Raw genomic sequence first — 56,614 nt, 5'->3', positions numbered from 1 at the left:
AGGCATCAACCGATACCGGTTTACGATAGATCATCGCGGATTGGTGACGAGTACCGCGGTACGCATGGGCATTGAGAACCCGCTGGCTGTCGAGGCCGGCGGGTTTTTCGTTGACTAGTTTTCTCTGTATGGAATACCGAGCCGCAAATGACGCTTTTGCCTTGGCGTCTTCAAAGCAGAACTTAGTGCCGACCTGCGCGCGGTCTGTCCACCAGCCAACATTTGCATCTTTCGCGATACGAAAGGCTTCGTCGCGCAAAAGGTCCAGCTGCCTCCCGGCAGCACGGACAATCAGGCAATTTTCTTCAGGCATAGGTATTGTCTCCGATGGCAACGAACCACAAAACGCTCGGCCGGAGCGACTGTCAGCAAAAGGCCGCAGCAGTCGTCCTGCTGCGGCCACTTGTCAAAACATTGCCGGGTAAAAGAGGATCTACGTAGAACAAGTAGAATATGCGGCAGCTCCCTAACACATGTAGGCCGCCAGTCGCGAATCATTTCGCCAATTCCGAATTTGGAACTTTTCAGGCCATTCGCCCCTACGCTCCGACCCGCAATTGGATCGGCAGCCGGGAGCACTGGGGCTGGAAAATAAGCCGTGCCATGTTCGGTCCCAAGGTGCAATCCTTCGAATGACATTGATTTGGCAATGGTATGTTCGCCCGCAGGAACGCCAGGCGGCTTGATCCGATCCGAGCGACATCTTAGAGCCCTCAAGGGTGCCGCGCCGATCGTGCGGAACGTCGCGGCGCCGGCCGCAGGGGTCGTACCAGGAGCGGCGCCTGCGGCCCTTCCCTTTTGTCAGCAGAGCTGTGGGAATTTGGATACACATCCGGGAATAATCGGCAAGCGAAGAAACAGCTGATCGGAAATATGCTTGTGTCTCGCGGGTGACGGCCTCTGTCCCAGGAGGCAAGAGCCTGTCCGGGGGCCCCAGCATCATCATGCCCCCCGGCCCGATGCTGGGGCCACCACGGGCACCGTTTCTGTACGAGGCTCGATTGGACGAGACTTGGAGAGTCCTGTTTGCGATCAGTGCGACGGCTGTTGTCGCCGTTGGCTCATTCTTCGCGATCCGGTTTATTATCGGTTTGCACCTGTGACTTCGATCTGAATTGATCACTGCCCGGGTGGTCTACGATTGCAAGTCGTGCATCGCCGCGCTCGAAGTCGGGGCCGAACGTCGGCTCCCCGAGAGCCGCACCCCTGACAGACAAACCGCGGCTCGAGATCTGACAGCCGGACGTCATCAGCCCAGCGATCAGCGCTCAGTTCAATGTGGTGTCCGCAATGGCAGTAGACTAGCACGCCGCGCAAGCCCGTCTCACGCATCTCCGCCGAAGGTGATCTTGAACTGCCGACCGTCAGCATGCGCGGGCTTGGGGCGTCGGCTGGGCGAGGCATGCCCCCATTCAAGCGGCATCGTAAGTACCTCGCAAATTATAGATCGATTGTGGCCTCGAACCCGCGCGAGCTACAGCCTCTTGTGGGTGTGGAAAAGCAAAGCCTGTCGCTCACTCAGAGAGAGCAATCCAGACACCGGTTATACATACCCGATTGCTCAATCTTCCTAGACATTAGCATGCCTCGGCGGCTCCCCATTACTGTCGAGGCCTCCCACGGCTCCGGCGGGTTGTGCTGGGCCTTTTTTCGGGCCAGCGAGCGGCACCCAGTGCAACGTGTTATCTGCAATGTGGAAAGTCCCACAGCTGTTAATTGCGAACTTAGGAACGAGAGCTCGGCTTTCACATTCCTTCTGAAGTGCAATCGGGAGCTTAGCATGGCAATTCAAATCGTGATGGATCATAGCGGCGATAGCCGACACTTCTTCGACAACTCAAATTCAGAAGCATTGGCAGAGGCGGAGAAGCGTTTTCTGCAATTTGCTCTCAAAGGATATACCGCGGCGGTGCGGAAAGGGCCCAGTGAGGTGAGCAGGATCACCGCGTTCGATCCGATCGCGGAAGAAACGTTGTTCTTCCCGCGGCTCGTGGGCGGGTGATCACGAGGTGACGAGAAGGCTTCGTCGCATCGGCTTTTGGCCCCATCGAAGCGTCGCGGTTAGCAGGCTTTATCAAGCGGCTAAGGCCGAGAAGACGATTCAGGGTCGTGCCCTACGACTGCTGCGTTCTTGGCTTTCGCCCGAGCAAAGGACAGAGTTCGATACCAGGGGGTTCTTCGATGTGGTAGGATGCGACAGCGGGAAGCGTTATCGCATCCGGCGGGGAACATCCGGGAACGTGAACGAGATTGACGAGTACGGGCGGCTCGGCAGGCGCTGGTGTTTCGTCCCGCTGGGTGGCTTGGTCGAGGGCGACATCATGCTCGCCCAAAAAATAGCTCTCGAGACGGACGAGGAGCGCGCCTTGAGCGTTGCCAACAGCTTCCCGGGACCGATCCGATGGCGCCTACCCAGATATCGTCCATCAGAGGGGAGGAGTTTGGGCTTACGTTTTTATTCCAGCTAAGAGCCGGTCGGGACAATCAATAAACCTCCAGGCATCGCCCGCAGGTTGGGGAAGTGCGGCTCAACGCCGTCGCAGCATCGAGCTTAATCGGCATTGTGTTCCGGGATCCAATCCGACCCTAGCGCGCCCGCTGACTGGCCGCGTTCACAATGAAAAGTTTGCGCTATGCTTCATGGGCATGGTTCTGGAAGCGATGCTTTGCTCCTCGATGGGAGCGGGGTGCTGCTACTGAAATACTTTGGGCAGCACGACGACGACCTGGATCGCCTGTTTCAAGATCTCCGTAGCCAAATCCGCAATCACCAAGGCGAAGTCCTCTTCGATCTCCGCGGCGATGCTTTCGTCCTTCGCATAGACGTACAAAACCGGCCCATCCACTTCAGCAAATCTGACGCCTGCGAACACGCGATAGAACACAGTCGCGCCTATTACACCGGCTAGCTTCGCCTGTATCGCGTAGTCTTGGGTGTCACTGAGATCCATCGCGCGGAGATAAAGTCACCTGGCGCGAAAACAAGTCTTAAAAAAAACAATTCGGCAACCTATCGCCAGCGAATTGGAGGAAACGCTTGCTGTCTGCGGGTGCAGTTCTCACGCGCTCCACCTGACGCAACATGATCGTGTTGATGCTGGCCGTGGAGCAATCCACATTCCGCCCGGATTGTTGTGGCGCACTCCACCCTAGTGCGCCATTCGTTGTCGGCTCACCGGAGCACGGATGCTCCCGCCCGAGATCCGGCCGCCTGCGTGCCTACTGCGGGGCCAGTTTGGTTCACTGGCGCTGTCCGATGCCGCTGGCTCTCACGAGGTCACCTAGTTGCTTTTCTTCATTGCTCCAAGTTAGTCGAAACTCTTCCGCTTGGACCGAGCCATGAGTGGCCTTTGAAGCTCTTGCGTGGTTGGATCTTCCAATCAACAACCTGCTCTCTATTGATCAGCTTTAGATCCCGAATAGGATAAAAGTTTGATCGCAGTCGAACGTCGTCTCAATACCAAAGATTCCAATCCCTCGAGCCTCTGCGTTCCAACAAGTCCCCACATTAACTTATCAAACGACAGCGTCTGCTTTCCATCAAAACGACGTCCGTCACTTGTAACTGACTTCGGCGCTCCTTCGATGTCGAACGACGCGATGCCCGCGGCGAGTTTTTCCGCGCCTATGACGACGGCTCGACAGCGGCCGCCTGCTCGGCCTGCGTCAGACCGACCTGCTGAACGACCACAACCTCACGACGTTGAGACTAAGATTGAGAACGCGCATGGACGACAAACGATGGCATTGACTTCCTAACCTTGAGGAGGCTGAAACCAGAACCGTGGGTCGCGTCGGCCAAAGCTACCGGACCGAGGTATCCGTGCTCGAGTTAGCATGTTGGGGATCCAGTCCCTCCCTTATGCCTGCGTTGTCGTTGGACGAGCGCTCCTCGAGACAAGGGAGCGATTACCGCGGCGTCCAGTTATGGCTCATGCAGCGAGGCGCGGATTCGTGGCAGGCAGCGGGGTATCTCGGGATGTAGCTTGAGGTGCTGTCAACACGTATGGCCATCACAATCCCGACGATTTGTCCGATGCCGTCGACAGAATCGCTAAGTGCTACCCAGTCAGCGAACGAAAAGCGCACGTATCTGGTGCGATATCTGGTGCGGTGCTTCCGATGAAACGAAACCGGCCTTGATAAGTCACTGATTTCATTGGTGGGCCCGGCAGGACTCGAACCTGCAACCAGACCGTTATGAGCGGCCGGCTCTAACCATTGAGCTACAGGCCCCGCCGCGGGACGGCCCTTCGCGAATGCGCGGCCGGCAACGGTGCGCGGTTCGTTTACAGGGATGGAGGCGGGGGTGCAATGCTGGCACCCGTGGATGGGAACGCCGGCATGGCTGGGTCAGTTATTTCTAAATTCCCGAAATCGGCGATGATGCCCTTATGCTCCTGTTTTGCCCGACGAGTCAAATGGGTTTTCGCGGCCAGGCGCGTTCGATTTTGTAACCCATTGCAATTGCGTTGGTTTTCTACTGTGCATGGGGTTGTTTTCGTTTTTTGAGTGAAGGGGCCTTGCGGCCCCTCCGATGGCTTGCTTGCGAGCCGCCAGGCCCGCCTAGTCGACCGAGACCCCGGCGAACTCCACCACTTTGCGCCACTTCTCGGTCTCGTCGGCGACCAGCTTGCCGAACTCTGCGGGCGCCATGGGCTTGGGGATGCCGCCATTCTCGGTCAGCCGCGCGATCACCTTCGGGTCCTTCAGCGCTTCGCCGACAGCCTTGTTGAGGATCTCGATCACCTCGCTCGGCGTGCCCTTGGGCGCGGAGATGCCGTAGAAGCCGACCGATTCGAAGCCGGGCACGGTCTCGGCGATCGCCGGCACGTCAGGCACGGTCGGCCAGCGCTGCGGCGAGGTCACACCGAGGGCGCGGACATTGCCGCCGCGCGACTGCTCGAGCGCGGAGGGCAAATTGTCGAAGATCAGCTGCACCTTGTTGGAGATGATGTCGGGGAAGGCGATCGCCGAGCCGCGATAGGGCACGTGGATCATGTCGCACTTGGTCATCGCCTTGAACAGCTCGGCCGACATGTGCACCGAGGTGCCGTTGCCCGACGAAGCGTAGGAGATCTTGCCGGGATTGGCCTTGCAATAGTCGATGAACTCCTGGACCGTCTTGGCCGGAAACGCGTTGGAGACGACCAGCATGTTGGTGAGCTGCATGATGCTCGCCACCGGCACGGTGTCGCGCAGGAAGTCGAACGGCAGCTTCTTGTACAGCGAGGTCGAGATCGCGTTGTTGGGCGCGACGAACAGCAGCGTGTAGCCATCGGGGGCTGCGTTGATCGCAGCCGCGGCCGCGATATTGCCGCCGGAGCCGGCGCGGTTCTCGACGATGAACTGCTGGCCGAGGCGATCCGACAGCGCCTGCGCCATAATTCGCGCCACGATGTCGACCGGGCCGCCGGCGGCAAAGCCGATCATCCAGTGCACGGGGCGGTCGGGGTAGGCGGCGGAGGCGGGAGGGGAGACGCTGAAAAGACCTAAGAGAAGTGTGAGCCCGAAAACACCGTTACGCAAAATTCGCAACATGACGTCTCCCATTGTTCTATTGTCGTTATGGGGCATGCTTTCACAAAAACGGGCCGCTGCCTACATCGCCGCAAGTCGGTGTTGACGCAGGCCGCCGGGACTGACCATGAGATTCGCAATTCTCCTTCTCGCAGCGGTGCTGCCCCTCGGCCCCGCCGTTGCTCAAACCGGAGGCAAGGCCATTTCGAGCACGACACTCAGCCTCGGCACCGCGACGCCGGGCGGCGGCTTCCCGCTTTATGGCAATGCCTTTGCCGAGGTGATGAACGCGGCTGATCCGCAAATCACCATCGCGCCGCGCAACACCAAGGGCAGCAACGAGAACATTCCGCTGCTGGAGAAGGGCGAGCTCGATCTCGCCTTGGTCGCGGGCGAGCCGGCCTATGAGGCCTTTGCCGGCATCGGCCGCGCGCCCGTGCGGCTGAAGATCTTGACGGCGATCTATTCCAACCCCGGCATGTTCGTGGTGCGGGCGGACAGTCCCTACAAGACGATTGCCGATCTCGTCGGACAGCCGGTCGCGTTCGGCGCCAAGGGCTCGGGCCTGCCGATCCTGGCGCGCTATGTGCTCGATGGCCTTGGCCTCAAGCAGGACGAGGACTTCAAGGCCATCTATCTCGACCGCGCCGGTGACGGCCCTGCGATGGTCGAGGACAGCCGCGTGGCCGCACTCTGGGGCGCCGGCATCGGCTGGCCCGGCTTTGCCGCGGTGGCGTCGAGCACGTCGGGCGCGCGCTTCATCGCGCCCAGCGCGGAGGAGATCGCGCGCATCCGCGCCAAGCATGCGTTCCTGAAGCCGCTCACGGTGCCGGCGGGCTCCTATCCGAAGCAGAGCGAGCCGATCGCCTCGCTCGGCTCCTGGAGTTTCGTCCTCACCCGCGAGGACCTGCCCGACGATGTCGCCTATCGCCTGGCGAAGACGCTGCATGGCGTCGAGGCCACCTTCTGCAAGCAGCTCGCGCAGGCCTGCGAGACCACGGCCGCGAACACGGTGGCGGCCGCGCCGAAGGCGGAGCTGATCCATCCGGGTGTGATGAAGTATTTTCGCGAGATCGGGGTGATGAAATAGCGAATGGCGAGTCGCGAGTCGCGAATGCAGGCATCCCCTATTCGCCACTCCCTATTCGCCACTCGCCATCATCACTTCTTCACCAGCGCGCACGCCGGGTCCGGCGGCCCGAACGCCTTCTCGCCGGAGATCGTGGTGAGGATCTTGTAATAATCCCACGGGTACTTGCTCTCCTCCGGCGTCTTCACCTGCACCAGCCAGAGGTCGTGCACCATCAGATTGTCCTCGCGGATCTTGCCGTTGCGGGCGAAGAAATCCTCGACCGGCTTCTCGCGCATCTTCGCCGCGACTTTCAGCGGATCGTCGGTGCCGGCGTCCTTGATGGCGTTGAGATAGTGGATCACGCTCGAATAGACGCCGGCTTGCCACATCGACGGCATCTTGTTCATCTTGGCGAAATAGCGCTTCGACCACTCGCGGGTCTTGTCGTCCATGTCCCAATAGAACGACGTCGTCAGGAGCAGGCCTTGCGCTGCTTGCAGGCCGAGACCGTGGATGTCGGTGATCAACGCCAGCAGCGCCGCCATCTGCTGGCCGCCCTTGAACACGCCGAACTCCGAGCCGGTCTTGATCTCGTTCATGTTGTTGGGCGGGCCTGCCGCAATGCCGATGATCTTGGCCTTGGAGGCCTGCGCCTGCAGCACGAAGGAGGAGAGATCGGGTGTTGCCAGCGGCGGCTTCACCGAGCCCAGCACCTTGCCGCCATTGGCGGTGATGACGCTGGAGGCGTCGCGTTCGAGGGAGTGACCGAAGGCGTAGTCGTCGGTGATGAAGAACCAGCTGTCGCCGCCGCGCTTCACCACGGCATCCGCGGTGCCGACCGCGAGCGCGCGGGTGTCGAACACCCATTGAATCGCATAAGGCGAGCAGAACTTGCCGTGGAAATCCGCGGTGCCGGTGGAGTGGGTGATGAACAGCTTTTTCTTCTCGTTGGCGATGTTCTGCACCGCAAGGCCAACGGCGGAGACCGGCACGTCGACGATCAGATCGACCTGGTCGACGTCGTACCAGCGCCGCGCGATCCCGGCGCCGATGTCGGCCTTGAGCTGGTGGTCGCCGATCACGATGCTGATCGGCTTGCCGAGCACAGTGCCGCCGAAATCGTCGATCGCCATCTGCGCCGCGGTCACCGAGCCCTGGCCCGTCGGCGCGGAGGCGGGGCCGTTCATGTCGGTGAGCACGCCGATCTTGACGACATTGTCGGACACCTGCGCCATTGCGGCACCCGGCAATAGCGCTGCCGCCAAGGCAGCCGCGACCGGCAGTCCAAATCTCGCTGGATTCACGCTTGTCCTCCCCTGATCCGGCGCGTTGGCCGGTGTTGCCCCGGGTATGGCCCGGCTGAATTGGTTTCTTTTGCAACTATTAGGGGGCAGGCGTCAATGTCAGGCTGCGAAGCGGATCTGTCCTGCGGGCGAGGGATCGTAGCCGGTCAGCTCCTCGGCGCGCTGGCGCAGCCGCCTTTCGTTGAGGAACCGGATCAGGGCCTGCATGGCGGGGCGGAAATAGCTGCGCTGCCGCATCGCAAGATCGAAATTCTCCCAGACCAGCGGCACGAAATCGAGCCCGGCCGAGCGCGCCGCCGCCCGCGTCGCGACGCCGCAGTCCGCCTGTCCCGCGCGCACGATCTCGGCGAGGTCCGGGCCCGTGAGGGCCGGCGTCTCGACCCGGTGCACATCCCGCGTCGAGGCGCCGGCGCGCTTCAACAGCACGTCGAGCAGCATCTGCGCGCCCGTGCCCTGTTGCCGCATCGCCATCCTGGCGCCGAGCGCGAGCACGTCGGCGAGGCCGCGCAGCCGCTTCGGGTTGCCCGGCGACAGCACGAGGCCCTGCTCGCGGCGCACGAACGCGACCAGCACCGCATCATGCAGGTCCGGCGCGTCGCGCAGCGCCGTCGCACTGGCGTCGGCGGCAAGATTGCCGTCGGCATCGAGGCTGTGGAAGTGCACCGCAGCCGCCATCACCTCGTCGCGCTGCAAGCGCTCGAGCCCGCGCGCGCTGCCCTCGCTCATCGATCCCAAGCCCGAGCCGGATTCGCGCAGGCCCCAATCCAATAGCTCGTCCTGGCTGCCGCCCACGACCGGCGGCGGCTCCGCGATCAGCATGCCGGCGGGACGCGCGAGGCCCGACAGCACCCAGAGGTCGAGCTCGTGCCGCGGGAAGAGCCACTTGCCGGTCACCTTGGTGCAGGGGATCGCGCCGTTGGTGACGAGTTCGTAGAGCTTGCGTTCGCCGAGCCGGAGATAGTCGGCGGCTTCGCTGGTCGTCAGGAATTCCATCCTGCATTCCTATGCAAATTCTTGCTTCTTTTTGACGTTCGACGCAGGTGGAATTCTGCATTTCAATTTGTGTTCATCGGAACCATGCACGATGATCTCGCTGCTTTGCAACACATCCTCGCGCGCGATTTTTGCTTTGGTGAACGATCCTGTTGCGCGCGCATGACGCGAGGGTTGCGATCGCGATCGAGATGAGCGCCGCAGCCTTGCCGAACTTTCCCGAGTGTCACGCCTTTGAACGGTTGCGCCGGCGCGGCGAAGTCTGCTGCTGGTGGTGATCAGATGTCAGCTCTATCTGTCGTTGTCAGGACCCGCGCCGCGAAGCGACAATGCGTCACGAGTGCGGCGCAATCGATCATCATCATGACCGCGTCATATCCGAGGGAACCCGCTCATGGCCGTTCGCCGCCTGTCCGCTCTGCTTGCGCTTCTCTGCGGCCTTGCCGCAGGCGTCGTGGCGTCGTCCGCGGAGGACCGCGCGATCGTGCTGGCGACGACGGCATCGACGCAGGAGTCCGGCCTGCTCGACTATCTCCTGCCGATCTTCCGCGACAGGACCGGCATCGACGTCACGGTGATCGCGCGGCGCGCCGATGAGGTGCTCGACGGCGCGCGACGGGGCGAAGCCGACGTGGTGCTGATGCATGCGCGGCCGCAGGAGGAGAAATTCGTCGCCGACGGTTTTGCATCGAAACGCTACGACGTGATGTACAACGACTATCTGCTGATCGGCCCGAAGAGCGACCCCGCCGGCGTGAAGGGCAAGGACATCGCGACCGCGCTGAAGGCGATCGAGGCCAAGGGCGCGCCGTTCGTGACGCGCGGCGATCGCTCGGGCACCCACGCAGCCGAGCTCGCGCTGTGGATCGTCGCCGGCATCGACATCGCAAGTGCCAAGGGCGCCTGGTATCGCGAGGCCAGGCAAGGCATGAACGCGGCACTCGAGGCCGCGCGCGCTGCGAATGGCTATGTGCTGTCCGACCGCGGTAGCTGGATCGCCTTCAAGGAGCGCGGCGATCTCGACATTGTCGTCGAAGGCGACAAGCGGCTGCTCAACCAGTACGGGGTGATGCTGGTCAATCCCGAAAAATTTCCGGACGTGAAGAAGGAGCTGGGGCAGACCTTTGTCGACTGGCTGACCTCACCGGAGGGACAGACCGCGATCGCCGGCTACAAGGTCGACGGACAGCAGCTGTTTTTTCCGAATGCCGACAGGTCAGGCGGCTGATGGCTGCATCGTCGGCGGTTGCCAAACCGGGCGATGCATGGTCCATCATGGCGCATGACCCAGCGCCTGCCGCCCTCGCTCACATCGCTCGACGTCGCGCTCGCCGCGTTGCTGCGCGGCGTTGAGCCGCTTGCGCCGGTGGAATTGCCGGTGACCGAAGCGGCCGGCTGCATCGCGGCGGGCACTCCGCTGCTTCCGGCCTGTCCGTCTCACGACGTTGCCGCCACCGACGGCTGGGCGCTATGCGCCAATGATCTCGTCGGCGCGTCCGCCTATTCACCGCTGCCTCTGCTTGCGGCGCCTACGTGGGTCGAAGCCGGTGACGCGATACCTGGGGGATGCGACTGCGTGCTCGATGCCGATGCAGTCGGAGTGTCGGGGCCGCTCGTCCAGGTGCTGGCCGAGGGCGTGCCCGGGCAGGGCGTCAGGCGCGCCGGCAGCGATATCGCGGATCGCGCGCCTGCCGGGAGACAGGGACATCCGGTCAGTGCAGCCGATCTGCTCATCGCGCGCGTCGCGGGTTTGGAAAAGCTCGGCGTGCGGCAGCCGCGGCTACGCATCGTCAATGTGCCGGACGCGACGGCGACGGCGCATATGATCGCCGGGATCGCACGCGCAGCGGGACTGGACGTGACGACGTTCGAGGCCGGCGCGCGTGACGAAGCATCGATTGCCGCTGTGCTCGATGCCGCCTCCTGCGATGCGCTGCTGACCGTCGGCGGCAGCGGCGTTGGTCGCCAGGATGCCGCCATCACCGCGCTGACCCAGTGCGGCGATGTGCTCGCTCATGGTCTCGCGCTCCAGCCCGGACGCACCGCGGCGGTGGCGCGGGTCGGCAAGGTTCCCGCCGTCGCCTTGCCGGGATCGCCGGATCATGCGCTCGCGGCCTGGTTCGCACTTGCGCTTCCGTTGATCGATCGTCTGTCGGCGCGGCAGCTGCGCCGGCAGGTGACCTTGTCGCTCGCGCGAAAAATCGCATCCAGCGTCGGCATCGCCGAGATCGCGCTGCTCGCAAGGGAACATGAAACATGGATGCCGATTGCGGTCGGCGAGTGGCCGCTCCAGGCGATCGCCCGCGCGGATGCATGGCTGCTCATTCCCGGCAGCCACGAAGGATTTGCGGCGGGCGTGCCGGTCGATGCTTATCTGATGCGGGAGTGATATGGTTCCGGCATGACCATGATCCCAAAACCGCCAGACCGCAGCGCGCTCGAACAGGAGCAGTTCCTCAAGATCCTTTCGCGCGAGGAGGCGCTGGCGCGCTTCGAGGCGGCGCTGTTCCCGCGTGCGCTTCCGAATGAGGTTTGCAAGCTCGGTGCTGCGCTCGGCGCGGCACTCGCCGAAGACGTCACGGCACCGATCGATGTGCCGCCGTTCGACCGCTCCAATGTCGATGGCTTTGCCGTGCGCTCGTCCGACCTCGCCGCGGCCGGCGAAGGCGCGCCTGTTCGCCTTGCGCTCAACGGCGAGACCATCCATTGCGGCACCGCGCCGGCGCTACAAGTCGCAGTGGGAACCGCAACGGCGATCGCGACCGGCGGTCCGCTGCCGCGCGGCGCCGACGCCGTCGTCATGGTCGAGCATACCCAGCCGACCGGCTCGGATGCGATCGACGTCCGCCGCGCGACATCGCCCGGCCAGTTCGTCTCCTATGCGGGTTCCGACATCGCGCGCGGCGAGGCGCTGCTGCGCGCCGGCACGGTTATCGGGTCGCGCGAGATCGGCATGCTGGCGGCCTGCGGCATCGCCGAGGTGAAAGTCGCACGCAAGCCGCGCGTTGCCGTGATCTCCACCGGCGACGAGCTGGTGCAGCCCGGCGAAGCGCTCGCGCCGGCCGCGATCTACGATACCAATGGTGCGATCGTCACCGCGGCGATCAACGAGAATGGTGGTCAGGCGGTCTTCCTCGGCGCCATTCCCGACGATGAGGCAAAGCTCGAAGCCGCCATGCGCAGCGCGCTGGCGGACGCCGACATGCTGGTCCTCTCCGGCGGTACGTCGAAGGGCGCCGGCGACCTGTCACACCGCATCATCGGCCGGCTCGGGGCACCCGGCATCATCGCGCATGGTGTTGCGCTCAAGCCGGGCAAGCCGCTGTGCCTTGCGGTGTGCGACGGCAAGCCGGTGGTGATCCTGCCGGGCTTTCCGACTTCGGCAATGTTCACCTTCCACGACATGATCGTGCCGGTGTTGCGCAAAATGGCCGGACTGCCGCCGCGCTCCGACGCCAAGGTGAATGCGACGGTACCGGTCCGCATCGCGTCCGAGCTCGGCCGCACCGAATTCGTCATGGTCTCGCTGGTCGAGGGCAAGGACGGCTTGATCGCCTATCCATCCGGCAAGGGCTCCGGTGCGATCACGTCCTTTGCGCAGGCCGATGGTTTTCTGCGCATCGATGCGCTCGCCGACCAGATGCCGGCCGGCACCGAGGCCGAGGTGACGCTGTTCACGCCGCATGTGCGTGTGCCCGATCTCGTCATCGTCGGCAGCCACTGCACTGGCCTCGATCTCGTCAACGCGCAGCTCGCGCATGCCGGGCTCACCGTGCGTTCGATCGCGGTCGGCAGCCTCGGCGGGCTTGCGGCGGCCAAGCGCGGTGAATGCGATCTCGCGCCGATCCATCTGTTCGACGACAAGAGCGAGACCTACAACACACCTTATCTCGTCGAGGGGCTCGAGCTCGTGCCGGGCTGGCGGCGGATGCAGGGCATCGTCTTTCGCAAGGGCGACAAGCGTTTCGAAGGCCTCGGCGCGAAAGAGGCGGTCGCGGCTGCGCTCAGCGATCCCGCCTGCATCATGGTCAACCGCAACCAGGGCGCCGGCACGCGCATCCTGATCGACCGGCTGCTCAACGGCGCGCGCCCCGAAGGCTACTGGAACCAGCCGCGTTCGCATAATGCGGTGGCCGCGGCCGTCGCGCAGCACCGCGCCGACTGGGGCATGACCATTGCGCCGGTCGCCCATGCGGTCGGCCTTGGTTTCATTCCGTTCGCGGAAGAGCATTATGACTTCGCGCTGGTGACGGCGCGCAAGCAGCGGCCGGCGGTGCAGGCCTTTCTTGATGCGCTCGGCTCGGACGAGGCGCGCGCCGCACTGGAGCACGCGGGCTTCCGGCCCGCCTAAAGCGCGTGAACGCGCTTTAGATTCTTGTTCGAGCATGATCTGTTCGGAAAACCGCTTCACACTTTTCCGGATCATGCTCTAGATCGACGACGCGGCGCTCAAGCCGCGCGGCAGGGGGGTGGGGACGCGATGGCAAGGCCGCTTTCGGTTGCGATCGTCGGTGCCGGCATGGGTGGGCTCGCGACAGCCGCGGCGCTCAGGCGCGTCGGCGTCGACGTCATGGTCTACGAGCAGGCCTCGCAGTTTGCCCGCATCGGCGCCGGCATCCAGATCGGCTGCAACGCGATGAAGGTGCTGCGCGCACTGGGGCTCGAGCAACGGATGCGCAGCCAGTCGTTCTATCCACGCTCCTGGAATAATCGCGACTGGAAGAGCGGCGACATCAAATTCGACATGATCTTTGGCGAGAGCGCGGAGGAGAAGTTCGGCGCGCCCTATCTGCTCGCCCATCGCGGCGATCTGCATGCGGCGCTGGCGAGCGCCGTGCCGGATGAGTTCGTGAGGCTCAACCACAAGCTGGCCGGTCTCGACGAGACGGGCGAGGGCGTCCGGCTCAGCTTCGCCGACGGCACCAGCGCCGTTGCCGATGCCGTTGTCGGCGCGGACGGCGTGCATTCGACGGTACGCGACATCCTGTTCGACACCGCGCCGGTCAGGTTCACCGGCCGCATCGCCTATCGCACCACCTATCCGGCATCGCTGCTCGGCGGCGCAGAGATCGACGACTGCACCAAATGGTGGGGCGAGGACCGCCACATCGTGATCTATTACGTCAAGCCTGACCGCAGCGAGGTCTATCTCGTCACCAGCCAGCCCGAGCCGGATTTCCGCATCGAGTCCTGGTCGGCGAAGGGTGACGTGCGCGATTTGCGCGCCTCATTCGAAGGCTTTCATCCGCAGGTCGGTCACGTGCTCGCGGCGTGTCCCGACGTGCACAAATGGGCGATCATGGATCGCGACGCGCTGGAGCGCTGGGCCGACGGCAATGTGACGCTGCTCGGCGATGCCTGCCATCCCATGACGCCCTACATGGCGCAGGGCGCGGCGATGGCCATCGAGGACGCCGCGGTGCTGTCGCGCTGCCTCGACGGCGTCGACCGCGACGGTGTCGCGGACGCATTCCGCCGCTTCGAGGCGACGCGCAAGGAGCGAACGACACGGGTCCAGGAAACCTCGCGTGCCAACATCTGGCTGAGAGAGCGGACCGACACGAGTTGGGTCTACGGCTACGATGCCTGGTCGGTGCCGCTCGCGGCTTGAGCGGCGCGCTCGCGTTCCTCCGCCTCGGCCAGTGCACGCTGCGCGGCGGGCGGCAGCGGCTTCGGGTCGGGCGGGACTTCGACGATGTCAGGCTTGCTAAGCCGTTTCGTGCGATCGATCGTATCCGAAACATCGATGGCGAAATCGACAACTTCGAATATGACATCCAAAAGGGAGTCGGCCATGGCTCATCCGGGGCAACGTACCGATCATTGGTCGTTCCCGTGCGGGGCCCGGTTCACGGCCAGGAGCTCAAAGCGGCGCCCTACGACGCGTCATCCAGCGCCGCCAGCCGCTCGGCCTCGGCGATGTCCTCGACCGTGTTGGCATTGAAGAACGGATCGAGCGGCGCGGCCGGCCAGGTCACCGTCGCGAGCGGATAGCGCGCGGTCCAGCGGTCGATCTTGCGGAGGTCCTCGACGACCAGCGCGTGCCGGAGCTCGTTGCGCAAGGCGACGCGCCACAATCCGATCACCGGATGCGACTGATCGCCGGATGCGGCGACCGCGAGCTGGGCGTTCTCCCGTGTTCGCGCCTCGTGCAGGCGCGCGACGAGATCGCGCGGCAGGAACGGGCAGTCGCCGGCAGCGCTGAGCACCCACTCGATGTCAGGACGGTTCGCAGCGGTCCAGTCGAGCGCGGCCAGAATGCCGGCGAGCGGGCCGGGGAAGCCGGGCACGTCGTCGGCGATGACCTGCAAGCCGAACGAAGCGAAACGCGCGGGATCGCCGTTGGCGTTCAGGATCAATCCGCTGCACTGGGGTGAAAGGCGCGCGATCACGCGCTCCAGAATGGTGCGGCCGCTGATGGTGCGCATAGGCTTGTCGCCACCGCCCATGCGGCGCGCCAGACCGCCGGCGAGCAACACACCTTGCGTGGCGGGAATGTCAGTCGTCACCACCTTCACCCTTGCGCTTGTGCTTGGCCGATTCCTCCTCGACGTAAGCGAGGTTCTGATCGTAGACGATCCGCTCTTCGCCTGCGAGCACGATGAAGCGCTTCCCGCGGGTGCGGCCAACCAGCGTCAGGCCAACCTGTCTTGCGAGATCGACACCCCAGGCGGTGAAGCCGGAGCGCGACACCAGGATCGGAATGCCCATGCGTACCGTCTTGATCACCATCTCCGAGGTGAGGCGTCCCGTGGTGTAGAGGATCTTGTCGCTGGCATCGACGCCGTGGCGGTACATCCAGCCCGCGATCTTGTCGACGGCGTTGTGGCGCCCGACGTCCTCGGTGTAGCAGAGCGGCTCGCCTTCCTTGCACAGCACGCAGCCGTGGATCGCGCCAGCCTCGAGATAAAGCGAGGGCATGGTGTTGATGGTCTGCGTCATCTGGTAGAGCCAGGAGGTACGCAGCTCGGCCTTCGGCAGCGCGACGCTCTCGACCGCCTCCAACAGATCGCCGAAGGCCGTGCCCTGCGCGCAGCCCGAGGTCTGCGTGCGCTTCTTCAGCTTGGCCTCGAAATTGGTGTGGTGCTCGGTGCGCACCACGACCACCTGGAGGTCGTCGTCGTATTCGACCTCGGTGACGGCGTCATTATATTTCAGCATGTTCTGGTTCAGCAGATAGCCGAGCGCCAGGTATTCCGGATAGTCGCCGATCGTCATCATGGTGACGATCTCCTGGGCATTCAGGTAGAGCGTCAGCGGCCGTTCCATCGGCACCTTGATCTCGACCTGGGCGCCGGTCTGGTCGGTCCCGGTCACGCTCTGGGTCAGGCGCGGGTCGTCCGGGTTGGGGACGATCAGGGGTACCGGGGCTTTGTCGATCTTCATCATGGCCGTGACGTTAGCATGACATTCGGGTCAAGCCGATATAAGCATGGTCACTATGATGGAGAAGGCGGTTCCGGCCGCGGAGATCGAGTTACGATGAAAGTCATCGGCCTTGCAGGCTGGAGCGGTGCGGGCAAGACCACGCTGTTGACGCGGCTGATCCCGCATTTCAACGCGCAGGGCCTGCGTGTCTCGGTCATCAAGCACGCGCACCACCAGTTCGACGTCGACGTGCCCGGCAAGGATTCCTGGCGCCATCGCGAGGCAGGCGCGGCCGAGGTGCTGGTGGCCTCGTCAAACCGTTGGGCCCTGATGCATGAATTGCGCGGAGCGGCGGAGCCGCGGCTGCCGGAACTATTGAGCAAGCTGTCCGCCGTCGATCTCGTCGTGGTCGAGGGCTTCAAGCGCGAGCCGCATCGCAAGATCGAGGTGCACCGCGCCGCCAACGGCAAGCCGCTGCTGTTTCCCGACGATCCCGGCATTGCCGGGATCGCGACCGACGTTGCGATTGACACGCGGCTGCCGACTGTCCATCTCGATGATATCGAGGCTGCCGCGGCGCTGATGCTGCGGGCGGCGATGCCGGTCGAGGAAGCGGTGGCCAAAAGCGCCGCGATGCGCTGACGAGGCACCATGGCGCAACTGTCTGACGATTGCTTTGCCTTCGGCGGACCGATGATGTCGGTCGACGAGGCCGTTGGCCTGATCACGACCCGTGTCAACGCGATCACTGATCTCGAAACGGTCGCGCTTGTCGATGCGGATGGCCGCGTGCTGGCGCACGATATCGCGGCGCCCCTGCCGCTTCCGCCGTTCACCAACTCGGCGGTTGATGGCTACGCCGTGCGCAATGCCGATCTTCCGCAAAGTGCGGAGCAAGCGTTGCCGCTCGATGGCCGCATCCAGGCCGGTGGCCTCGCGCATGCGCCGATCAAACCGGGCCACACCGCGCGCATCTTCACGGGCGCGCCGATGCCGCCGGATGCAGAGACCGTCTTCATGCAGGAAGATGTCCGCATCGATGCAACAGGCAAGATCGTGCTGCCGGCGGGGCTGAAGCCCGGCGCCAATGTACGTCCTGCGGGCGAGGACATCCCTCAAGGGCACATCGCGCTGCGCGCCGGCCAGCGCCTGCGGCCGCAGCATGTTGCGCTTGCTGCGGCCTTTGGCCTGACCAAGCTCGACGTCGTCAGGCGCATCCGCGTCGCAGTGTTCTCGACCGGCGACGAGCTGGCCTCGCCCGGCGAGCCGCGCGCCGCCTCGCAGCTGTTCGATTCCAACCGCTTCATGCTGATGGCGATGCTGCGCCGGCTCGGCTGCGAGGTCAGCGACCTCGGCATTTTGCGCGACGATCGCACTTCCCTCGCGAACGGCTTGAAGCAGGTCGCGGGTGACCATGACCTGATCCTCACCACCGGCGGCGTCTCGACCGGCGAGGAGGACCACGTCAAGGCAGCGGTCGAAAGCATCGGCTCCCTCGTGCTGTGGCGGATGGCGATCAAGCCCGGACGGCCCGTGGCGATGGGCATCATCGGCGGAACGCCGCTGATCGGTCTGCCCGGCAATCCCGTCGCGAGCTTCGTCACCTTCGTCCATGTGGTGCGGCCGACGGTGCTGGCGCTCGCCGGCAGCCTGCCCGAGCCGCTGTTCCCGATCCCGGTGCGCGCCGCGTTCACCTACAAGAAGAAGATCGGCCGCCGCGAATATGTTCGCGCGTCATTGCGGCGCGGAGAGGATGGTGCGCTGGAGGCGGTCAAGTTCCCGCGTGAAGGTGCCGGCCTGTTGTCCTCGCTGGTCGAGACCGACGGCCTCATCGAGCTCGGCGAGGACATCATTCGGGTCGAGCCCGACCAGCGTGTAGGTTTTCTGTCCTATGCGGATTTGCTCTGACGCTCCTTCGTTGACGCCAATGCTTCGCCTCGCCATGTTGCGCCCATGACCAGAACGACGCTCGATCTCACCGGTTTGAAATGCCCGCTGCCTGCCTTGAAAACGCGCAAGGCGCTGAAGCCTTTGCAGCCGGGCGATCAGCTCGAAGTGCACTGCACCGATCCGCTGTCGGTGATTGACATCCCGAACCTGATCCGCGAGACGGGCGACACGGTGGAGATCACCGAGCGCAACGACGCGCGCATCGTGTTCTTGATAGAAAAGACAAATGGTCCAATAGAAAGCATCAATGCTGCGCTGCGTCCTTGAGGACGTTACCGCGCTGATACCGACCATTTGTCTATCGACATCGATCACGGCTTCTGCCCCAATTGACAATCTCCGTGCAGGCGCGGAGGTTGAGTCTTGTCTGCGATACGCGGATCAAGGGGCCACACGAAGCTTGCACGTCGTATCGGCATAGCGCCCCGCTTGCGGGGTTAACTTTTGGGATGCGCGCAACGATCCTGGCGCGCGTCGGATGATTGAGCGGAGCAGCAGGGACAATTGGCTGCCCCGCAACGGGCTGAGGATCAGGATCTTTTGCGGCAGGCTGTTCAGAAGGGCGGCTTAGGGGAGGAATGTATGGCTACTATTGAGAGCGCTGGAACGATATCGGGCGCCGGCGCAGGTTTTCTTGATCGCGAGCGGACCATCGCGACCGCCGGCTTCAATCGCTGGCTGGTGCCGCCGGCGGCGCTGTGCATCCATCTCTGCATCGGCATGGCCTATGGCTTCTCGGTGTTCTGGCTGCCGCTGTCGCGCGCGATCGGATTGACCGCGCCGAAGGCCTGTCCGGACATCTCGCTGTGGCAGGAGCTGTTCACCACGACCTGCGACTGGAAGGTCGCAAGCCTCGGGTGGATGTACACGCTGTTCTTCGTTGTGCTCGGCGTCTCCGCCGCGCTGTGGGGCGGCTGGCTCGAGCGTGCCGGACCGCGCAAGGCTGGCTTCGTCGCGGCATTGTGCTGGTGCGGCGGCCTCGTGCTCGGCGCCATCGGCATCTATCTCCACCAGCTCTGGATCATGTGGCTCGGCTCCGGCGTGATCGGCGGTGTCGGCCTCGGTCTCGGCTACATCTCGCCGGTGTCGACGCTGGTGAAGTGGTTCCCCGACCGGCGCGGCATGGCGACCGGCATGGCGATCATGGGTTTTGGCGGCGGCGCGATGATCGGCGCGCCGCTGGCGAACTGGCTGATGGACGTGTTCAAGAGCCCGACCTCGGTCGGTGTCTGGGAAACCTTCCTCACCATGGGCGCGATCTACTTCGTCTTCATGATGATCGGCGCCTTCCGCTATCGCCTGCCGCCGACGGGGTGGAAGCCTGAGGGCTGGACGCCGCCGAGCGAGAAGAAGACGATGATCTCCGAGCATCACGTCCATCTCGACAACGCACACAAGACGCCGGAGTTCTGGCTGATCTGGTGGGTGCTGTGCTTGAACGTGTCCGCCGGCATCGGCGTGATCGGCATGGCCTCGCCGATGCTGCAGGAAATCTTCGCGGGCAAGCTGATCGGCCTGCCTGATGTGGGCTTCAACGCGCTGAACGCCGCGCAGAAGGCGCAGATCGCCGGCATCGCGGCGGGCTTTGCCGGCCTGCTGTCGCTGTTCAACATCGGCGGCCGCTTCGTCTGGGCTTCGCTGTCGGACTATATCGGCCGCAAGAACACCTACTATACGTTCTTCATCCTCGGCATCGTGCTCTACGCGCTGGCGCCGACCTTTGCGGCAATGGGCTCGAAGCTGCTCTTCGTGCTCGGCTTCGGCATCATCCTGTCGATGTATGGCGGCGGCTTCGCCACCGTGCCGGCCTATCTCGCCGACATGTTCGGAACCCAGTTCGTCGGCGCCATCCACGGAAGGCTGCTGACCGCGTGGTCGACCGCGGGCATCATCGGCCCCGTCGTGGTCAACTACATCCGCGAGTTCCAGCTCGCGGCGGGCGTGCCGCGTGACCAGCTCTACAACACCACCATGTACATCCTCTGCGCCATGCTGATCGCGGGCCTGATCTGCAACTATCTGGTCAAGCCGGTCGATCCGAAGTGGTACATGAGCGAGGCCGAGGTGGCGAAGCTGCAAGCCTCGAGCGCGGGCGCGAACGCGGCGCAGCAAACCGGCTCGTTCGGGATCGGCACGGGCGGTCTCGACGCCAAGGCCGCGCTGTTCTGGGCCTTCGTCGCCATCCCGCTGGCCTATGGCGTGTACAAGACGCTGGAAAGCGCGGTGAAGATCTTCTGATCTTTGAACCTACATCATCGCGGGGTGCCGGCTGCCCGGCATTCCCGCGATGCTCGTCTTTCAAGTCAAGAATGGGATCTAGGGGGATTCTTATGCTTCGTACCCGTATCTGCCTTGCTGCCATGCTGCTGGCCGCAGGCCTTCACGCCGCCTCCGCACAGACCGCAACGGCGCCCGCAACTTCGGCGCCGGCGGCAACGACCGCCGCCAAGCCGCCGGGCAAGATCAAGCTCACCATGCAGAAGCTGAAGGACATGAAGGCGAAGTGGTCCGCCAACAAGCCCAAGCTGAAGGCCTGCCGCGGTGAGGTTAAGTCCAAGGGTCTGACCGGCGACGATCGCTGGTTCTACATCGAGGAGTGCATGAGCAAGACGTGAGGCGAGGTTCCACCTGAGTTTGCGTATGGGGGCGTGGCAGGGCGGCTGCCCGCCCCTAAATGACTATAGACACATTCTAAATTTACTTGGCGTCTGGTATACCAGAGGCTAGAGTTGCCTGGAATGAGGCCTGACTCAGGGGATCCGGACGACGCGGTTCCCGGTCCATCAGGCCTGGAAATGGGGGGATCGCGATGGCGATCCCGCCTGAGGTCATCGCGCTTTTGAGGAGAACGCGACGTTTCCATGAGCAGCAACGACGACGTTCAGAAGGTCAGGGAATTCGAGCATCCGGGCGAGGGGCGCCGACGCGCCAAGGCCACGCCCAAGGGCCGGCAGGTCGATCCGACCGCCGCGCATGAGATCGAGCAATTGCTCGGCGACCGCCCGCGGCGGCGCGATCTCCTGATCGAATATCTCCACCTGATCCAGGACAAGTACCACCAGATCTCGGCCGCGCATCTTGCCGCGCTTGCCGACGAGATGAAGCTCGCCTTCGCCGAAGTGTTCGAGACCGCGACCTTCTATGCGCATTTTGACGTGGTGAAGGAAGGCGAGCCGAATGTTCCGCCGCTCACGATCCGTGTCTGCGACTCGCTGACCTGCGCGATGCTCGGCGGCGAAAAGCTGCTCGCGGATTTGCAGGACGCCTCCGGTCCCGGCATCCGCGTCGTGCGCGCGCCCTGCGTCGGCCGCTGCGATACGGCGCCGGCGGCTGAGGTCGGCCACAACTTCGTCGATCATGCCACCGTTGCGAATGTCATGGCGGCGGCGAAGGCCGGCGATACCCACGCGCATTTGCCTGATTATACCGACTACGACGCCTACGTCGCCGGCGGCGGCTACAAGTTGCTGGGTCGCGTGCGCTCCGGCGAATTGTCGAAGGACGATCTGCTCAAGGCGCTCGACGATGCCTCGCTGCGCGGCCTCGGCGGCGCCGGCTTCCCGACGGGACGCAAATGGCGCGCGGTGCTGGGCGAGCCCGGTCCGCGGCTGATGGCGATCAATGGCGACGAGGGCGAGCCTGGCACGTTCAAGGACCGCTATTATCTCGAAACCGATCCGCATCGCTTCATCGAGGGCATGCTGATCGGCGCGCATGTGGTGCAGGCCTCCGACGTCTACATCTATCTGCGCGACGAATATCCGGCCTCGCGCGAGATCCTCGAGCGCGAGATCGCAAAGATCCCGCCGGGCGGCCCGACGCTGCACATGCGCCGCGGCGCCGGCGCCTATATCTGCGGCGAGGAATCCTCGCTGCTGGAAAGCATCGAGGGCAAGCGCGGCCTGCCCAGGCACAAGCCGCCTTATCCGTTCCAGGTCGGCCTGTTCGGCCTGCCGACGCTGATCAACAATATCGAGACGCTGTGGTGGGTGCGCGATATCGTCGAAAAGGGCGCTGACTGGTGGAAGGGCCATGGCCGCCATGAGCGTCATGGCCTGCGCAGTTTCTCGGTCTCGGGCCGCGTCAAGAACCCGGGCATGAAGCTCGCGCCTGCGGGCATCACCGTGCGCGAGCTGATCAATGAGTATTGCGGCGGCATGGCCGACGGCCATCAATTCTATGCGTACCTGCCGGGCGGCGCGTCGGGCGGCATCCTGCCGGCATCGATGGACGACATCCCGCTCGATTTCGGCACGCTGGAGAAATACGGCTGCTTCATCGGCTCGGCCGCGATCGTGATCCTGTCGCAGAAGGACAGCGTGCGCGCAGCCGCACTCAACCTGATGAAGTTCTTCGAGGACGAGAGCTGCGGCCAGTGCACGCCGTGCCGCGTCGGAACCCAGAAAGCGGCATTGCTGATGCAGAAGCCGGTCTGGAACCGTGCCTTGCTGGAAGAATTGAGCCAGGCGATGCGCGATGCCTCGATCTGCGGGCTCGGACAGGCGGCATCGAATCCGCTGTCCTCCGTGATCAAATATTTCCCTGACGAGTTCAAGGAAGCGGCCGAATGACGAAAATTACGTTCGAGCTCGACGGCAAGCAGGTCGAGGCCAAGCCCGGCGAGACGATCTGGCAGGTCGCAAAACGCCAGGGCCGCGACATCCCGCATCTCTGCTATTCGCCGGCGCCCGACTATCGCCCCGATGGCAATTGCCGCGCCTGCATGGTCGAGATCGAGGGCGAGCGCGTGCTGGCTGCGTCGTGCAAGCGCACGCCGTCGGTCGGCATGAAGGTGAAGACCGAATCCGCGCGCGCAACTGCTGCGCAAAAAATGGTGATGGAGCTGCTGGTCGCCGACCAGCCGGCGCGCGAGACCAGCCACGATCCGGATTCGAAGTTCTGGCACTGGGCCGAGACGACCGGCGTCACCGAGAGCCGTTTCCCCGCTGCCGAGCGCTGGGAGACCGACGCCAGCCATCCGGCGATGCGCGTCAATCTCGATGCCTGCATCCAGTGCGGCCTGTGCGTGCGCGCCTGCCGCGAGGTCCAGGTCAACGACGTCATCGGCATGGCTTATCGTAATCACGATTCCAAGATCGTGTTCGACTTCGATGATCCCATGGGCGAGTCCACCTGTGTCGCCTGCGGCGAATGTGTGCAGGCCTGCCCGACCGGCGCGCTGATGCCGGCCGTGATGCTCGACGAGAAGCAGACGCGCGTCGTCTACGCCGACAAGAAGGTGGATTCGCTCTGCCCGTTCTGCGGCGTCGGTTGCCAGGTGACCTATGAGGTCAAGGACGAGAAGGTGATCTATGCGGAAGGCCGCGACGGTCCCGCCAATCACAACCGTCTCTGCGTCAAGGGCCGCTTCGGCTTCGACTACATCCACCATCCGCATCGCCTGACCAAGCCGCTGGTGCGGCTGCCGAATGCGAAGAAGGATTCCAACGACCAGGTCGACCCGGCCAATCCCTTCACGCATTTCCGTGAAGCGAGCTGGGAGGAGGCGCTCGACATCGCCGCCAAGGGCCTCGTCAAGATCCGCGACGAGAAGGGCGTGAAGGCGCTGGCCGGCTTCGGCTCGGCTAAGGGCTCGAACGAGGAAGCCTATCTGTTCCAGAAGCTGGTGCGCACCGGCTTCGGCTCGAACAATGTCGACCATTGCACCCGCCTGTGCCATGCCTCGTCGGTCGCGGCGCTGTTCGAAGGTCTGAGCTCGGGCGCGGTGTCGGCGCCGTTCTCGGCCGCGATGGATGCCGAAGTCATCATCGTGATCGGCGCCAATCCGACCGTGAACCATCCGGTCGCCGCGACCTTCATCAAGAACGCGGTCAAGCAGAACGGCGCAAAGCTGTTCGTGATGGATCCGCGCCGGCAGTCGCTGTCGCGTCACGCGACCAAGCATTTGCAGTTCAAGCCGGGCTCGGACGTCGCGATGCTGAACGCGATGATCAACACGATCATCACCGAAGGCCTGACCGACGACCAGTACATCGCCGGCTACACCGAGGGGTTCGAGGACCTCAAGGAGAAGATCAAGGAGTTCACGCCGGAGAAGATGGAGGCGATCTGCGGCATCCCGGCGCAGACGCTGCGCGAGGTCGCGCGCACCTATGCGCGGGCAAAATCGTCGATCATCTTCTGGGGCATGGGCATCAGCCAGCACGTCCACGGTACCGACAATGCGCGCTGCCTGATTGCGCTCGCGCTGATCACCGGCCAGGTCGGCCGTCCCGGCACCGGCCTGCATCCGCTGCGCGGTCAGAACAACGTGCAAGGAGCGTCCGACGCGGGCCTGATCCCGATGTTCCTGCCGGACTATCAGCCGGTCGGCCGCGACGACATGCGCGGCGCCTTCGAGAAGCTGTGGCAGCAGGATCTCGATCCTGTCCGCGGCCTGACCGTGGTCGAGATCATGAACGCGATCCACGCCGGCGAGATCACGGGCATGTATATCGAGGGCGAGAACCCCGCGATGTCCGATCCCGATCTCCAGCATGCGCGCCAGGCGCTCGCGATGCTCGATCATCTCGTGGTGCAGGATCTGTTCGTCACCGAGACCGCGTTCCACGCCGACGTCATCCTGCCGGCCTCGGCCTTCGCCGAGAAGGAGGGCTCCTTCACCAACACCGATCGCCGCGTGCAGCTCGCGCGCCAGGTGATCAAGCCGCCGGGCGATGCGCGGCAGGATCTCTGGATCATCCAGGAGATCGGCAAGCGCATGGGCCTGCCGTGGAATTATTCGGGCCCCGGCGACGTCTACACCGAGATGGCAGAACTGATGCCGTCGCTCAAGAACATCAGCTGGGAACGGCTGGTGCGCGAAGGCGCCGTCACCTATCCGGCCGATGATCCGAACAAGCCCGGCAACGAGATCATCTTCACCACGGGCTTTCCGACCGCGAGCGGCCGCGGCAAGATCGTGCCGGCCAAGGTCGTCCCGCCGGATGAGTTGCCCGACGCCGAGTATCCGATGGTGCTCTCGACCGGCCGCGTGCTGGAGCACTGGCACACCGGCTCGATGACGCGCCGTGCCCAGGTGCTCGATCAGATCGAGCCGGAGGCGGTGGCGTTCATGTCGCCGAAGGACATGCGCAGGAAGAAGCTTGCGCCGGGCGATTTCATTCGCTTGGAGACCCGCCGCGGTGCCGTCGAGGTCAAGGTCCGCTCCGACCGCGACGTGCCGGAGAACATGGTGTTCATGCCGTTCTGCTACGCGGAGGCGGCGGCGAACCTCTTGACCAATCCGGCGCTCGACCCGTTCGGCAAGATCCCGGAGTTCAAGTTCTGCGCAGCAAGGGCCGAGCGCGTGGAGATGCGGGACGCGGCGGAGTAGGGTCCTGTCGAGTCTGACGGCGTAACACCTCCAAACTCCACTGTCGTCCCCGCGAACGCGGGGACGACACCGAGGGGGGCGGGCAACTGTGCCCAACACCGTCATTGCGAGCGAAGCGAAGCAATCCAGGCTGCCTCCTTGGCGGGCTTCTGGATTGCTTCATCGCTTCGCTCCTCGCAATGGCGGTGGTAAGTGTGGCCCATGTCCAAAGCCACCCCCGCCACCCGCGCGCTTGAAGTCGCCCGCGTCGCCTTCACCGTCCACAGCTACGACTACGATCCCGACGCCGAGAGCATTGGCCTTCAGGCCGCGGCCGCACTCGGCGAGGATCCGGCGCGCGTCCTCAAGACTCTGATGGCGCTGGTCGACGGCAAGCCGGTTTGCGTGATCGTCCCGTCCGACCAGGAAGTGTCCATGAAGAAGCTCGCCGCGGCCGTGGGCGGCAAGTCGGCGCAGATGATGAAGCCGCCCGAAGCCGAGCGCGTCACCGGCTACAAGGTCGGCGGCATCAGCCCGTTCGGGCAGCGCAAGCCGGTCCGCACCGTGATCGAGCAGAGCGCGCTCGCCCATGACCTTGTCTATCTCAACGGCGGCCAGCGCGGCTTGCAGGTGCGGCTCAAGCCCACTGACGTGCGGGATGTCGCGAAAGCGGTCGTTGCGGACGTGCTGGCCTAAGCGTTCCGGCTACTGCTTCTGCAACAATTTCAGCCGGCAACGCAGCGCTTCGCGGATATGTGCGCGCGCGAGCTGCTCGGCCTTGTCGCCGTCGCGCGTGGCGATGGCCTCGACGATGGCCTGGTGCTCGCCATGGCTGGTCGAGGGGCGGCCCGTGACCGTGAAGGTGGTCGGGCCGAGCAGGGCGATCCAGTCCTGCAATTCACGGGAGGCGTTGTCGAGATAGCGGTTGCGCGCGGCGCGGCAGATCGCTTCGTGGAAGGCGCGGTTGAGCTTCGCCATCTCGGCGGCGTCGGTCGCGGACGCCTCGACAAAGGCTTGCTCGATATCCCTGAGTGCATCGACCTCGGGCGCCGAGGCATGCTCGGCGGCAAGGCGCGCGGCGGCGCCTTCCATGATCTCGCGCATGGCGTAGAGCTCGAGCACCTCGGAGATGTCGAGGTTGCGTACGATGAGCCCGCGGCCGCCGGCGGGCTCGACGAAGCCGCGCGCCGCGAGCCGTCCCAGGGCCTCGCGCACCGGAGTGCGGCTGACCTTGAGCCGCTGGGCGACCTCTTCCTCGCGCAGCCGGTCGCCGGCGCGGTAGCTGCCGGCCTGCAGCGCCTCGCAGAGCGAGCGGAACACGGCCTCGCCCAGCGCGACGCCGGCGCCGCGCGCGATCGATCCGCCTGCCTTTGCCGGGCGTCTGGCCATGGTCCCTCAACACGCATCCTGCCCATGCAGAGATGCCGCTTGCGTGTCTTTTGTATATCTTTGTATACAAAAGTGCGCAATGGCGGCGGCATTGATCGAAGCCACCGGCGGGCAGAATGTCTCCAACTTCGTCGCATCGGGCAGACGGCATGGGCAGCAAATACGACGTGCTGGTGATCGGCGGCGGCAACGCGGCGCTGTGCGCGGCGATCTCGGCGCGCCGCGGCGGCGCCTCGGTGCTGGTGCTCGAAGGCGCGCCAAAATTCTATCGCGGCGGCAATACCCGCCACACCCGCAATATGCGTTGCGCCCATGACGCGGCCACCGAGATCCTGACCGGCCCCTACACCGAAGACGAGTTCTGGGAGGATCTGCTGCGCGTCACCGGCGGGCAGACCGACGAGGTTCTCGCCCGCCACATGATCCGGGAGTCCAAGGACATCCTGAACTGGATCGTGGAGCAGGGCGTGCGCTGGCAGCCCTCGCTCGGCGGCACGCTGAGTCTCGGCCGCACCAATTCCTTCTTCCTCGGCGGCGGCCGCGCGATGCTGAACGCGCTCTATCTCACCGCCGAGCAGCTCGGCGTCGAGGTCGAATACGATGCCGAGGTCACCGACCTCGTGATCGAGCACGGTATGTTCCTCGCCGCGCACCTGAAGCGGCCGATCAAGGGCGAGACCGAGATCCGCGCGACCTCGCTGGTGGCCGCGGCCGGCGGCTTCGAGGCCAACATCGAATGGCTGAAGCAATATTGGGGCGAGGCCGCCGACAATTTCCTGATCCGCGGCACACCCTATAACCGCGGCTCGATCCTGAAGATGCTGCTCGACAAGGGCGTGCAGGAGGTCGGCGATCCCACCCAGTGCCATGCGGTCGCGATCGACGCCCGTGCGCCGAAATTCGACGGCGGCATCATCACAAGGCACGACTCGGTCGTGTTCGGCATCGTCGTCAACAAGCACGCCCAGCGCTTCTATGACGAGGGCGAGGACATCTGGCCCAAGCGCTACGCGATCTGGGGCCGCCTCGTCGCGGCGCAGCCCGACCAGATCGCCTACATCATTTTCGATTCGACTGTTGTTACCAGCTTCATGCCGACGCTGTTCCCGCCGATCGCGGGGCAGACCATTGCCGAGCTCGCGGGCAAGCTCGAGCTCGATCCGGCTGCGCTGGAAAAGACCATCACCGAGTTCAACGCCGCGGTGCTATCAGGCACGTTCGACCACACCATTCTCGACGACTGCCGCACCGAAGGCATCACGCCGCAAAAGACGCACTGGGCGCGCAAGATCGAGACGCCGCCCTATCTCGCCTATCCGGTGCGGCCCGGGATCACCTTCACCTATCTCGGCACGCGCGTGAACAAGGAGGCGCGGATGCTGATGGCTGACGGCAAGCCGTCGGCCAACATGTTCGCGGCGGGCGAGATCATGGCCGGGAACGTGCTCGGCAAGGGCTATGCTGCCGGCATGGGCATGACCATCGGCAGCGTGTTCGGACGCATCGCAGGACGGGAAGCGGCGCGCCACGCCAAGAACTAGGGCAAAGAAAAGATAAAGGGAGCAACCATGTCACGCCTTGCCATTGCTTCGACCGCGGCGTTGCTGATGATCGGCCACGCCCGCGCCGCCGAGCCGATCACCCTGCGCGACATGGGCTCGTTCCATGTCGGCGGGCGTCTCGTCGAAATCTCCGGCAAGCCGGTGAGGGAGGTTGTGTTTGCGCCTGGCGGCGTGCCGGCCAAGGTCGATCCCAACGGCACCTATCAGGTCGAGCAGATGTACGTGCAGTATTTCCTGCCGGCCAACGAGAAGGGCGCATACCCGCTGCTGATGTGGCACGGCGGTGGACTGACCGGCGTCACCTACGAGACGACACCCGACGGACGCGAAGGCTGGCTGAACTATTTCCTGCGCAAGGGATGGGCTGTCTACAATTCAGACGCGGTGGAGCGCGGACGCGCGGGCTGGGCGCAGTACCCCGACATCTTCAAAGGCGAGCCGGTCTTCCTGACCACGGCCAATCCGTTCGAGCGCTTCCGCATCGGCGATGGGCCAAACTCCTACGATCCCGATCCTGCGAAGCGGAAAGTGCTGCCGGGCAACCAGTTTCCCGTCGAGGGCTACGAGAATTTCGTCAAGCAGAACGTGCCGCGCTGGACCACGACGGATGATGCGACCATCGCCGCTTATATTGCCGAGATCGATCGCGTCGGCCCATCGGTGATCCTGTTCCACAGCCAGGCCGGCACCTTCGGTTTCAAGGTCGCGCAGGCCCGGCCCGACAAGGTCAAGGCGCTGATCGCGATCGAGCCGGCCGGCATCGGCGATCTCGCCAAGGCGGCTGTGCTGAAGAACATCCCGACCCTGATCATCTATGGCGACTATATCGAGCGCGACTCGCGCTGGCCAAAAATCCGCGCCAACGGCATCGCCTTCGCGGATGCCATCAAGGCGGCCGGAGGCAGCGTTGACATCGTCGACCTCCCACAAGCCGGCATCAAGGGCAATTCCCACATGGTGATGATGGACAAGAACAACCTCGAGGTCGCAGGCCTGATCCAGAAATGGCTCGAGGCCAAGGGCCTGACGAAGTAACGCCATGCACGGAACCAGAATTCTGGACGAGGCCGACCGTCTGATGACGGTCTGCAATTCCTGCCGCTACTGCGAGGGTCTTTGCGCGGTGTTTCCGGCGATGGAGATGCGTCGCGCCTTCTCTGATGGCGACCTCAACTACCTCGCCAACCTCTGCCATTCGTGCGGCGCCTGCTACGTCGATTGCCAGTTCTCGCCGCCGCACGAGTTCAACGTCAACGTCCCCAAGACGCTGGCGGTTGCGCGTGCCGAATCCTATGCGGCCTATGCCTGGCCGCAGGCGCTGTCCGGAGCGTTCGCGCGCAACGGTCTCGTCATCAGCATCATCGCCGCGCTCAGCATGGCAGCCTTCATCCTCGGCTTCGCAGCCCTGAACGACCGCAGCGTGTTGTTCGGCATCCACACCGGCCCCGGGGCGTTCTACAAATTGATGCCGCACAATGCGATGGCCGCCTTGTTCAGCGCCGCCTTCCTCTATGCCATCCTGGCCCTCGTCATGAGCGTGCGTGCGTTCTGGCGCGACATCGGCTCACCCATCGGCGGCCGCGCCGAAGGCGGCTCCATCTTCCAGGCGGTCCGCGACGCCGGCGAGCTGCGCTATCTCCATGGCGGCGGCGTTGGTTGCTACAATGAGGACGACAAGCCGACTGACCGGCGCAAGCTGTATCACCATCTGACGTTCTACGGCTTCCTGCTGTGCTTTGCCGCGACCTCGGTGGCCACGCTGTACCACTATCTGCTCGGCCGCGAGGCGCCGTATCCGTGGTGGGATCTGCCCGTGGTGCTCGGCACGCTCGGTGGCATCGGCCTCATTGTCGGTCCGATCGGCCTGTTCACGGCCAAGACCCAGCGCGATCCGGCATTGCTCGACGAGAACCGTTACGGCATGGATGTCGGCTTCATCGCCATGCTGTTGCTGACCGGCCTTACCGGCATGCTGCTTCTCGTCCTACGCGAGACCTCTGCCATGGGGCCGCTGCTGGCGCTGCATCTTGGCGCGGTGTTCGCGCTGTTCATCACCATGCCCTATGGCAAGTTCGTGCACGGCATCTATCGCTTCGTGGCCCTGGTGCGTTATGCGCAGGAGCGGCGCAGCGAAGCCGGCTCTTGAGGGGCATGCGGCGCTGACGTATCTCTGGGGCTGTTCGCGCGATGCGCGAATCGCTTGGGGAGCCCACGCTGATGTACATGTTTCTGCCCTTTCTGCTGGCGCTCGCAGGCTGCGCGTCGGTCTGGCGTTCGCGCGCGGGGCTGAGCTATGCGCTCTGGAGCGCAACCATGGTCGTCGCCATCGCATGGTTCTTCCACCACGCGACCGATCCGCTGAAATTCTCGTTCTGAGGGTGACGAGATGGGCGCGACAGAGGTGAGCGGACGGCGGTCGGTCGGGGCGATCCTGAATATGCTGGGGCTGCTCGGGATCTCGCTGATCCTGGCTGTCGCATTCTTCTATCAGCTTGCGCTTGGCGAGTTGCCCTGTCCGCTCTGCCTGCTGCAACGGGCCGGGTTCATCGCGATCGGCATGGGATTCCTGTTCAACATGCGTCTCGGCGAGCGTCCGTCGCACTATGCGATGATCCTCATTGCGAGCCTCGTTACCGGCTTCATTTCGATGCGGCAGGTGTCGCTGCATCTCGCGCCCGGCGATCCCGGCTACGGTTCGACGCTGCTGGGCTTGCATTTCTACACCTGGGCGCTGATCGCGGCGGTCGGAATCGTCTGCTATGTCGCGCTCGTCTTCGTCCTGAAGGACGTGACGGACGACCGCGATGGCGCCGTGCCTCTGAACGGTCCGGCATCGAACGCGGTGTTCGCGATCTTCGCAGTTCTGGTTGCCGCAAATCTGCTGTCGACCGTGCTGGAGTGCGGAGCAGGGCAGTGTGACGACAACCCGGTCCGCTATCTCCTGCTCAAGTGACGGGATCGTCGCACCGGGCATTCGCCGGTGCGACGATCATGAGCCTCACGCCACCTCGCGCTCCGGCGCGGGCGCCTGCTCGCGGGCCATCGTCGTTGCGGTGACATAGTCGGTCTTGCCGGTGCCGAGCAGCGGTACCTTGTCGACCACCATGATCGTCGCGGGAACGGTCAGCTCGGAGGCGCCGATCGTCTTGGCCTGGGCCTGCATCGCGCTGCGCTCGGCGCTCTTCTCCGTGGTCAGCAGCACGATGCGTTCGCCCTTGCGCTGGTCGGGGATCGACACCGCGACCGAGGCGGCCTGCGGCCACAGCGTCGTCGCGATGGCCTCGACCGCCGACAGCGAGACCATTTCGCCCGCGATCTTGGCAAAGCGCTTCGCGCGGCCCTTGATGGTGATGAAGCCGGCGGAGTCGATGGCCACGATGTCGCCGGTGTCGTGCCAGCCCTCGGCGAGCTTTTCGAGCACGCCGGGATTTTCGGCCCGCAAGTATCCGAGCATCACGTTCGGTCCGCGCACCGAGAGACGTCCGCCTTCCTCGATGCCGGGGACCGGATCGAGGCGGCTTTCCATCAGCGGCGACAGGCGGCCGACGGTGCCGGGACGGTTGGCCATCGGCGTGTTCATTGCCAGCACCGGCGCCGTCTCGGTGACGCCATAGCCTTCGAGGATGCGGATGCCGTAGCGCTCCATGAACACCTGGCGCGTGCGGTCCTTGACCGCCTCGGCGCCGGCGATCACGAGGCGCAGCGTGCGGAAGTCGTAGGCATGCGCCGAGCGCGCATAGCCGGTGAGGAACGTATCGGTGCCGAACAGGATCGTGGCGCCGGTCTGGTAGATCAGCTCGGGCACGATGCGGTAGTGCAGCGGAGAAGGGTACATGTAGATCGGAATGCCCGCGAGCAGCGGCATCATCATTCCGCCAGTGAGCCCAAAGGAGTGGAACACCGGCAGCACGTTGAACACCTTGTCGTTGGCGTTGGCATCGACCCGCGCCAGCGCCTGCGCGGCGTTGGCGAGGATGTTGCGATGGGACAGCACCACGCCCTTGGGCGTGCCTTCCGAGCCCGACGTGAACAGCACCACGGCCGGATCGTTTGCCTGACGGGCGACGCGCGGCGCGGTGCCGGCGAGCAGGCCCTTGATCTTGTCGGCCGTGCCAATCGAGGCGCGGACGTCCTCGAGATAGACCACGCGCGCTTCCGCGGAGATCGCGGTCATCAGCTTGTCGAGCTTGCCCTTCTCGATGAAGGCTTTCGAGGTCAGCACGGTCTTGACCTGCGCGGCCTTCATGGCGGCGAGGACGTTGACCGGGCCGGCGGAGAAGTTGAGCATCGCCGGGACGCGGCCGATGCTCTGCAGCGCCATGAACACGACAGCAACGCCCGCCGAATTCGGCAGCAGCACGCCGACATTCTCGCCGGCCGACGTGCCGGCTTCGAGCTTGCTGCTCAGCACCTGCGCGCCGAGGATCAGCTTGCGATAGGTCAGCGTGGTGCCGAGCGCATCCTCGATGATGACCTTGCCGGTGTCGCGGTCGCGATAGGCGTGGCCGAGCGCTTCGAACAGGGTGTGATCGAGCATGGCATTCTTGACCATCGCATCGATCATCACGTCTTGGAGCGCGGCGCCCGCGGCATTGCGGCGTGCCTTGCCCTTCAGCTGTTCATCGATCGGGAGCTTGACCGGCGGCAGGATCGTGACCGTCACGCGCGGGAACCACGAACGCTTGATCTGGCTGCCGTTGAGGTAGCTGAGATGCGAGCGCTGCGCGCCCTCGATGCGGACCGGCACGACCACGGCGTCGGCCTTGTCGGCGATCATCGCGGTGCCGTCATAGACCTTCATCAGCGAGCCGGAGACGGTGATGCGTCCCTCCGGGAAGATCACCACCGGTTCGCCGGCGGCGACCAGCTTGATCAGGTCGCGTGCGGCGAGCGGCTTGGTCGGGTCCATGGTGTAGTGCTTGACCACGCGCAGGAAGGGCTTGGCCCACCAGGCCTTGGAGATGCCGGTATCGACCGCGAAGCTCGCGTCGATCGGCAGCACGGCGTGCAGCAGCGGGCCGTCGATCAGGCTGACATGGTTCGGCGCGATCAGCATCCGCGTGCCGGGAGGCGGCAGGTTCTCGAGCCCGCGAACCTCGGTGCGGAACAGTGCGCGGAACAAGAGCGAGCCGAAGTCGCGCACGCCTTCCTTGCCCCATTTATTGAGCACGAACCACACCGCGCCGAAGCTGGCGATGCCGAGGCCGAAAAAGATCCAGCCGACATGCAGCCCGCCCGCCTGGAGCAGCGCGACGAACAGCGAGCCGACCACCATGAAGGCGGCCTGCAGCACGTTGCCGGCAGCGATGATGCGGGCGCGCTCGTTCGGTGCCGACCAGGCCTGCACGGCGGCGAAGGAGGGAACGACGAACAGGCCGCCGCCGAAGGCGAAGGCGACGAAGTCGGCGAGCATACGCAGGCCGGCGAACGAGGTCGCGAAGCTGGCCGCGGTGATGTCCTGACCCTTGGCGGTCACGGCGATGGCCCAGGCGAGGTCGAGGCCGGCGCAGCCCATGATGATGGCGCCGATCGGCACCAGCGCGAGATTCGGGCGAACGTGGCTCAGGCTGGCCGCGAACAGCGAGCCGATGGCGATGCCGATCGCGAAGACCGCAAGGCACAGCGTCACCACGCCCTCGGTGCCACCGACGACCTCCTTGATCAGGGCCGGCAGCAGCGACAGCACGATGGCGCCCACCAGCCAGAACCAGGAGACGATCACGGTGCCGTCCCACAGCCGGTGGTCGGCGTGCAGCGTCCTCAGCAGGCTCAGCGTCGAGGTCCAGGGATTGGCGTTGACGGGCAAATCGGGCGCGGACGGCGTGGTCGCGGGAATGCGCGAGGCGAAGGCCCAGGACAACAGCGCCAGCACGACCACGGCCGATGCGACCCAGCCCATGTGCGCGGAGCCGGCGACGAACTGGCCGCCGGCGACGGTGCCGAGCAGGATGGCCATGAAGGTCGCGCCTTCGACCAGCGCGTTGCCGGTCGCGAGCTCGCCGAGCTCGAGCTGGTCCGGCAGCATCGAATATTTCACGGGGCCGAAGAGGGCGGCGATGATGCCGAACAGCGCCAGCGCTGCGAACAGCAGGGGCACCGAATGCAGGAAGAAGCCGGCGGCGGCAAAGGCCGCGGCGAAGATCTCGGCGAATTTGAGCCGCCTTGCGACGACGGATTTGACGTATTTGTCAGCGAGCTGGCCGCCGAGCCCGGACAGGATGAAATAGGGGAAGATGAAGACGGCGCCTGCCACCGTCACCAGGGCATCGCCGTGGCCGGTTGCGGCACTGTAAAGCAGGATGATGACGAGTGCGTTCTTGAGCACGTTGTCATTGAGCGCCGAGAAGAACTGCGCCCAGAACAGCGGCGCAAAGCGGCGTGACGACATCAAATCCCTGATCATGACTAGTCCTGTTTTGGAAAGGCAGCCTGAGGTTGTTACTGTTAGTGAAAAGTCACGACCGGAAGGATATGGGGCGAACGATTGCGGGGTGACGACGGTCACCGCCTGCTCTGTCCCCCGGTCCTCCGATCCTGTTGGTCTCCAAGTGATCTCGTTAGGTTCGCAAATATCTGGTCGGGCGGAAGGGCCGCACCTGTCGGGGATATCGCGCCGGACGATGAGGAAAAGTGAACCGCATCGCCGAGGATCGCGGGATGGGCTGCGAATGTCGGGACATGGTGAGTCCTTTGTTGCAACCGGCCCTTGCATTCTAGCCGCTCCGAACCGTTGCCTCAGGTGAGATGGGCCAGATGGCGAAAGGGCGAGAAGCGGCGGATCATGCTGAACCGGCGGCCGTCGTGACGGGCACGGGTGCGACTGGCCCGCCACATGCGGAAGGTCGCGCGCCGTTCGGCCAGCACGCCGGCAATGTCGCAGGCATTGGCGATGCGATCAATCGGAGCCATGGCGAACCGCAGCAGGGCGCGACCGAGGCCGGTCGCCAGAGCGGCGGCGTCATCAACGAAAGTGGAGGCGATATCAACAGCGAGGGTTTGCATTTTGCGGGTCTCCGGGTTAATTTGAACAATGTTCACGTGAGTAGCTTGAAAATGAACAATGTTCAAGACGAATCGCTGCGAGACCAGAAAAAAAATCGGCGGCGGCTCCAGATCCTGGAGATCGCCCGCAGCATTATCGCGACTAAAGGATTGAGATCATTGAAGGTTCGGGACGTCGCGGAAGCTGCCAGCTGCTCGGTCGGCAGCGTCTATAACGAGTTCGGCGATTTCGACGGGGTGATATTGACCGTCAATCGGGAGACGGTTCAGGCGCTGACGCTGCGACTGCAAGGGGTTCCGGCCGAGGATCCGGTTCGCCAGCTCTATGGGCTGGCGGAGACCTATCTCGACTTCTTCGCCGAGCACGCCAATCTGCTGCGTTCGCTGTTCGAGCACCGGATGGAGGACGACCGTCCTTATCCCGACGACATCCTCCAGATGGTGATGGATGCGTTTGCGCTGATGCATCCGCCCCTTGTGCGGGTGCTACCGGATGCGGACGACGTGAAGATCGCGCTGCTGTCGCGCACGCTGTTTTCGGCCGTGCATGGCATCATCTCGCTCGGCCTCGAGGAGCGCATGGTGGCCGTGCCATCGCAGATGCTGCGTCAGCAGGTCGAACAGTTCCTGGACGCGCATTTGGCCGGTCTTGGGATCCCCAGCCGGCGATGAGCCGCGTCAGGCGCGGACAGCCTCGCGCGGCCGGGACGCAACGAGGACGACGTCCGCTTTCGCACTGTCGACCTGGACCCGGTTGCGTCCCTTTTCCTTGGCGCGATAGCAGGCGGCGTCCGCGCGCCGCATCGCGTCTTCGAGCGTGGTGTCGCGATCGGCAATGCAGGTGACGCCGACGCTCGCGGTCACAGTAAAGCAACGATCGTCCCAGGCGAAGCTGAACATCTCGAGCGACCGGCGCAACCGTTCGGCGATATCGACGGCGTTCGCGGGCGAGCACTGCGGCAGGATCAGGCCGAATTCGTCGCCGCCGAGCCGGGCCACCAGATCATGCCGCCGCCGATCCTGTTGCAGCAGCTGCGAAACCTGGCAAAGCAGGCGGTCGCCGGCGAGATGGCCGCAGCTGTCGTTGACGCTCTTGAACTGGTCGAGGTCGAGCAGGATCAATGCGAGCGAACCCGCCGCGGTGTTGTCCAGCTCGCTTTGCAGGCGCGCTTCGAAGGCGCGGCGGTTGGAAAGGCCGGTCAGCCAGTCGTGCGAAGCCTGAAAGGCGAGGCGCTCCTTCTCGGCATGCAAGGCGTCCTCGAATGCCTGTCGTTGCAACACCAATCGCCGCGTGTGCCAGACCAGGAGCACGATCAGCATCACCGCAGTGACGATGTTGATGCAGGTCAGCGTCACCTTGATGGCGCGGGAGCCTTCGCCGAGCACGGTGGAGAAGCGGTTGGCATGCACCGTGAATTGAGCGTTGAGGTCCGAGAGCCGCGACGACAGGAATTGCAGGCGGTCCTTGTCCTGAACCGGGCCGCTCTCCAGCTCGGACCGGATCACCTCGCCGAACACGCTCAGCTCCAGCAGCATGGGGTCGGTCGCGGCCCACTCGCGGATCGCCTCCTGGAGGAAGCTGACGCCATTGAAGTAGCGAAACAGCCAGATCAAGCCCGGAACATCGTCGGGATGGTTGCCGCCTTGCAGAAACCCGATGCGGGCGGCCTCGACGTCGATCGGATCGCGCTCGAGCGCCCAGCGTGCGAACTCGTCGCCGATCGGAACGGCGAGCGAGGCCTGGTATTGCGTGAACTGGCTGGCCTTGCCCGAATGCAGATAGAGATTGAGGAAATAGACGGCGTTCTTCTGCGAGCGCGACCACAACGCTTCGCCCGCGACATAGGCGCGGACCGACGACATCACTTCGAGACTGAATCCCGCGATCGCCGCCTGGAGCACGACGACCATGACGAAAGGCGAGACGAGCTTGATGACATGAAGGAAGCTGTGTCCCTTCGTCGAAGACGCTGTTCTGCGAAACACCCTGCGTTCCCCAAATCGATCAACGACCCCAGCGGAGCGTTGCGCCTGCAACGCCAAGTAGAGGAGATCGTTGCTTAACTCGACCTGAAAGCGATAGGGACTGCGTCGCAGAGTGAAGGCGCTGTGAAGTGGATGGGTGCAGATCGCTTCAAATGCCGGAAGATCGGAACTGGCGCAGCGTCGGCGAGCCGATGCCTCGCATTCGTCGCGTGCGATTTACCCGATCGAGAGAATTCTAGACCAGCACCGGCTTGCGCACGCGACCGGCGTCACCGAAGACGCGCAAGTACCGATCGATCTCGGAGGGCATTCCGGTCGCCTTCTCCGGGTTGTCGGAGAGCTTGACGGCCGGATGGCCGTCGACCGACGACACCTTGCAGACCAGCGAGATCGGATCGAGGTTGAACGAGCCGTCCGGCGTGCAGCCGACGAAGTCGTTGGTGAGATTGGTGCCCCAGCCGAAGGAGAGCCGCACGCGGCCGGCGAAATGGTGATAGGTCTCCTCGATCGAGCCGACATCCATGGCGTCGGAGAAGACGAGCAGCTTGTCCTTGGGATTGCGTCCCATCTTCTCCCACCATTTGATGATCTCTTCGCCGGCCTGGATCGGCGGCGCGCTGTCGGGACGGAAGCCGGTCCAGTCGGCGACCCATTCCGGCGCATCGCGCAGGAACGCCTTGGTGCCGAAGGCGTCGGGCAGCGCGATCAGCAGATTGCCGCCATAGGTCTGGCGCCACTGGTCGAGAATGCGATAGGGCGCCCAGCGCAATTCCTCGTCGTCCTTGGCGAGCGCTGCCGCGACCATCGGCAGCTCGTGCGCGTTGGTGCCGATGGCTTCGAGATCGTTATCCATCGCGAGCAGCACGTTGGAGGTGCCGATAAAGGACGAGCCCAGGCCTTCCTTTACTGCCTCGACACACCAGCGCTGCCACAGGAAGCCGTGGCGGCGGCGGGTGCCGAAGTCCGACAACCGCAAATTCTCCAGCTTGCGCAGCCGCTCCACCTTGGTCCACAGCTTGGCCTTGGCGCGGGCATACAGCACGTCGAGCTCGAAACGGCCGCGGCCCTTCATCGCCGAACGGGAGCGCAATTCGTTGAGGATGGCGAGCGCCGGGATCTCCCACATCGTGGTGTGGGTCCAGGGTCCGTGGAAATGCAGCTCGTATTGACCCTCGACCTTGCGCAGCTCGTATTCGGGAAGGCGGAATTCGGCGAGCCAGCGGATGAAGTCCGCCGAGAACATGTGGGTCTTGCCGTAGAATGTGTTACCGGCGAGCCAGATCAGCTCCTTCTTGGTGAAGCGGATGGTGCGGGCATGGTCGAGCTGGGCGCGCAGCTCACCCTCATCGATGGTCTCGGCGAGCCGCACATGGCGCGACCGGTTGATGACCGAGAACGTCACCTGCTGATCCGGGTAATCTTCCCGAATCATTTGCAACATCAATAGCTTATAGAAGTCGGTATCCAGCAGGCTGCGGATGATGGGATCCAGCCGCCAGCTGTGATTGTAGGTTCGGCTCGCAATGTCGGTCACTGTCATGGCCGAATTCTAGCGTGGCCGCCCGCGCTCAACCAGTGGGTTTGGCGAGGGGCTGGGCGTCGCCGTGACCAGTCCCGAGCATGGCCGTGCGCGATCCGGGCCCGCTCGGACGCAGTCGATGCGGTCAGCCGCCGGCTGCCGTCGTTGCGACAATCTCGAGCTGATTCCTGACCCAGCGATGGGCCGGATCCTTCTGGTAGCGCTGGTGCCAGACCATGAACATCGGCAGCTCGGCGAGCGTTCGCGTGCGCGAGGCCAGCGGTATCCGCGTTTGCGCGAAACCGTGCATCACGCCGGAGGCAAGCAGGCTCGGCATGCTCGCCAGCATCTGCGATCCGCGCAGGAAGGACGGCACGCCGGAGAAGCTCGGCACGGAGATCGCGATGTCGCGGTGGAATCCGCTTGCGGCCAGCCGGCGGTCGAAGTCGAGCCGCTCATTGTCGGTGTAGACCACGGTGATGTGGCGCGCCGCCAGATAGGCGCTGCGGCCGGACGGAGCAGTGCGCGCCCTGGGATCGAAATAGCAGACATAGTGATCGCTCAGCAGGCGTTTCTGCACGATGTCGATGCCCGACGGCGGCAGCGGCGTGATCAGGAGATCGCAGCGGTTTTCGCGCAGCATCGCGGGCGAGGGCGATTGCGAGGGGATCACGCGCAGGTTCAGACCCTTTACCTGTCCCGCAACATGATCGAAGAACCGCGGCAGCAGCAGGTCGCGCTGGAAATCGTTGGCGGCGATCGTCAGCGAGAGCTGCGCCGTGGCCGGGGTGAAGCTGACGCCGCCGGCAAAGCTGCGCATCTCGTCGATCAGGGCGCGCGCCTTGGCGGCCAGTGCCTGCGCGTGCGCGGTGGCGACGATGCCGCGGCCGGACTTGGCGAACAGCGGATCGCCCGCGATCCGCCGCAGCTTGTTCAGGCCGTGGCTGACGGCCGACTGCGTCAGGCCGAGCCGCGTCGCCGCCGCCGTGACCGAACCTTCCTCCAGCACGGAGAGGAACAGCTCGAGGGCGTGGCCGTCGAGCGCCAAATGATCGATTTCTTTCATGCAATGTATTATAATCCATCTATTTATCTTGAGAATAGGTCGCCCCATGATCTCCCGATAAGCCGCGTGCCCGGACCCGGGCGCCACAGGGAGAGACAACGCCGATGAATGCCCAGGCTCCGATTCCAGCCTTGCAGGATCCCCGCCTCAACCGCCCCGAACCGTTCACGCCCCGCGATGGCGGCTTTTTTCAGCGCGACCGTTCGATCCACCCGCCGGCACATGCGCCCGGCTACAAATCCTCGGTGCTGCGCTCGCCGCGCCAGGCGCTGCTGTCACTGGAGAACTCGGTCTCGGAGATCACGGGACCGGTGTTCGGCCACAACGATCTCGGCCCGCTCGACAACGACCTGATCCGCAACTACGCCAAGGATGGCGATCCCGTCGGCGAGCGCATCATCGTCCACGGCCGCGTGCTCGACGAGACCGGCCGCGGCGTGCCGAACACGCTGGTCGAGTTCTGGCAGGCCAATGCCGGTGGCCGCTACCGGCACAAGAAGGACACGTATCTGGCGCCGATCGATCCCAATTTCGGCGGCTGCGGCCGCGCCCTGACCGACCACACCGGCTATTACTATTTCCGCACCGTGAAGCCGGGCCCCTATCCCTGGCGCAACTTCGTCAACAGCTGGCGTCCCGCCCACATCCATTTCTCGGTGTTCGGCTCCGGCTTTGCGCAGCGGCTGATCACGCAGATGTATTTCGAGGGCGATCCCTTGATCCCGGTCTGCCCGATCCTGACGACGATCCCGGACAAGGACGCGCTGGATCGCCTCGTGGCGCCGCTCGACCTCAATGCCTCGACGCCGTTCGACTCGCTCGCGTACCGCTTCGACATCGTGCTGCGCGGCCAGCGTTCCACCTATTTTGAAAATCGCCCCGAAGGAAACTGAGCCCATGCCGCAGCCGCTCAACTACCTCAAGGAAACCGCTTCGCAGACCGCTGGGCCCTACGTCCATATCGGCCTGATCCCGGCCATGGCCGGCTTCGACATCTTCGAGAAGAACTTCTCCAACGTGCTGGTAACGCCGAACACGTTGGGCGAGCGCATCACGCTGGAAGGCAAGGTGCTCGACGGCAGCGGCACGGTGCTGCGCGACGTGCTGCTGGAGATCTGGCAGGCCAATGCCAGCGGCCGCTACAACCATCCGGCCGACCGCTCGGCCGGCGCGCTGGACGAGGCGTTTCGCGGCTGGGGCCGGGCCGGCTCCGACTTCGAGAGCGGCCTCGTCACCTTCGAGACCATCAAGCCCGGCGCCATCATCGACAAGGCGGGGCGCAAATGCGCGCCGCACGTCAATGTTTGGATCGTCGCGCGCGGTATCAACATCGGCCTCAACACACGCATTTACTTCTCGGATGAAGAGGCCGCCAATGCCGCCGATCCCGTGCTCAATCTGGTCGAGCCGCCGGTGCGCCGGAAGACGCTGATCGCCACGCGCAGCGAACGTGCCGGCAAGGCCGTGTATTCCTTCACGATCAATTTGCAGGGGCCGGAGGAGACGGTGTTCTTCGACGTGTGAGGATCCGGCGGATCGTCTCGCAGGATCACTCCACCCGGTCGTCGCGTTTGATCGTTCCGCGCGTGAGGAATTGCGGCGGCTGGCGCAGCTCGCGCGGCCGGTCGGCCGGATCGCGCCCCACTTTCGGTTTCAGCTCCGCCAAATCAATGAAGACGTCCGCCTGTCGGCGCAGCTCGTCGGCGACCATGGGCGGCTGGGTGGAGAGAGTGGAGACGACCGTCACGCGGACGCCGCGGCGTTGCAGGGCTTCCACCAGCGACCGAAAGTCTCCATCGCCGGAGAACAATACGATCTGATCGACGTGTTCGGCGAGCTCCATCGCACTGACGGCGAGGTCGATATCCATGCTGCCCTTCACCTTGCGGCGGCCGGTGTTGGCGTCGACGAACTCCTTGGTGAGCTTGGTGACGACGGTATATCCGTTATAATCGAGCCAGTCGATCAACGGGCGGATTGACGAATACTCCTGATCCTCGATGACGGTCGTGTAGTAGAAGGCCCGCAACAGCGTACCGCGGCTCTGGAATTCGCCGAGCAGACGCCTGTAGTCGATGTCGAAGCCGAGCGCCTTGGAGGTGGCATAGAGATTGGGGCCATCGATAAAGAGCGCGATCTTCCCAATTGAAGACATTAGGCACAAATCCCCAGTTCCGCACGAAAGCCGGACGGTCCAGCCGAATGGCGGCGCGTCGGCCGGAAAACACTGAATGCGCCGATAGCTTGCCGAAAAAGGCGGCGCAGGCAACCGGACAGGGGTGGCCGCCTTGCGCCAAGGTTAGGGAGGATCCATGCCACCAGCGCCAGGGCGCCGAATGCCGCCACGCTAGGGCCGGCGCAGACCCGGCTCAATTGTACGGAGGTAAACAGCCGCTATCCAAAGGATGGGACGCCATATACGAAGGTAAGTGCCTGCGCCGGCAACAGACGCAATCGCGGTGCGCGGCGGATGCCGTCGCGCCTGCCGATGAAGGGGATATCCCGGCATTGCGGCTTCGGGTCGGACCATGCGCCGCTCTTCTTGCGCGTGCTGGCCATCGCGGCTCAGGGATATCGCCGTCGCTTCGGTTCCTGAGTGAGACCAAAGTCTACGCAGAAGGTCCCTGCCGGTCGGGAACAGAGGTGTTTCTCAACATTTGTTTCGGTACGTCTTCCCGCGGAGGGGCTGTCATGAGCAGACTGCAAGAGCGCGAAACCGCCCCTGACGTCTACAATCTGTTTCTCGCGGCTGTCCTCTTTCTATCGCCGTGGCTGTTCAAGCTGACGAACAGCCAGGGCAAGATCGACCTCTGGGTGACGAGCGCGATCATCGTCATCCTCTCGCTGGCGGCCATCATTGCCTATCGCGACTGGGAGGAGTGGATCAACGTCCTGATGGGCGTCTGGCTCATCGCCTCGCCCTGGCTGCTTGGATTCCCGCACACGCGGGCGATGCATCTCAGCATCGGCTTCGGCGTCGCCATCATGCTCCTGGCATTGCTCGATCTCTTCCTGCATTACCAGAAGAGGCATCCGGAGATGGAAACAGAGCAGGAGAGGGCGGCGCACCAATAGCTCTTCCGAGGCCTCCTCAGCCCTCGCCGCCATGGAGCTGCGCGCGAAAGGCGCGCGGCGACAGTCCCGTGGCCGCGGCATAGACCCGGCTGAAATAGGCGGGGTCCTCGAAGCCGAGCGCATAGGCGATCGTCGAGACCGGCAGATTGGTGTAGACGAGGTTGCGCCGCGCCTCGCGGATCAGGCGGTTGAGGATCAGGTGCGAGGCGGTATCGCCGGTCGCCGCCCGCGTGATCCTGTTGAGATGGGTCGGCGTGATCGACAGCGCGCGGGCGTAGTCCGCGACGCTCCAGCGCTCCAGATGATGCTGCTCCAGCAGCGCCTCGAAGCGGCGGAACAGTCCACTTTCCGCCGTGCCCGCACCGCCGCTCTCGCCGGTGAGCGCACGAGCCACCAGCCCGATCATGGCCGACGACAGAGCGCGCAGCACATGGGCGCGGCCGAAATCGCGCGCAGCGTGCTCGGCAAAAATCTGCTTCATGGTCGTGCGGATCTGCGGCGTGCCGCGCACCACGGCCGATCGTGACAGCGCCCCGCGCAGGCCTTCCGCGGCGAGCAGCGCCTCGTCCAGGATTTCTGCGGCGATGGTCAGCACCCAGCCTTGCGTATCGGGCTCGAAGCGGAAGCCGTGGACATGGCCGACCGGCACGTTGACGATCTGCATCGGCCGGAGCGCCACCACCCGCCCGTCGAGCGTCGCCTCGCCGCCGCCGCGTTCGATCAGCAGCACCTGGTGCAGCCGGGCGTGGCGGTGCACCGCCAGCGTCCAATCGTGCAGCACCGAGCGGGACGCGATGGTCTCGCAATGCACGACGTCGGGCAGATCGCCGGACTCGCCGAACAGATTATAGACCCGGATCGCCGGGGCAGGGGCTGCGTGTCTCATGTTCGAATAGTACAAGACAAAGACGAAACCCTCCATCGGTTTGCGGGGTTGAATCTGCAAAAAAGTGCCGACGGGAGGACGCAAAAATGAAAGTTCAGGTCTGCATCATCGGCGGTGGGCCGTCCGGGCTGCTGTTGTCCCAGCTCCTTCATCTGAAGGGCATCGACACGATCGTGCTGGAGAAATACAGCCGCGACCACGTGCTGGCCCGAATTCGCGCCGGCGTGCTCGAGCATGGTTTTGCGAAGCTGATGCGCGAGGCGCATTGCGGCGAGCGGATGGACCGCGAGGGCGAGATTCACGGTGGATTCGAGATCGCCCATGACGGCAGGCTGTCCCATATCGACCTGCACAAGCATTCCGGCGGCAATTCGGTGCTGGTCTACGGCCAGACCGAGCTCACGCGCGATCTCTACGAAGCGCGCGATCGGCTCGGCGGCAAGGTCATGCACAATGCGGAAGACGTGACGCCGCATGATCTGACCTCGGACCGGCCCTACGTGACGTACCGCGCGAACGGCGAGACCCTCCGCGTCGATTGCGACTACATCGTCGGCGCCGACGGCTTTCACGGCGTCAGCCGCAAATCGATCCCTAAGGACGTGCTGCGCGAATACGAGAAGGTCTATCCGTTCGGTTGGCTTGGTGTGTTGTCGCGCACGAAGCCGGTGTCGCCCGAGCTGATCTATGTCAAGCACGAGCGCGGCTTTGCGCTCTGCTCGCTGCGCTCGCAGGTGCTCAGCCGTTACTACGTCCAAGTGCCGCTCACCGACAAGGTCGAGGACTGGAGCGACGATGCGTTCTGGGCCGAGCTGAAGCGCCGTCTGCCGGACGAGGTCGCAGGCCGGCTGATCACGGGGCCCTCGATCGAGAAGAGCATCGCGCCGCTGCGCAGCTTCGTCGCCGAGCCGATGAGCTATGGCCGCCTGTTCCTCGCCGGAGATGCCGCTCATATCGTGCCGCCCACCGGCGCGCGCGGGCTGAACAGCGCCGCCTCCGACATCTATTACCTCTATCATGCGATGCTCGCGCACTATCAGCGCGGCGATGATTCCGGCCTTGAGGGTTATTCCGCCAAGGCGCTGGCGCGGATCTGGAAGGCGCAGCGCTTCTCCTGGTGGATGACGATGATGCTGCATCGCTTCCCCGACCGGCTCGAATATGAGGACCGGCTGCAGCAGACCGAGCTGAACTACCTGCTCTCGTCCGAGACCGCGCAGCGCCTGCTTGCGGAGAATTACGTGGGGCTGCCGTTTTAGCTAGTGGCAGCTGCCCGCTCACAAATCCGTCGCGCGCGTGAAGAAAAATTGATGCGTCAGACCGGCATCAAATGACTCAGCAAATCCGCCCATTGTCGCCCCAGTCGCAAATGTGACCGGGCCAGCCCCGGACCGACGGACCGAACCATATTGGAATGCCGTCCCAGAAAATCCAACGGCCATCCGGTTCAAGCGGAAGCTTGTAGGAACGGCCGGCGGTGGCGGAATGGTTTATATCAAAGGGCGCGCGTATTATGACGCGTCGCTTCTCGCGAGCCACAGCGGACGTTGTGAGCATGGCGATCGCGATCAATCCAATCGACAAGAGCTTGATTGGGGACATCGAACTTGCCTTTTTGCCCTCGATGGGGCTGCAACCTTAGCCCGTTTCTTCGACCTTGGGCAGGCGAACCTATCCGAGCTAACATGGCGCATTTGCGCCAGTTGAAAGACGCACCGGGCCGCGGCGGCAACTACTTCCCTTCCAGCGCGTTGACCGGTGTCCAATCCGGCGGCGGCGGATTGGCCGCGAGAGCTTGGGCGCGCTTTGCGAACAGCGCTGACGTTGGATCGGTATTCGCGGTCTTCGCAAACGCGTCAGCCGCCTTCGCGAACTCCCGGGCGCGCCAGCAGGCCAGGCCTTCCGCATACGCTGCTGCCACCTTCGCCTGCTTCGCACTCTGCGCGCCCCTGTTGGCCAGCGGTTCGAACACCTTGATCGCCTCGCCGCGTCCCATCACCCTGATCGCATCGAGCTCGCGCCAGGCGAAGGTATCGCCGGTTTGTGCCACGGTCGCCTCCGAGGCCATGATCGCGGTGCCGTAATATCTGTTCGCGCCTTCGAGCCGCGAGGCGACGTTCACGGTGTCGCTCATCACGGTATAGTTGAAGCGGCGGCGCGAGCCGATATTGCCGACCACGGCTTCGCCGCTGTTGAGACCGATGCGGTGCGACAGGCCGTGACCGGCGAAGGCGGCATTGCTGGCGTTCAGCCCCGCGAGCTTCTCGTGACACTTCAGAGCGGCGTGGACGGCATTGCGCGCATGGGAGGGATCGTCGGCGGGCGCGCCGAACATGGCGACGATGGAATCGCCGATATATTTGTCGACATAGCCGCCATGGCTCTCGATGATGTCGGTCATGGCGGAGAGATATTCGTTCATCAGCTTCACCAGCTCGCCCGGCGTCATCGTCTCCGCGATCGAGGAGAAGCCGCTGAGGTCGGAGAAGAACATGGTGACGTTGCGCATCTCGCCGCCGAGCTCCGGCATCTTGCCGGAGGCGACCATGGTCTCGATGATTTCGGGGGCGAGATAAAGCGCAAAGCTCTTGCGCAGGAAACGCTCGTCGCGATCGGCCAGCACGAAGCGGTAACCGATCATCATCGCCAGTGCAGCAAGACTCGCGAGCGCGGGCTCGGTCAGCGGCAGCGCCATCGCATGCACGAATGCGCCGACAGCCGCGGCGGTGTAAATGGCGGTGAGGGCTAGCCACACGATCAGCGCGCCGCCCGGTGCAAGCAGGCAGGCGGCGCAGGCGATGATCGCCGCGAACACGATTGTCAGAACGGTCCGCATGGGAAAACCGAGCTCGGTCACGGCATCGCGCTCGATCAGGTTCCGCACCACGGTCGCGTGCACGAAGACGCCGGCGACGTCACTGCGCGCATTCTGCGCGGTGCTTGCGGGTGCGGGCAGGGCGCACCGCACGCCCGGCGCGCCGTCATAGCCGCTCGCAAGGCGCATCGAGGTCAGCTTGCGGTCCTCGAAATTCAGCGCGGTGCCGAGCAGCACGACCTTGCCGCCAAAGGCGCGGCGGAAGAAGTCACGGTCGCCTTTTTCGACGCAGGCCCGCAGATCGGCGAACGAATAGGCCGGTACGTCGCGGCCGAGCCCACGAAAGTTGAGCGTCAATGTATTCGGTACCGCGCTCGGGATCGTGTAGCCGGACAATTCGGCTGCACCTGACGGTGCAAGCTCGACCTTCGCTCCGACCGCACGTGCGGCGAGCTCGACCGCCATCGCCGGGACCGGCTTGCCATCGATGGAGAAGCTGAGCGGCATCCGCCGGATGACATCGTCCGCGTCGGTGTGGACGTTGAGCGCGCGGATGTTGTTTCGCACCGCCACCCGCTGCGCGGTGTACGGCGTGTCCGGGTGGTCGTTGCTCAGGATTTCGCCGAGCACCAGCTTGCCGCCATCGGAGATCTGTCGCAGCGCGATCAGGTAGTCTCGATCAAAACCCCTCATGCGGCTTCCGAGCGGCGCGTCGCCGAAGGGGATCTCGGACTGCTCGATCGAGCTCGGAAAGATCACGTCAAAGCCGATCACCTTGGCGCCGCCGTCGGTGATGCTGCCGAGCACCCGGCCGATTTCGCGCGTCCAGGTCTGTGTCGGCGATCCCTTGAAGGGTGGGGTGTCGTAGGTCTCACCGTCGATCGCCACGACGACCACAGGCGATGTCGCGGGATCGCGGCGGTCGCCGACGATCTTGCCGCGCAGCGCCGTGAGGATATCAAGCGAGAGACCTTGCAGCGACCGAAGCGGCGGGGACGTAAAGACCGCGCCCGCAAGGAGCGCGATCAGGATCGCCGCAACGATGTCCCGTCTGCCGATCCGCCGCATCGCCCCGTCGCTTGGTCGCCTATTCGAGCCGCAGCAGGCGACCGACGATCGGCGTCGGCGATGACGTGGCGCTGGCGTCGACCTGGAAGGCGTAGCGCTTGGCGCCGAGAATGGCGAGATAGCTGCCGCCGGGGGTGAGCGTCTTTCCGGCCTTGGCAAAGTCGTAGAACTTGCCGCCGACCATGATCTCGGTCTTGAGCGGCACGCTGATCGTGGGCTCCTTGCCGTCGGTGCGCTCGATCACCAGCGTGCTGCCGCTCTTGGCCTGCACCAGCGGCGCTGTGCCGTAGAGCGTCGGCAGCTTCGATGGCGCGCCCTTGGCGTCCGAGCGCATGGTGCGGAAGGTGGTCGCGGCGCTCTGGTTCGCCTCGCGCTCCGACAGTTTCGCCGCGTTGGTATCGCAGGGCACTTTTTCCCGCTTGACCTCGCCGAGCTGCACGGTGCTCTGCTCGGCGCCGACCAGGACGACGCCTTCGCTGATGGTTTCGCGCTGGCAGGATTTGAGATAGCTGAGGGTGATGCTCGCTTTGGGCCCGAGCTTGATGATCTTGCCCGGCGCCACATAGTCCATGAACGCGACGCCGTCGACCTTGCCCTGGACGTCTTCGACGATCGCGGCCGGCGTCTCCGCCAAAGCGGGGGCCGCAAGGCAGAACGCGCCGACAGCGGCGCCGATCAGGCTTTTCATGGGAATGCTCATCCAGTTCGACCGATGCTCTACCGGTCCCCGTCCTGGTCCGATGCGTAGCAGCGGCGCGCCCAGGCATGTGTGACCAGAATCACTCTTAGTATTGGTGCCACTTTAGCAGGAACAGGTTCAACCCGGCGACCGGAGAAAACGGAGCCGCGGCAAGCCGTTGGCCGAATGGATAATATCAGGCCGCCGGGATGGGCGGACGGCTCTGCGCCGCACTCTCTATATTAGGAACGAGCGTCGCCTCGGTCTTCTGATATGGCGTCGCCTGCTGTCCGACGGCGATCTCAACGACCTCGTCCCAGCGCGACAGGAAGGCCTCGACGCAGGCCGGGTCGAACTGACGGCCCTGATGCTCGACCAGGTAGTTGCGCGCGGCCTCCAGCGGCATCGGCTCTTTATATGGGCGCCGCGTCGTCAGGGCGTCGAAGACGTCGGCGACCGCGACCACGCGCGCGGCGACCGGGATCTCGTCGGCCTTGAGGCCGTTCGGATAGCCGGCGCCGTCCCAGCGCTCGTGATGTCCTGCGGCAATTTGCGCGCCGAGCTGGATCAGCTCGCAACTGGAGTCCGCCAGGATCCTCTCGCCGATGGTCGCATGGGTCCGGATCACCGCCATCTCCTCGTCGGTCAGCTTGCCGGGCTTGAGCAGGATGTTGTCGGGGATAGCAACCTTGCCGACGTCGTGCAGCGGTGCGGCCAGGTAGATGTCGCGGCAGAGCCGGGCCGGCAGGCCGAGCTGCTCGGCGATGATGCGGCTGTAGCGGGCAACCCGCAGCGTATGCTCGCCGGTGTCGTTGTCGCGGTATTCGACTGCGAGCGCGAGCCGCAGGATGATCTCCTCCTCGCGCTCGCCGAGCTTTCGCGTCGCAGCCGCGACTTCGCTCGCCAGATGCGCGGCACGATCGTTGAGCTTGCGTACGGCTGCACCAAGCTGAATCAAATTCCGCAGGCGCACCGTCATCTCGACGCTCTGCGGTGCCTTGGGCAGGAAATCGGTTGCACCGGCCTGCAGCGCTTCCATCTTGACGTCATCGGTCTGTCGCGAGGTGATCATCGCGATCGGGATGTCGGCGCAGCCCGGCAGGGTCCGCAAAGTGCGGATGAAGCTGATGCCGTCCATATGCGGCATCTCGTAGTCGACCAGCACGAGATCGAACACGCGCTCTCGCGCGCAGGCCAGCGCCTCCACGGGATCGAGGAAGGTGGTGGCCTCGACCAGACCTTCGGCTTCGATGTGGCGTTTCAGGAAGTTGAGGACGGAGCGGCTGTCATCAACCAGGAGCGCTTGGGTCAGCATCGGCGGCCGGGCTCGTTCGGATGGCGAGGCATGACCTCGACACATAGCCTTTGCGATTTAACGCGGAGCAAACGTTTCACCGGCATCACGCAGCCTGAAGACTGCGCGGAGCGCATGAGATTCGGGCAGGCCATGCATGCTTGCATGCACAGGCGAAGTTCTAGGGATTGTGACCCGTAGTTGTACGGGGATGCCCATTAGGGGTTTGCACACTCTCCCCACCGAATAGTCGTCGCGCGAGATTCGCGCCATGCGTGCAGTGAGTCTCGGGGAAATTTGGGGGACGAATGTCGTCTGATGTCACCGAGCCGAAGTGGTCCCTACGGCTGCCGGCGGATTGCAGCATCGCTGCGATCCGCAATGTCTATGACCTGATCCGCGAGGCGTTCGGCCGGCAGGACCGGCTCGAGATCGATTGTTCGAGCGTCGACAAGGCCGACGTGACCTCGATCCAGCTTCTGCTGTCGACCGCCAAGACGGGCGAGGCCCAGGGCCGCCCGGTGGTGCTCACATCATTCTCCCAGTCTCTGCGCAACACCCTTCGCCGTGCCGGCTTCACCAGCGAGGCGATGATCGATCAGCATTTCCCGCAAAAGAAAGATGGCACCTGATGGCCACGATTCTCACGGTCGACGATTCGCCCAGCATCCGGCAGATGATCAAGGTCGTGCTCGAGCCGGCCGGTCACAACGTGATCGAGGCCGGCGACGGCGCGCAAGGGCTCGCCAAGGCCCAGGCCGGCAAGCTCGATCTCGTCATCACCGACTTGAATATGCCCGTCATGAACGGGCTGGAGCTGATCCGGGCACTGCGCAAGCTGCCGAGCGCGGTCGGCATGCCCATCGTGTTCCTCACCACCGAATCCAACGATGCGGTGAAGCAGGAAGCCAAGAGCGCCGGCGCCACCGGGTGGATCACCAAGCCGTTCAAGCCCGAGCAGCTGCTCGCCGTCGTCGGCAAGCTGGTGCGCGCATGAACGTGATGGACCCGACCGAGGTCTTTCGCCAGGAAGCCAGCGAGCTGTTCGAGGTCCTGGAAGGAGCCCTGCTCGACCTCGGCCAGCGTCCCGACGACCGCGAGCTGGTCGATTCCGCCTTCCGCGCCCTGCACACGATCAAGGGCTCGGGCGCGATGTTCGGCTTCGACAAGGTCGCCTCCTTCACCCATGAATTCGAGACCGCCTTCGACCGCGTCCGCAAGGGCGAGATCAAGCCAAGCCAGGAGCTGATCTCGGTCGCGCTCGCCGCCAAGGACTATATCCGCGCGCTGATCGAGGATCCGCAGTCGACCGACGACATCATCGGCGACGCCATCCTCGACGATCTCAAGCGCTTCGTGTCGTCGGATCAGCCCGCAGCTCCCATCGCCGCGGCCGTGGAAGCGCCGCCGCTGGCTCCGACCGAGAGCAAGCAGGCCGGCTGGCACCTCTATCTCGAATTCGAATCCCACATCCTGCGCAACGGCTCGAATCCGCTCGACCTGCTGGAAGACCTCTGCAAGCTCGGTCCCTGCTTCGTCGTGCCCATCACCGACGGCATTCCTTTTCTCGACGAGATGGAGCCGGAAGACTGCTATCTGAAGTGGGACGTCAAGCTGCACGCGGCCTGCGACAAGGACGCGATCGACGACGTCTTCATGTTCGTCCAGGACGAGATGAAGCTGACGCTCTCGCCGCTGGAGCATGTCGAAGTGCCGGCCCCGGCGCCGCTGTTCCAGCTTCTCGACGAGGAGCCGATCGCCGAGATGCCCGCTCCGGTGGCCGAGGTCGTTGCCGCGCCCGTCGCGGAGCCGCCCGCCGCAAAGGCGGAGCTCAAGCCCGAAATCAAGCCCGAAGCGAAGCCTGAACCGAAGGTCGAGGCCAAGCGCGAAGAGCGCGGCATTGCCACCGTCCGCGTCCAGGCCGAGCGCCTCGACGAATTGATGGACCGCGTCGGCGAGCTCGTCATCGCCCAGGCGCGGCTGAGCCAGCTCGCCGCCTCCGGCTCCGATCTCTCGATCAAGATGATCGCCGAGGAAATCGAGCGCCTCGCCTCCTCCTTGCGCGACACCACGATGGGCGCGCGCATGGTGCCGATCGGTTCGCTGTTCGGCCGTTTCCGCCGCCTCGTGCATGACCTCTCGCGCGATCTGTCGAAGCCGGTCGAATTCGTCACCTCGGGCGAGGACACCGAGCTCGACAAGACCATGATCGAGTGCCTGGCCGATCCGCTGGTGCATCTGATCCGCAATGCGATCGACCACGGCATCGAGGACACTGCAACGCGCGCCGCCAACGGCAAGACCGAGCAAGGCCGGATCGAGCTCGCCGCCGTCCATTCCGGCGCGCAGGTGCTCGTCACCGTCAAGGACAATGGCGGTGGCCTCAACACCGCGCGCATCCGCGCGAAGGCGCAAGAGCAGGGCCTGATCGCGGCCGGCGCCGTGCTGACCGATCACGAAATCCACCAGTTCCTGTTCCATCCCGGCTTCTCGACCGCGCAGACCATTTCGGCGCTGTCGGGCCGCGGCGTCGGCATGGACGTGGTCAAGCGCACCATCGAGAACATGCGCGGCACGATCGACCTGTCGACCAAGCCGGGCCAGGGCACGATCGTGACGCTGCGCCTGCCGCTGACGCTGGCGATCATCGAAGGTCTCCTGATCCGCGTCGGCGAAGGCCGCTACATCATCCCGCTGTCGGCGGTGGAGGAATGCGTCGAGCTGACCGCCGAGGACGAGCGCTCGCGCGGCCGCAACTTCCTCAACGTACGCGGTAATCTCGTTCCGTTCCTGCGCCTGCGCGAGCTGCTGACCGCATCGGGCTCGCCCGACCGGCACCAGAAAACGATCATCATCTCGACCGGCGAGACCCGCGTCGGCCTGGTCGCCGACCAGATCATCGGCAACCACCAGACCGTGATCAAGTCGCTCTCCAAGCTGCACTCTGACGTCACGATCTTCTCCGGCGCGACGATTTTGGGTGACGGCACGGCAGCGCTGATCCTCGACGTCGCCCAGCTCGTCACGCTGGCGCAGTCGAAGGTCGAGAAGCAGCACATCAGCGAGGCGGCGTGATGAACGAGGGGCAAGCCGGCGAGCACCAGGCGGGCGCGATGCAGGTCGTGATGATCGGCCTCGGCGAGGAGAAGTTCGCACTCGACGCAGGCCTCGTGCGCGAGATCATCGATCCCGTGCCCGTGACCAAGGTCGCGGGGGCGCGCGCGTTCGTTCCCAGCGTGATCAACGTGCGCGGCAACGTCATTCCGCTCGCCGATCTGCGCATCCGTTTCGGCATGCCGCAGCTCGCCGATTCAGGCGACACCCGCATCGTCGTCATCGAGCTGCAGCTCGACGGCGAGCCGGTCCTGGTCGGCGTCACTGCCGACAAGGTCTACGAGGTCACGGAGATTTCGCAGACCGATGTGCAGCAGACGCCGCGCGTCGGCATGCATTGGAAACCGGAGTTCATTCGCTTCATCGCCAAATGGCGCGAAGAGTTCGTCATCGTTCCCAACATGGAACGCATTCTGAATTGAGAGCAGGTCTCGGGGGCGAGACTGACGAGGGGCTGAAGATGAGATTTACGGTCAAGGCAAAGCTGGCCAGTGCGTTCGGCCTGGTCATCGTCCTGTCCATGGTCGCCGGCGGCGTGGCGTACATGAAGCTCGGCGACATGATGGCGACGGCCGACAGCATGGTCCTCCGCGCCAAGCGGATGGAGAAGGCGACCCAGATCGAGAAGGACGTCCTCCTCCAGCTCCGCGCGGAAAAGAACGCCATCATCGGCAATGAGAGCGAGGTCGAGCAGGCCGCCGCCGATGCCGCCAAGCGGCGTGAGGCTGCGTTCAAGACCAAGGACGAGGTCTACGCGCTCGCCAGTGAAGCCGGCAGGAAATTGCTCGACGGCTTCGCGGTGTCCTACGCCAAGATGAATGCCTATCAGGAAGAGACGATCCGGATCGCGAAGACCGACAAGGCCAAGGCGACGGACCGCTCGACCAACGAGGGGCGCAAGCTCGTGAACGAGGCGCTCGAGTCCATGGGTGCCTATGTCGAGAACACCAAGAAACAGATGGCTGACCAGGCCATCCAGTCGAAGGAAGAGGGGCATCAGGCGCAGTTCATGCTGTTGTCGCTTCTTGGTGTCTCGCTGATGGTCGCGATCGCGGCAGCCTTGTGGATTTCGATCTCGATCAGCCGTTCGCTCGGCCGCGCCGTCAGCCTTGCCGGAGCGGTGGCCGATGGCGATCTCAACCAGACCATTCCCTCCGCGAGCAACGACGAGATCGGCGATCTCGTCAGGTCGCTGAACATGATGGTCGCGAAGCTCCGGCAGATCGTTGCCGAAGCTCTCACCGCCGCGCAAAATGTCTCGGCCGGCAGCCAGGAGCTCTCCGCCAGCGCCGAGCAGCTCTCGCAGGGCGCGACCGAGCAGGCCTCGTCCGCCGAGGAAGCCTCGTCCTCGATGGAGGAGATGGCCTCGAACGTGAAGCAGAACGCCGATAACGCCAACCAGACCGAGAAGATCGCGGCGCAGTCGGCCAAGGATGCGGAAGCCAGCGGCGTTGCCGTCGGCCGCGCCGTCAACGCGATGCAGACCATCGCCGAGAAGATCACGATCGTGCAGGAGATCGCACGCCAGACCGACCTGCTCGCGCTCAACGCCGCGGTCGAAGCCGCGCGCGCCGGCGAGCACGGCAAGGGCTTTGCGGTGGTCGCCTCCGAAGTGCGCAAGCTCGCCGAGCGCAGCCAGGCGGCTGCGGCCGAGATCGGCACGCTCTCGGCCGAGACCGTCAAGGTGGCGCAGGAGGCAGGCTCCATGCTCTCCAAGCTCGTCCCCGACATCAAGCGGACGGCGGAGCTCGTCGAGGAGATCACCGCGGCCTGCCGCGAGCAGGACGTCGGTTCGGCCCAGATCAACCAGGCGATCCAGCAGCTCGACAAGGTCGGCCAGCAGAACGCCAGTGCTTCCGAGGAGGTGTCCTCGACCTCCGAAGAGCTCGCCTCGCAGGCCGAGCAGCTCCAGTCGACGATCGCCTATTTCCGCATCGACCACGGCGCAAAGAGCCAGGCGCCGGCGCCGATCGATCGCGCGGTCAATCAGCTGCGTGCCAAGGCGGCCACGATGGCGGCGGCCGAGCGTCCGGCCAAGAAGCCGCAGGCGAGGCCCGCGCGCGCCCTGAAGGCGGCCGGCGGCGGCGGCTTCGCTTTCGACATGAACGACGGCGAGGACGATCGCGACGCTGATTTCCAGCGCTAGGACTCTCCGAGGGATCGGTCCGCCCTTGACCGGTGGGCCGATCCCTCGCCAGCAATTGCGTAAACGTTCAGGATTCAAGATGGCCCGTTCGGCCCGACATTCAGTGCAGGCGGCGGCCATCCCGGTTGGGGGCATGCAGCGATGATGCCCGCCATGCAGGATACGGCGGTGCATCTGTCTGACCGCCACTTCCGGACCATCGCCGAGTTGATCGAGGGCCAGGTCGGCATCAAGCTGCCGCAGGGCAAGCGGCTGATGCTGGAGGGACGGTTGCACAAGCGCGTCCGCGCGCTGAACTTCTCCGACCTCAACGAATATGTCGAGAACCTGTTCGAGGCCGAGCATTTCGACACCGAGCTCACCCATCTCATCGATGTGGTGACGACCAACAAGACCGACTTCTTCCGCGAACCCCAGCACTTCACGTTCATGCGTGACGTGGCGGTTCCGGCCCTGCTCAAATCGCATGGACGCCGGAATGCGAACCTGAAGATCTGGAGCTCGGCGAGCTCCACGGGGATGGAAGCCTACACCACCGCCATGGTGCTGGACGACATGACCCGGAATGGATCGCGCTTCCAGTACCGCATCCTCGGGACAGATATTTCAACGGCGGTGCTGCGCCTTGCCAAGACCGCGATCTATACCCGCGACGTGCTCGCTCCGGTGCCGGAAAACTTCGTGAAGCGATACTTCCTGTCGTCGCGGGACAAGTTGCGCGGCGAGGTGCGGGTGGTGCCAGAGCTGCGGCGCATGACGCATTTCATGCGGATGAATCTCATGGATTCGTCCTATCCGGTCGACCGCGACGTCGACATCATATTCTGCCGCAACGTCCTGATCTATTTCGAGCGCGAGACGCAGCGCAAGGTGATCGAGCAATTGTGCAGCCATTTGCGGCCCGGCGGCTATCTCCTGGTAGGTCATTCGGAATCGATGATTCACAGTGCAGTGCCGGGTCTGAAGCAAGTCCAGCCAACTATTTTCAAGGTCTGATCGGAGCGCCGCCCACATGCCGAGGGAGAAAGTTCGCGTACTGATCGTGGACGATTCGGCGTCGGTGCGCCAAATCCTGCAGACGATCCTTTCCGAAGACCCCGATATCGAGGTAATGGGGACGGCGTCCGACCCGTTCGCGGCGGCGCGCCGCCTCCAGAACGAGATTCCCGACGTCATCATCCTCGACATCGAGATGCCCAGGATGGACGGCATGACGTTCCTGCGCAAGATCATGGCGCAGCGTCCGATCCCGGTGATCATCTGCTCCTCGCTGACCGAAGAGGGCTCGAACGTGATGTTCGAAGCGTTCGAGGCCGGCGCGGTCGACATCGTGCCGAAGCCGAAGATCGACACGCGCCAGGCGCTGCTCGAATGCTCGACGCGGTTGCGTGAGGCGGTCAAATCGGCGGCGCGTGCGCGGGTGCGTCCGCGCTCCGAGCGCAGGGTGATCGAGAAGAAGCTGACGGCTGATGCGATCATCCCGCCGCCGGT

Annotated in this window: 50 protein-coding genes and 1 tRNA gene (2 of these 51 only partly in view); 32 read left to right on the top strand and 19 right to left on the bottom strand. The window is 64.4% G+C overall.

The genetic code is table 11. The annotated features are described in order from the left end of the window. A protein-coding gene (locus BRAGE_RS53075; RefSeq protein WP_084334672.1) for a hypothetical protein crosses the window boundary here: on the bottom strand, positions 1-313 show its 5' portion. 71 nt of this gene lie to the left of the window's left edge; 313 of the gene's 384 nt are visible here — the first part of the coding sequence; it begins with the start codon at positions 311-313; the stop codon falls past the left edge of the window. Positions 314-1,780: 1,467 nt separating this feature from the next. Between BRAGE_RS53075 and BRAGE_RS0127990 the strand changes: the two genes are divergently transcribed. Next, positions 1,781-2,002 (top strand): hypothetical protein, encoded by a 222-nt coding sequence (locus tag BRAGE_RS0127990; RefSeq protein WP_027562235.1) that lies wholly within the window; start codon positions 1,781-1,783, stop codon positions 2,000-2,002. Positions 2,003-2,009: 7 nt separating this feature from the next. After that, a complete protein-coding gene (locus tag BRAGE_RS56930; RefSeq protein ID WP_027562234.1) occupies positions 2,010-2,468 on the top strand; it encodes a hypothetical protein in 459 nt (152 codons plus the stop codon). A 225-nt stretch (positions 2,469-2,693) separates the two neighbouring features. Here BRAGE_RS56930 and BRAGE_RS0127980 read toward each other — a convergent pair whose 3' ends face one another. From BRAGE_RS0127980 to BRAGE_RS0127970, 3 genes are all read right to left on the bottom strand, one after another. Then, positions 2,694-2,951: a hypothetical protein gene (locus BRAGE_RS0127980; RefSeq protein WP_027562233.1), complete on the bottom strand. Its 258-nt coding sequence runs from the start codon at positions 2,949-2,951 to the stop codon at positions 2,694-2,696. Positions 2,952-4,160: 1,209 nt separating this feature from the next. After that, a tRNA-Ile gene (locus tag BRAGE_RS0127975) sits at positions 4,161-4,236 on the bottom strand. A gap of 330 nt (positions 4,237-4,566) precedes the next feature. Beyond that, positions 4,567-5,541, bottom strand: a complete 975-nt coding sequence (locus BRAGE_RS0127970; protein ID WP_027562232.1) for a Bug family tripartite tricarboxylate transporter substrate binding protein — start codon at positions 5,539-5,541, stop codon at positions 4,567-4,569. A 106-nt stretch (positions 5,542-5,647) separates the two neighbouring features. On the opposite strand from BRAGE_RS0127970, the gene BRAGE_RS0127965 reads away from it, so the two are divergent. Next, complete coding sequence (locus BRAGE_RS0127965) at positions 5,648-6,610, top strand: TAXI family TRAP transporter solute-binding subunit (RefSeq protein WP_027562231.1); 963 nt, start codon at positions 5,648-5,650, stop codon at positions 6,608-6,610. A 71-nt stretch (positions 6,611-6,681) separates the two neighbouring features. Here BRAGE_RS0127965 and BRAGE_RS0127960 read toward each other — a convergent pair whose 3' ends face one another. Further along, positions 6,682-7,896 carry an ABC transporter substrate-binding protein gene (locus BRAGE_RS0127960; protein ID WP_027562230.1) on the bottom strand — a complete coding sequence of 405 codons (1,215 nt, stop codon included), beginning with the start codon at positions 7,894-7,896 and terminating at the stop codon, positions 6,682-6,684. A 99-nt stretch (positions 7,897-7,995) separates the two neighbouring features. Continuing rightward, positions 7,996-8,889, bottom strand: coding sequence for a helix-turn-helix transcriptional regulator (locus BRAGE_RS0127955; RefSeq protein WP_027562229.1), 894 nt, complete (start codon positions 8,887-8,889; stop codon positions 7,996-7,998). A gap of 394 nt (positions 8,890-9,283) precedes the next feature. On the opposite strand from BRAGE_RS0127955, the gene BRAGE_RS0127950 reads away from it, so the two are divergent. The 4 genes from BRAGE_RS0127950 (at position 9,284) to BRAGE_RS0127935 (ending at position 14,500) form a co-directional block, all read left to right on the top strand. After that, positions 9,284-10,117, top strand: coding sequence for a substrate-binding domain-containing protein (locus BRAGE_RS0127950; RefSeq protein ID WP_027562228.1), 834 nt, complete (start codon positions 9,284-9,286; stop codon positions 10,115-10,117). 54 nt (positions 10,118-10,171) lie between these two features. Then, positions 10,172-11,278: a molybdopterin-binding protein gene (locus BRAGE_RS0127945; protein ID WP_027562227.1), complete on the top strand. Its 1,107-nt coding sequence runs from the start codon at positions 10,172-10,174 to the stop codon at positions 11,276-11,278. A 12-nt stretch (positions 11,279-11,290) separates the two neighbouring features. Further along, positions 11,291-13,240 carry a molybdopterin biosynthesis protein gene (locus tag BRAGE_RS0127940; protein WP_027562226.1) on the top strand — a complete coding sequence of 650 codons (1,950 nt, stop codon included), beginning with the start codon at positions 11,291-11,293 and terminating at the stop codon, positions 13,238-13,240. Positions 13,241-13,369: 129 nt separating this feature from the next. Then, positions 13,370-14,500 carry an FAD-dependent monooxygenase gene (locus BRAGE_RS0127935; protein WP_027562225.1) on the top strand — a complete coding sequence of 377 codons (1,131 nt, stop codon included), beginning with the start codon at positions 13,370-13,372 and terminating at the stop codon, positions 14,498-14,500. Here the strand turns inward: BRAGE_RS0127935 and BRAGE_RS0127930 are convergent. From BRAGE_RS0127930 to fdhD, 3 genes are all read right to left on the bottom strand, one after another. Then, positions 14,467-14,685, bottom strand: a complete 219-nt coding sequence (locus BRAGE_RS0127930) for a hypothetical protein (RefSeq protein ID WP_027562224.1) — start codon at positions 14,683-14,685, stop codon at positions 14,467-14,469. The genes BRAGE_RS0127935 and BRAGE_RS0127930 overlap by 34 nt on opposite strands. Before the next feature lie 80 nt (positions 14,686-14,765). Beyond that, complete coding sequence (gene mobA, locus BRAGE_RS0127925) at positions 14,766-15,401, bottom strand: molybdenum cofactor guanylyltransferase MobA (protein ID WP_035731563.1); 636 nt, start codon at positions 15,399-15,401, stop codon at positions 14,766-14,768. Further along, positions 15,388-16,278, bottom strand: coding sequence for a formate dehydrogenase accessory sulfurtransferase FdhD (gene fdhD, locus BRAGE_RS0127920; RefSeq protein WP_027562222.1), 891 nt, complete (start codon positions 16,276-16,278; stop codon positions 15,388-15,390). The genes mobA and fdhD overlap by 14 nt, the downstream gene beginning before the upstream one ends. A 93-nt stretch (positions 16,279-16,371) precedes the next feature. On the opposite strand from fdhD, the gene mobB reads away from it, so the two are divergent. From mobB to ybaK, 8 genes are all read left to right on the top strand, one after another. Continuing rightward, positions 16,372-16,899: a molybdopterin-guanine dinucleotide biosynthesis protein B gene (gene mobB, locus BRAGE_RS0127915; protein ID WP_027562221.1), complete on the top strand. Its 528-nt coding sequence runs from the start codon at positions 16,372-16,374 to the stop codon at positions 16,897-16,899. A 9-nt stretch (positions 16,900-16,908) separates the two neighbouring features. Beyond that, positions 16,909-18,165 carry a molybdopterin molybdotransferase MoeA gene (locus tag BRAGE_RS0127910; RefSeq protein WP_027562220.1) on the top strand — a complete coding sequence of 419 codons (1,257 nt, stop codon included), beginning with the start codon at positions 16,909-16,911 and terminating at the stop codon, positions 18,163-18,165. Between the two features lie 45 nt (positions 18,166-18,210). Then, positions 18,211-18,474 (top strand): sulfurtransferase TusA family protein, encoded by a 264-nt coding sequence (locus tag BRAGE_RS0127905; RefSeq protein ID WP_027562219.1) that lies wholly within the window; start codon positions 18,211-18,213, stop codon positions 18,472-18,474. 315 nt (positions 18,475-18,789) lie between these two features. Continuing rightward, positions 18,790-20,445 carry an OFA family MFS transporter gene (locus BRAGE_RS0127900; RefSeq protein WP_027562218.1) on the top strand — a complete coding sequence of 552 codons (1,656 nt, stop codon included), beginning with the start codon at positions 18,790-18,792 and terminating at the stop codon, positions 20,443-20,445. Positions 20,446-20,537: 92 nt separating this feature from the next. After that, on the top strand, positions 20,538-20,822 hold the full coding sequence (locus BRAGE_RS0127895) for a hypothetical protein (RefSeq protein WP_027562217.1): 285 nt from the start codon (positions 20,538-20,540) through the stop codon (positions 20,820-20,822). A 246-nt stretch (positions 20,823-21,068) separates the two neighbouring features. After that, positions 21,069-22,778: an NADH-ubiquinone oxidoreductase-F iron-sulfur binding region domain-containing protein gene (locus BRAGE_RS0127890; protein ID WP_027562216.1), complete on the top strand. Its 1,710-nt coding sequence runs from the start codon at positions 21,069-21,071 to the stop codon at positions 22,776-22,778. Then, the gene (fdhF, locus tag BRAGE_RS0127885; protein ID WP_027562215.1) at positions 22,775-25,543 is read left to right on the top strand and encodes a formate dehydrogenase subunit alpha; all 2,769 of its coding nucleotides are present in this window, start codon (positions 22,775-22,777) and stop codon (positions 25,541-25,543) included. Before BRAGE_RS0127890 ends, fdhF begins: the two co-directional genes overlap by 4 nt. 201 nt (positions 25,544-25,744) lie before the next feature. Further along, on the top strand, positions 25,745-26,218 hold the full coding sequence (gene ybaK, locus BRAGE_RS0127880; protein WP_027562214.1) for a Cys-tRNA(Pro) deacylase: 474 nt from the start codon (positions 25,745-25,747) through the stop codon (positions 26,216-26,218). A gap of 9 nt (positions 26,219-26,227) precedes the next feature. On the opposite strand, the gene BRAGE_RS0127875 is transcribed toward ybaK, so the two are convergent. Continuing rightward, the gene (locus tag BRAGE_RS0127875) at positions 26,228-26,911 is read right to left on the bottom strand and encodes a GntR family transcriptional regulator (RefSeq protein WP_027562213.1); all 684 of its coding nucleotides are present in this window, start codon (positions 26,909-26,911) and stop codon (positions 26,228-26,230) included. 149 nt (positions 26,912-27,060) lie between these two features. Here BRAGE_RS0127875 and tcuA point away from each other — a divergent pair, with 149 nt between their 5' ends. The 5 genes from tcuA (at position 27,061) to BRAGE_RS0127850 (ending at position 31,426) form a co-directional block, all read left to right on the top strand. Next, positions 27,061-28,452: an FAD-dependent tricarballylate dehydrogenase TcuA gene (gene tcuA, locus BRAGE_RS0127870; RefSeq protein ID WP_027562212.1), complete on the top strand. Its 1,392-nt coding sequence runs from the start codon at positions 27,061-27,063 to the stop codon at positions 28,450-28,452. A gap of 27 nt (positions 28,453-28,479) precedes the next feature. Then, a complete protein-coding gene (locus BRAGE_RS0127865) occupies positions 28,480-29,508 on the top strand; it encodes an esterase (protein WP_027562211.1) in 1,029 nt (342 codons plus the stop codon). 4 nt (positions 29,509-29,512) lie between these two features. After that, positions 29,513-30,619, top strand: a complete 1,107-nt coding sequence (gene tcuB, locus BRAGE_RS0127860; RefSeq protein WP_027562210.1) for a tricarballylate utilization 4Fe-4S protein TcuB — start codon at positions 29,513-29,515, stop codon at positions 30,617-30,619. Between the two features lie 71 nt (positions 30,620-30,690). Then, positions 30,691-30,849 carry a DUF5993 family protein gene (locus BRAGE_RS56040; RefSeq protein WP_027562209.1) on the top strand — a complete coding sequence of 53 codons (159 nt, stop codon included), beginning with the start codon at positions 30,691-30,693 and terminating at the stop codon, positions 30,847-30,849. A gap of 10 nt (positions 30,850-30,859) precedes the next feature. Continuing rightward, positions 30,860-31,426, top strand: coding sequence for a disulfide bond formation protein B (locus tag BRAGE_RS0127850; RefSeq protein ID WP_035730115.1), 567 nt, complete (start codon positions 30,860-30,862; stop codon positions 31,424-31,426). 45 nt (positions 31,427-31,471) lie between these two features. Here the strand turns inward: BRAGE_RS0127850 and BRAGE_RS0127845 are convergent, their stop codons facing one another. Next, positions 31,472-34,876: an acyl-[ACP]--phospholipid O-acyltransferase gene (locus tag BRAGE_RS0127845; protein ID WP_027562207.1), complete on the bottom strand. Its 3,405-nt coding sequence runs from the start codon at positions 34,874-34,876 to the stop codon at positions 31,472-31,474. A 650-nt stretch (positions 34,877-35,526) separates the two neighbouring features. On the opposite strand from BRAGE_RS0127845, the gene BRAGE_RS56030 reads away from it, so the two are divergent. Beyond that, positions 35,527-36,147: a TetR/AcrR family transcriptional regulator gene (locus BRAGE_RS56030; RefSeq protein WP_084334670.1), complete on the top strand. Its 621-nt coding sequence runs from the start codon at positions 35,527-35,529 to the stop codon at positions 36,145-36,147. Positions 36,148-36,153: 6 nt separating this feature from the next. On the opposite strand, the gene BRAGE_RS0127830 is transcribed toward BRAGE_RS56030, so the two are convergent. The 3 genes from BRAGE_RS0127830 to BRAGE_RS0127820 all read right to left on the bottom strand — a co-directional run bounded on the left by BRAGE_RS0127830 (position 36,154) and on the right by BRAGE_RS0127820 (position 40,046). Continuing rightward, a complete protein-coding gene (locus tag BRAGE_RS0127830) occupies positions 36,154-37,461 on the bottom strand; it encodes a GGDEF domain-containing protein (protein WP_027562204.1) in 1,308 nt (435 codons plus the stop codon). A 235-nt stretch (positions 37,462-37,696) separates the two neighbouring features. After that, positions 37,697-39,001 carry a nicotinate phosphoribosyltransferase gene (gene pncB, locus BRAGE_RS0127825; protein WP_027562203.1) on the bottom strand — a complete coding sequence of 435 codons (1,305 nt, stop codon included), beginning with the start codon at positions 38,999-39,001 and terminating at the stop codon, positions 37,697-37,699. Positions 39,002-39,125: 124 nt separating this feature from the next. Further along, a complete protein-coding gene (locus tag BRAGE_RS0127820; RefSeq protein ID WP_035730113.1) occupies positions 39,126-40,046 on the bottom strand; it encodes a LysR family transcriptional regulator in 921 nt (306 codons plus the stop codon). Positions 40,047-40,150: 104 nt separating this feature from the next. Between BRAGE_RS0127820 and pcaH the strand changes: the two genes are divergently transcribed. Further along, positions 40,151-40,939 (top strand): protocatechuate 3,4-dioxygenase subunit beta, encoded by a 789-nt coding sequence (gene pcaH, locus BRAGE_RS0127815; RefSeq protein ID WP_027562201.1) that lies wholly within the window; start codon positions 40,151-40,153, stop codon positions 40,937-40,939. 4 nt (positions 40,940-40,943) lie between these two features. Beyond that, complete coding sequence (gene pcaG, locus BRAGE_RS0127810; protein ID WP_027562200.1) at positions 40,944-41,570, top strand: protocatechuate 3,4-dioxygenase subunit alpha; 627 nt, start codon at positions 40,944-40,946, stop codon at positions 41,568-41,570. 25 nt (positions 41,571-41,595) lie between these two features. Here the strand turns inward: pcaG and BRAGE_RS0127805 are convergent, their stop codons facing one another. Further along, positions 41,596-42,201: an NYN domain-containing protein gene (locus BRAGE_RS0127805; RefSeq protein WP_027562199.1), complete on the bottom strand. Its 606-nt coding sequence runs from the start codon at positions 42,199-42,201 to the stop codon at positions 41,596-41,598. Positions 42,202-42,737: 536 nt separating this feature from the next. Between BRAGE_RS0127805 and BRAGE_RS0127795 the strand changes: the two genes are divergently transcribed. Beyond that, positions 42,738-43,121 (top strand): SPW repeat protein, encoded by a 384-nt coding sequence (locus tag BRAGE_RS0127795; protein ID WP_027562198.1) that lies wholly within the window; start codon positions 42,738-42,740, stop codon positions 43,119-43,121. 16 nt (positions 43,122-43,137) lie between these two features. On the opposite strand, the gene BRAGE_RS0127790 is transcribed toward BRAGE_RS0127795, so the two are convergent. Further along, a complete protein-coding gene (locus BRAGE_RS0127790) occupies positions 43,138-44,043 on the bottom strand; it encodes a helix-turn-helix domain-containing protein (protein WP_027562197.1) in 906 nt (301 codons plus the stop codon). 50 nt (positions 44,044-44,093) lie between these two features. Between BRAGE_RS0127790 and pobA the strand changes: the two genes are divergently transcribed. Continuing rightward, positions 44,094-45,266: a 4-hydroxybenzoate 3-monooxygenase gene (pobA, locus tag BRAGE_RS0127785; RefSeq protein ID WP_027562196.1), complete on the top strand. Its 1,173-nt coding sequence runs from the start codon at positions 44,094-44,096 to the stop codon at positions 45,264-45,266. A 473-nt stretch (positions 45,267-45,739) separates the two neighbouring features. On the opposite strand, the gene BRAGE_RS0127775 is transcribed toward pobA, so the two are convergent. The 3 genes from BRAGE_RS0127775 to BRAGE_RS0127765 form a co-directional block, all read right to left on the bottom strand. Further along, a complete protein-coding gene (locus BRAGE_RS0127775) occupies positions 45,740-47,890 on the bottom strand; it encodes an adenylate/guanylate cyclase domain-containing protein (protein ID WP_027562195.1) in 2,151 nt (716 codons plus the stop codon). A 19-nt stretch (positions 47,891-47,909) separates the two neighbouring features. Next, entirely contained in the window at positions 47,910-48,578 is a 669-nt protein-coding gene (locus BRAGE_RS0127770; protein WP_027562194.1) for a hypothetical protein, read from the bottom strand. A gap of 187 nt (positions 48,579-48,765) precedes the next feature. Next, on the bottom strand, positions 48,766-49,884 hold the full coding sequence (locus BRAGE_RS0127765) for an HD domain-containing phosphohydrolase (RefSeq protein ID WP_027562193.1): 1,119 nt from the start codon (positions 49,882-49,884) through the stop codon (positions 48,766-48,768). A gap of 287 nt (positions 49,885-50,171) precedes the next feature. On the opposite strand from BRAGE_RS0127765, the gene BRAGE_RS0127760 reads away from it, so the two are divergent. The 7 genes from BRAGE_RS0127760 to BRAGE_RS0127730 form a co-directional block, all read left to right on the top strand. Next, the gene (locus tag BRAGE_RS0127760; RefSeq protein ID WP_027562192.1) at positions 50,172-50,495 is read left to right on the top strand and encodes an STAS domain-containing protein; all 324 of its coding nucleotides are present in this window, start codon (positions 50,172-50,174) and stop codon (positions 50,493-50,495) included. Next, positions 50,495-50,860 carry a response regulator gene (locus BRAGE_RS0127755; RefSeq protein ID WP_027562191.1) on the top strand — a complete coding sequence of 122 codons (366 nt, stop codon included), beginning with the start codon at positions 50,495-50,497 and terminating at the stop codon, positions 50,858-50,860. Before BRAGE_RS0127760 ends, BRAGE_RS0127755 begins: the two co-directional genes overlap by 1 nt. Continuing rightward, a complete protein-coding gene (locus BRAGE_RS0127750; RefSeq protein WP_027562190.1) occupies positions 50,857-52,938 on the top strand; it encodes a chemotaxis protein CheA in 2,082 nt (693 codons plus the stop codon). Before BRAGE_RS0127755 ends, BRAGE_RS0127750 begins: the two co-directional genes overlap by 4 nt. Then, the gene (locus BRAGE_RS0127745) at positions 52,938-53,399 is read left to right on the top strand and encodes a chemotaxis protein CheW (RefSeq protein ID WP_027562189.1); all 462 of its coding nucleotides are present in this window, start codon (positions 52,938-52,940) and stop codon (positions 53,397-53,399) included. The genes BRAGE_RS0127750 and BRAGE_RS0127745 overlap by 1 nt, the downstream gene beginning before the upstream one ends. A gap of 38 nt (positions 53,400-53,437) precedes the next feature. Then, positions 53,438-55,123, top strand: coding sequence for a methyl-accepting chemotaxis protein (locus BRAGE_RS0127740; RefSeq protein WP_028146379.1), 1,686 nt, complete (start codon positions 53,438-53,440; stop codon positions 55,121-55,123). Positions 55,124-55,264: 141 nt separating this feature from the next. Further along, positions 55,265-56,119, top strand: coding sequence for a CheR family methyltransferase (locus BRAGE_RS0127735; RefSeq protein ID WP_027562186.1), 855 nt, complete (start codon positions 55,265-55,267; stop codon positions 56,117-56,119). Positions 56,120-56,135: 16 nt separating this feature from the next. After that, positions 56,136-56,614 carry the beginning of a protein-glutamate methylesterase/protein-glutamine glutaminase gene (locus BRAGE_RS0127730; protein WP_027562185.1) on the top strand. 613 nt of this gene lie beyond the right edge of the window, so only the first 479 of its 1,092 coding nucleotides appear in the window; the start codon lies at positions 56,136-56,138; its stop codon lies off the right edge, out of view.

It is taken from the genome of Bradyrhizobium genosp. SA-4 str. CB756 (genome assembly GCF_000473125.1).
GTDB lineage: Bacteria > Pseudomonadota > Alphaproteobacteria > Rhizobiales > Xanthobacteraceae > Bradyrhizobium > Bradyrhizobium arachidis.
Note: the sequence above shows the minus strand (reverse complement) of the source record. Positions and strands in the feature narration are given on the sequence as shown.

Excerpts from the sequence above, each read along its gene's own strand:
- BRAGE_RS0127990 (WP_027562235.1), top strand. The coding sequence starts at position 1,781 with ATGGCAATTCAAATCGTGATGGATCATAGCGGCGATAGCCGACACTTC.
- BRAGE_RS0127980 (WP_027562233.1), bottom strand. The coding sequence starts at position 2,951 with ATGGATCTCAGTGACACCCAAGACTACGCGATACAGGCGAAGCTAGCC.
- BRAGE_RS0127970 (WP_027562232.1), bottom strand. The coding sequence starts at position 5,541 with ATGTTGCGAATTTTGCGTAACGGTGTTTTCGGGCTCACACTTCTCTTA.
- BRAGE_RS0127965 (WP_027562231.1), top strand. The coding sequence starts at position 5,648 with ATGAGATTCGCAATTCTCCTTCTCGCAGCGGTGCTGCCCCTCGGCCCC.
- BRAGE_RS0127955 (WP_027562229.1), bottom strand. The coding sequence starts at position 8,889 with ATGGAATTCCTGACGACCAGCGAAGCCGCCGACTATCTCCGGCTCGGC.
- BRAGE_RS0127950 (WP_027562228.1), top strand. The coding sequence starts at position 9,284 with ATGGCCGTTCGCCGCCTGTCCGCTCTGCTTGCGCTTCTCTGCGGCCTT.
- BRAGE_RS0127945 (WP_027562227.1), top strand. The coding sequence starts at position 10,172 with ATGACCCAGCGCCTGCCGCCCTCGCTCACATCGCTCGACGTCGCGCTC.
- BRAGE_RS0127940 (WP_027562226.1), top strand. The coding sequence starts at position 11,291 with ATGACCATGATCCCAAAACCGCCAGACCGCAGCGCGCTCGAACAGGAG.
- BRAGE_RS0127935 (WP_027562225.1), top strand. The coding sequence starts at position 13,370 with ATGGCAAGGCCGCTTTCGGTTGCGATCGTCGGTGCCGGCATGGGTGGG.
- BRAGE_RS0127930 (WP_027562224.1), bottom strand. The coding sequence starts at position 14,685 with ATGGCCGACTCCCTTTTGGATGTCATATTCGAAGTTGTCGATTTCGCC.
- fdhD (WP_027562222.1), bottom strand. The coding sequence starts at position 16,278 with ATGATGAAGATCGACAAAGCCCCGGTACCCCTGATCGTCCCCAACCCG.
- mobB (WP_027562221.1), top strand. The coding sequence starts at position 16,372 with ATGAAAGTCATCGGCCTTGCAGGCTGGAGCGGTGCGGGCAAGACCACG.
- BRAGE_RS0127910 (WP_027562220.1), top strand. The coding sequence starts at position 16,909 with ATGGCGCAACTGTCTGACGATTGCTTTGCCTTCGGCGGACCGATGATG.
- BRAGE_RS0127905 (WP_027562219.1), top strand. The coding sequence starts at position 18,211 with ATGACCAGAACGACGCTCGATCTCACCGGTTTGAAATGCCCGCTGCCT.
- BRAGE_RS0127900 (WP_027562218.1), top strand. The coding sequence starts at position 18,790 with ATGGCTACTATTGAGAGCGCTGGAACGATATCGGGCGCCGGCGCAGGT.
- BRAGE_RS0127895 (WP_027562217.1), top strand. The coding sequence starts at position 20,538 with ATGCTTCGTACCCGTATCTGCCTTGCTGCCATGCTGCTGGCCGCAGGC.
- BRAGE_RS0127890 (WP_027562216.1), top strand. The coding sequence starts at position 21,069 with ATGAGCAGCAACGACGACGTTCAGAAGGTCAGGGAATTCGAGCATCCG.
- fdhF (WP_027562215.1), top strand. The coding sequence starts at position 22,775 with ATGACGAAAATTACGTTCGAGCTCGACGGCAAGCAGGTCGAGGCCAAG.
- ybaK (WP_027562214.1), top strand. The coding sequence starts at position 25,745 with ATGTCCAAAGCCACCCCCGCCACCCGCGCGCTTGAAGTCGCCCGCGTC.
- BRAGE_RS0127875 (WP_027562213.1), bottom strand. The coding sequence starts at position 26,911 with ATGGCCAGACGCCCGGCAAAGGCAGGCGGATCGATCGCGCGCGGCGCC.
- tcuA (WP_027562212.1), top strand. The coding sequence starts at position 27,061 with ATGGGCAGCAAATACGACGTGCTGGTGATCGGCGGCGGCAACGCGGCG.
- BRAGE_RS0127865 (WP_027562211.1), top strand. The coding sequence starts at position 28,480 with ATGTCACGCCTTGCCATTGCTTCGACCGCGGCGTTGCTGATGATCGGC.
- tcuB (WP_027562210.1), top strand. The coding sequence starts at position 29,513 with ATGCACGGAACCAGAATTCTGGACGAGGCCGACCGTCTGATGACGGTC.
- BRAGE_RS56040 (WP_027562209.1), top strand. The coding sequence starts at position 30,691 with ATGTACATGTTTCTGCCCTTTCTGCTGGCGCTCGCAGGCTGCGCGTCG.
- BRAGE_RS0127850 (WP_035730115.1), top strand. The coding sequence starts at position 30,860 with ATGGGCGCGACAGAGGTGAGCGGACGGCGGTCGGTCGGGGCGATCCTG.
- BRAGE_RS0127845 (WP_027562207.1), bottom strand. The coding sequence starts at position 34,876 with ATGATCAGGGATTTGATGTCGTCACGCCGCTTTGCGCCGCTGTTCTGG.
- BRAGE_RS56030 (WP_084334670.1), top strand. The coding sequence starts at position 35,527 with ATGAACAATGTTCAAGACGAATCGCTGCGAGACCAGAAAAAAAATCGG.
- pncB (WP_027562203.1), bottom strand. The coding sequence starts at position 39,001 with ATGACAGTGACCGACATTGCGAGCCGAACCTACAATCACAGCTGGCGG.
- BRAGE_RS0127820 (WP_035730113.1), bottom strand. The coding sequence starts at position 40,046 with ATGAAAGAAATCGATCATTTGGCGCTCGACGGCCACGCCCTCGAGCTG.
- pcaH (WP_027562201.1), top strand. The coding sequence starts at position 40,151 with ATGAATGCCCAGGCTCCGATTCCAGCCTTGCAGGATCCCCGCCTCAAC.
- pcaG (WP_027562200.1), top strand. The coding sequence starts at position 40,944 with ATGCCGCAGCCGCTCAACTACCTCAAGGAAACCGCTTCGCAGACCGCT.
- BRAGE_RS0127805 (WP_027562199.1), bottom strand. The coding sequence starts at position 42,201 with ATGTCTTCAATTGGGAAGATCGCGCTCTTTATCGATGGCCCCAATCTC.
- BRAGE_RS0127795 (WP_027562198.1), top strand. The coding sequence starts at position 42,738 with ATGAGCAGACTGCAAGAGCGCGAAACCGCCCCTGACGTCTACAATCTG.
- BRAGE_RS0127790 (WP_027562197.1), bottom strand. The coding sequence starts at position 44,043 with ATGGAGGGTTTCGTCTTTGTCTTGTACTATTCGAACATGAGACACGCA.
- pobA (WP_027562196.1), top strand. The coding sequence starts at position 44,094 with ATGAAAGTTCAGGTCTGCATCATCGGCGGTGGGCCGTCCGGGCTGCTG.
- BRAGE_RS0127775 (WP_027562195.1), bottom strand. The coding sequence starts at position 47,890 with ATGCGGCGGATCGGCAGACGGGACATCGTTGCGGCGATCCTGATCGCG.
- BRAGE_RS0127770 (WP_027562194.1), bottom strand. The coding sequence starts at position 48,578 with ATGAAAAGCCTGATCGGCGCCGCTGTCGGCGCGTTCTGCCTTGCGGCC.
- BRAGE_RS0127765 (WP_027562193.1), bottom strand. The coding sequence starts at position 49,884 with ATGCTGACCCAAGCGCTCCTGGTTGATGACAGCCGCTCCGTCCTCAAC.
- BRAGE_RS0127760 (WP_027562192.1), top strand. The coding sequence starts at position 50,172 with ATGTCGTCTGATGTCACCGAGCCGAAGTGGTCCCTACGGCTGCCGGCG.
- BRAGE_RS0127755 (WP_027562191.1), top strand. The coding sequence starts at position 50,495 with ATGGCCACGATTCTCACGGTCGACGATTCGCCCAGCATCCGGCAGATG.
- BRAGE_RS0127750 (WP_027562190.1), top strand. The coding sequence starts at position 50,857 with ATGAACGTGATGGACCCGACCGAGGTCTTTCGCCAGGAAGCCAGCGAG.
- BRAGE_RS0127745 (WP_027562189.1), top strand. The coding sequence starts at position 52,938 with ATGAACGAGGGGCAAGCCGGCGAGCACCAGGCGGGCGCGATGCAGGTC.
- BRAGE_RS0127740 (WP_028146379.1), top strand. The coding sequence starts at position 53,438 with ATGAGATTTACGGTCAAGGCAAAGCTGGCCAGTGCGTTCGGCCTGGTC.
- BRAGE_RS0127735 (WP_027562186.1), top strand. The coding sequence starts at position 55,265 with ATGATGCCCGCCATGCAGGATACGGCGGTGCATCTGTCTGACCGCCAC.